52 protein-coding genes, 1 other RNA gene and 3 pseudogenes (1 of these 56 running past the window's edge) are annotated in these 56,659 nt (G+C 66.2%); 25 read left to right on the forward strand and 31 right to left on the reverse strand.

Annotation, left to right across the window (positions count from 1 at the left end; genetic code table 11):
* A protein-coding gene (locus tag AU072_RS25990) for an amidohydrolase (RefSeq protein ID WP_165595606.1) crosses the window boundary here: on the forward strand, positions 1-1,461 show its 3' portion. It extends 345 nt beyond the left edge of the window; the window shows 1,461 of its 1,806 coding nt (coding positions 346-1,806); its start codon lies beyond the left edge, outside the window; its stop codon occupies positions 1,459-1,461.
* 17 nt (positions 1,462-1,478) lie between these two features.
* On the opposite strand, the gene AU072_RS25995 is transcribed toward AU072_RS25990, so the two are convergent.
* Positions 1,479-1,961 carry an RDD family protein gene (locus AU072_RS25995; RefSeq protein WP_064416412.1) on the reverse strand — a complete coding sequence of 161 codons (483 nt, stop codon included), beginning with the start codon at positions 1,959-1,961 and terminating at the stop codon, positions 1,479-1,481.
* Between the two features lie 154 nt (positions 1,962-2,115).
* Between AU072_RS25995 and glnA (AU072_RS26000) the strand changes: the two genes are divergently transcribed.
* The 3 genes from glnA (AU072_RS26000) to AU072_RS26010 all read left to right on the forward strand — a co-directional run bounded on the left by glnA (AU072_RS26000) (position 2,116) and on the right by AU072_RS26010 (position 5,191).
* Positions 2,116-3,552: a type I glutamate--ammonia ligase gene (gene glnA / locus AU072_RS26000; protein ID WP_064416413.1), complete on the forward strand. Its 1,437-nt coding sequence runs from the start codon at positions 2,116-2,118 to the stop codon at positions 3,550-3,552.
* Between the two features lie 75 nt (positions 3,553-3,627).
* Positions 3,628-4,167 (forward strand): DoxX family protein, encoded by a 540-nt coding sequence (locus tag AU072_RS26005; protein WP_064416414.1) that lies wholly within the window; start codon positions 3,628-3,630, stop codon positions 4,165-4,167.
* Between the two features lie 58 nt (positions 4,168-4,225).
* Positions 4,226-5,191, forward strand: a complete 966-nt coding sequence (locus AU072_RS26010; protein ID WP_064416492.1) for an asparaginase — start codon at positions 4,226-4,228, stop codon at positions 5,189-5,191.
* Here AU072_RS26010 and AU072_RS26015 read toward each other — a convergent pair.
* The 7 genes from AU072_RS26015 to AU072_RS26045 all read right to left on the reverse strand — a co-directional run bounded on the left by AU072_RS26015 (position 5,188) and on the right by AU072_RS26045 (position 14,362).
* Complete coding sequence (locus AU072_RS26015; RefSeq protein WP_064416415.1) at positions 5,188-6,048, reverse strand: TIGR03619 family F420-dependent LLM class oxidoreductase; 861 nt, start codon at positions 6,046-6,048, stop codon at positions 5,188-5,190. The genes AU072_RS26010 and AU072_RS26015 overlap by 4 nt on opposite strands.
* Positions 6,045-6,680 (reverse strand): PaaI family thioesterase, encoded by a 636-nt coding sequence (locus AU072_RS26020; protein WP_064416416.1) that lies wholly within the window; start codon positions 6,678-6,680, stop codon positions 6,045-6,047. The genes AU072_RS26015 and AU072_RS26020 overlap by 4 nt, the downstream gene beginning before the upstream one ends.
* A gap of 16 nt (positions 6,681-6,696) precedes the next feature.
* A complete protein-coding gene (locus AU072_RS26025; RefSeq protein ID WP_064416417.1) occupies positions 6,697-9,663 on the reverse strand; it encodes a bifunctional [glutamine synthetase] adenylyltransferase/[glutamine synthetase]-adenylyl-L-tyrosine phosphorylase in 2,967 nt (988 codons plus the stop codon).
* A 26-nt stretch (positions 9,664-9,689) separates the two neighbouring features.
* Entirely contained in the window at positions 9,690-11,030 is a 1,341-nt protein-coding gene (gene glnA, locus AU072_RS26030; RefSeq protein WP_064347333.1) for a type I glutamate--ammonia ligase, read from the reverse strand.
* A 63-nt stretch (positions 11,031-11,093) separates the two neighbouring features.
* Positions 11,094-12,290 carry a hypothetical protein gene (locus AU072_RS26035; protein WP_064416418.1) on the reverse strand — a complete coding sequence of 399 codons (1,197 nt, stop codon included), beginning with the start codon at positions 12,288-12,290 and terminating at the stop codon, positions 11,094-11,096.
* Positions 12,291-12,302: 12 nt separating this feature from the next.
* A complete protein-coding gene (locus AU072_RS26040; RefSeq protein ID WP_082680658.1) occupies positions 12,303-13,442 on the reverse strand; it encodes a sulfotransferase family protein in 1,140 nt (379 codons plus the stop codon).
* 5 nt (positions 13,443-13,447) lie between these two features.
* Positions 13,448-14,362 carry an NAD-dependent epimerase/dehydratase family protein gene (locus AU072_RS26045; protein ID WP_064416420.1) on the reverse strand — a complete coding sequence of 305 codons (915 nt, stop codon included), beginning with the start codon at positions 14,360-14,362 and terminating at the stop codon, positions 13,448-13,450.
* Between the two features lie 26 nt (positions 14,363-14,388).
* Between AU072_RS26045 and AU072_RS26050 the strand changes: the two genes are divergently transcribed.
* The 5 genes and pseudogenes from AU072_RS26050 to AU072_RS28105 form a co-directional block, all read left to right on the forward strand.
* Positions 14,389-14,985: a VOC family protein gene (locus AU072_RS26050; protein WP_235629790.1), complete on the forward strand. Its 597-nt coding sequence runs from the start codon at positions 14,389-14,391 to the stop codon at positions 14,983-14,985.
* Between the two features lie 38 nt (positions 14,986-15,023).
* Complete coding sequence (locus tag AU072_RS26055) at positions 15,024-15,956, forward strand: acyl-CoA thioesterase (protein ID WP_064416422.1); 933 nt, start codon at positions 15,024-15,026, stop codon at positions 15,954-15,956.
* The gene (locus AU072_RS26060) at positions 15,957-16,559 is read left to right on the forward strand and encodes a TetR/AcrR family transcriptional regulator (protein ID WP_064416423.1); all 603 of its coding nucleotides are present in this window, start codon (positions 15,957-15,959) and stop codon (positions 16,557-16,559) included. It abuts the gene before it with no gap.
* A 90-nt stretch (positions 16,560-16,649) separates the two neighbouring features.
* The gene (locus AU072_RS26065) at positions 16,650-17,438 is read left to right on the forward strand and encodes a hypothetical protein (RefSeq protein ID WP_174523689.1); all 789 of its coding nucleotides are present in this window, start codon (positions 16,650-16,652) and stop codon (positions 17,436-17,438) included.
* Between the two features lie 30 nt (positions 17,439-17,468).
* Positions 17,469-17,591, forward strand: a pseudogene (locus AU072_RS28105) (TetR/AcrR family transcriptional regulator); the annotation flags it as partial.
* 178 nt (positions 17,592-17,769) lie between these two features.
* Here the strand turns inward: AU072_RS28105 and AU072_RS26075 are convergent.
* From AU072_RS26075 to AU072_RS26085, 3 genes are all read right to left on the reverse strand, one after another.
* Positions 17,770-18,381, reverse strand: a complete 612-nt coding sequence (locus tag AU072_RS26075) for a GNAT family N-acetyltransferase (protein ID WP_064416425.1) — start codon at positions 18,379-18,381, stop codon at positions 17,770-17,772.
* Between the two features lie 120 nt (positions 18,382-18,501).
* On the reverse strand, positions 18,502-20,019 hold the full coding sequence (locus tag AU072_RS26080) for an alpha/beta hydrolase (protein ID WP_064416426.1): 1,518 nt from the start codon (positions 20,017-20,019) through the stop codon (positions 18,502-18,504).
* A gap of 45 nt (positions 20,020-20,064) precedes the next feature.
* Positions 20,065-21,456 carry a WS/DGAT/MGAT family O-acyltransferase gene (locus AU072_RS26085; RefSeq protein ID WP_064416427.1) on the reverse strand — a complete coding sequence of 464 codons (1,392 nt, stop codon included), beginning with the start codon at positions 21,454-21,456 and terminating at the stop codon, positions 20,065-20,067.
* Between the two features lie 160 nt (positions 21,457-21,616).
* On the opposite strand from AU072_RS26085, the gene panB reads away from it, so the two are divergent.
* Complete coding sequence (gene panB, locus AU072_RS26090) at positions 21,617-22,453, forward strand: 3-methyl-2-oxobutanoate hydroxymethyltransferase (protein ID WP_064416428.1); 837 nt, start codon at positions 21,617-21,619, stop codon at positions 22,451-22,453.
* On the opposite strand, the gene AU072_RS26095 is transcribed toward panB, so the two are convergent.
* Positions 22,450-23,229, reverse strand: coding sequence for an enoyl-CoA hydratase/isomerase family protein (locus AU072_RS26095; RefSeq protein ID WP_064416429.1), 780 nt, complete (start codon positions 23,227-23,229; stop codon positions 22,450-22,452). The genes panB and AU072_RS26095 overlap by 4 nt on opposite strands.
* Positions 23,230-23,304: 75 nt before the next feature.
* On the opposite strand from AU072_RS26095, the gene AU072_RS26100 reads away from it, so the two are divergent.
* On the forward strand, positions 23,305-24,786 hold the full coding sequence (locus tag AU072_RS26100) for a CYTH and CHAD domain-containing protein (RefSeq protein ID WP_064416430.1): 1,482 nt from the start codon (positions 23,305-23,307) through the stop codon (positions 24,784-24,786).
* 13 nt (positions 24,787-24,799) lie between these two features.
* Here AU072_RS26100 and rnpB read toward each other — a convergent pair.
* Positions 24,800-25,219: RNase P RNA component class A (rnpB, locus tag AU072_RS26355), an RNA gene on the reverse strand.
* 59 nt (positions 25,220-25,278) lie between these two features.
* Here rnpB and AU072_RS26105 point away from each other — a divergent pair.
* From AU072_RS26105 to AU072_RS26115, 3 genes are read left to right on the forward strand one after another with little or no spacing between them, the layout of a single operon-like run.
* Positions 25,279-25,716, forward strand: a complete 438-nt coding sequence (locus tag AU072_RS26105; protein ID WP_064416431.1) for a helix-turn-helix domain-containing protein — start codon at positions 25,279-25,281, stop codon at positions 25,714-25,716.
* 27 nt (positions 25,717-25,743) lie between these two features.
* The gene (locus AU072_RS26110; RefSeq protein ID WP_064416432.1) at positions 25,744-26,181 is read left to right on the forward strand and encodes a VOC family protein; all 438 of its coding nucleotides are present in this window, start codon (positions 25,744-25,746) and stop codon (positions 26,179-26,181) included.
* Between the two features lie 5 nt (positions 26,182-26,186).
* Positions 26,187-26,675 (forward strand): methyltransferase family protein, encoded by a 489-nt coding sequence (locus AU072_RS26115; RefSeq protein WP_064416433.1) that lies wholly within the window; start codon positions 26,187-26,189, stop codon positions 26,673-26,675.
* Between the two features lie 430 nt (positions 26,676-27,105).
* Here AU072_RS26115 and AU072_RS26125 read toward each other — a convergent pair whose 3' ends face one another.
* Complete coding sequence (locus tag AU072_RS26125) at positions 27,106-27,795, reverse strand: envelope biogenesis lipoprotein LpqN (protein WP_064416435.1); 690 nt, start codon at positions 27,793-27,795, stop codon at positions 27,106-27,108.
* A gap of 128 nt (positions 27,796-27,923) precedes the next feature.
* Entirely contained in the window at positions 27,924-29,411 is a 1,488-nt protein-coding gene (locus AU072_RS26130) for an HNH endonuclease signature motif containing protein (protein WP_064416436.1), read from the reverse strand.
* A 125-nt stretch (positions 29,412-29,536) separates the two neighbouring features.
* Here AU072_RS26130 and AU072_RS26135 point away from each other — a divergent pair, with 125 nt between their 5' ends.
* Positions 29,537-30,253, forward strand: coding sequence for a 2OG-Fe(II) oxygenase (locus AU072_RS26135; RefSeq protein ID WP_064416437.1), 717 nt, complete (start codon positions 29,537-29,539; stop codon positions 30,251-30,253).
* A gap of 3 nt (positions 30,254-30,256) precedes the next feature.
* Here AU072_RS26135 and AU072_RS26140 read toward each other — a convergent pair whose 3' ends face one another.
* Positions 30,257-30,883 carry a class I SAM-dependent methyltransferase gene (locus AU072_RS26140; protein WP_064416438.1) on the reverse strand — a complete coding sequence of 209 codons (627 nt, stop codon included), beginning with the start codon at positions 30,881-30,883 and terminating at the stop codon, positions 30,257-30,259.
* The gene (locus AU072_RS26145) at positions 30,870-31,826 is read right to left on the reverse strand and encodes an NAD(P)/FAD-dependent oxidoreductase (RefSeq protein WP_064416439.1); all 957 of its coding nucleotides are present in this window, start codon (positions 31,824-31,826) and stop codon (positions 30,870-30,872) included. Before AU072_RS26145 ends, AU072_RS26140 begins: the two co-directional genes overlap by 14 nt.
* Positions 31,827-31,872: 46 nt before the next feature.
* Between AU072_RS26145 and AU072_RS26150 the strand changes: the two genes are divergently transcribed.
* Positions 31,873-32,442, forward strand: a complete 570-nt coding sequence (locus tag AU072_RS26150) for a type II toxin-antitoxin system RelB family anti-toxin (protein ID WP_064416440.1) — start codon at positions 31,873-31,875, stop codon at positions 32,440-32,442.
* Here the strand turns inward: AU072_RS26150 and AU072_RS26155 are convergent.
* Genes AU072_RS26155 through cobC form a run of 4 tightly spaced genes read right to left on the reverse strand, consistent with a single transcriptional unit; the run spans position 32,439 to position 36,401 of the window.
* Positions 32,439-33,527 carry a bifunctional RNase H/acid phosphatase gene (locus tag AU072_RS26155; protein WP_064416441.1) on the reverse strand — a complete coding sequence of 363 codons (1,089 nt, stop codon included), beginning with the start codon at positions 33,525-33,527 and terminating at the stop codon, positions 32,439-32,441. The two genes, AU072_RS26150 and AU072_RS26155, sit on opposite strands and share 4 nt — an antisense overlap.
* Positions 33,524-34,261: a zinc ribbon domain-containing protein gene (locus AU072_RS26160; protein WP_064416442.1), complete on the reverse strand. Its 738-nt coding sequence runs from the start codon at positions 34,259-34,261 to the stop codon at positions 33,524-33,526. The genes AU072_RS26155 and AU072_RS26160 overlap by 4 nt, the downstream gene beginning before the upstream one ends.
* Positions 34,262-34,263: 2 nt before the next feature.
* Positions 34,264-35,382 carry a Nif3-like dinuclear metal center hexameric protein gene (locus AU072_RS26165; RefSeq protein ID WP_064416443.1) on the reverse strand — a complete coding sequence of 373 codons (1,119 nt, stop codon included), beginning with the start codon at positions 35,380-35,382 and terminating at the stop codon, positions 34,264-34,266.
* The gene (gene cobC, locus AU072_RS26170) at positions 35,379-36,401 is read right to left on the reverse strand and encodes an Rv2231c family histidinol phosphate aminotransferase CobC (protein ID WP_064416444.1); all 1,023 of its coding nucleotides are present in this window, start codon (positions 36,399-36,401) and stop codon (positions 35,379-35,381) included. The genes AU072_RS26165 and cobC overlap by 4 nt, the downstream gene beginning before the upstream one ends.
* Positions 36,402-36,465: 64 nt before the next feature.
* On the opposite strand from cobC, the gene AU072_RS26175 reads away from it, so the two are divergent.
* The 3 genes from AU072_RS26175 to AU072_RS26185 are packed head-to-tail and all read left to right on the forward strand — an operon-like array spanning position 36,466 to position 38,451.
* The gene (locus tag AU072_RS26175; protein WP_064416493.1) at positions 36,466-37,137 is read left to right on the forward strand and encodes an HAD-IA family hydrolase; all 672 of its coding nucleotides are present in this window, start codon (positions 36,466-36,468) and stop codon (positions 37,135-37,137) included.
* Entirely contained in the window at positions 37,130-37,624 is a 495-nt protein-coding gene (locus AU072_RS26180; RefSeq protein ID WP_064416445.1) for a low molecular weight protein-tyrosine-phosphatase, read from the forward strand. Before AU072_RS26175 ends, AU072_RS26180 begins: the two co-directional genes overlap by 8 nt.
* The gene (locus tag AU072_RS26185) at positions 37,624-38,451 is read left to right on the forward strand and encodes an SURF1 family cytochrome oxidase biogenesis protein (protein ID WP_064416446.1); all 828 of its coding nucleotides are present in this window, start codon (positions 37,624-37,626) and stop codon (positions 38,449-38,451) included. Before AU072_RS26180 ends, AU072_RS26185 begins: the two co-directional genes overlap by 1 nt.
* On the opposite strand, the gene AU072_RS26190 is transcribed toward AU072_RS26185, so the two are convergent.
* A complete protein-coding gene (locus AU072_RS26190; RefSeq protein ID WP_064416447.1) occupies positions 38,405-39,379 on the reverse strand; it encodes a cobalamin biosynthesis protein in 975 nt (324 codons plus the stop codon). The genes AU072_RS26185 and AU072_RS26190 overlap by 47 nt on opposite strands.
* 36 nt (positions 39,380-39,415) lie before the next feature.
* Here AU072_RS26190 and AU072_RS26195 point away from each other — a divergent pair, with 36 nt between their 5' ends.
* Entirely contained in the window at positions 39,416-40,243 is an 828-nt protein-coding gene (locus tag AU072_RS26195) for an oxygenase MpaB family protein (RefSeq protein WP_064416448.1), read from the forward strand.
* A 100-nt stretch (positions 40,244-40,343) separates the two neighbouring features.
* Here AU072_RS26195 and AU072_RS26200 read toward each other — a convergent pair whose 3' ends face one another.
* Entirely contained in the window at positions 40,344-41,384 is a 1,041-nt protein-coding gene (locus AU072_RS26200; RefSeq protein WP_064416449.1) for a hypothetical protein, read from the reverse strand.
* A gap of 96 nt (positions 41,385-41,480) precedes the next feature.
* On the reverse strand, positions 41,481-43,001 hold the full coding sequence (gene putP / locus AU072_RS26205; protein WP_064416494.1) for a sodium/proline symporter PutP: 1,521 nt from the start codon (positions 42,999-43,001) through the stop codon (positions 41,481-41,483).
* An 895-nt stretch (positions 43,002-43,896) separates the two neighbouring features.
* Between putP and AU072_RS26210 the strand changes: the two are divergent.
* From AU072_RS26210 to AU072_RS26220, 3 genes and pseudogenes are all read left to right on the forward strand, one after another.
* A pseudogene (locus AU072_RS26210) lies at positions 43,897-45,010 on the forward strand (tyrosine-type recombinase/integrase).
* Positions 45,007-45,357: a helix-turn-helix domain-containing protein gene (locus AU072_RS26215; protein WP_064416450.1), complete on the forward strand. Its 351-nt coding sequence runs from the start codon at positions 45,007-45,009 to the stop codon at positions 45,355-45,357. The pseudogene AU072_RS26210 and the gene AU072_RS26215 overlap by 4 nt, the downstream one beginning before the upstream one ends.
* 73 nt (positions 45,358-45,430) lie before the next feature.
* Positions 45,431-46,838: pseudogene (locus AU072_RS26220) on the forward strand (recombinase XerD).
* A 156-nt stretch (positions 46,839-46,994) separates the two neighbouring features.
* On the opposite strand, the gene AU072_RS26225 reads toward AU072_RS26220, so the two are convergent.
* The 3 genes from AU072_RS26225 to AU072_RS26235 all read right to left on the reverse strand — a co-directional run bounded on the left by AU072_RS26225 (position 46,995) and on the right by AU072_RS26235 (position 50,849).
* On the reverse strand, positions 46,995-48,023 hold the full coding sequence (locus AU072_RS26225) for a hypothetical protein (RefSeq protein ID WP_133147315.1): 1,029 nt from the start codon (positions 48,021-48,023) through the stop codon (positions 46,995-46,997).
* A gap of 85 nt (positions 48,024-48,108) precedes the next feature.
* On the reverse strand, positions 48,109-49,128 hold the full coding sequence (locus AU072_RS26230) for a restriction endonuclease (RefSeq protein WP_082680657.1): 1,020 nt from the start codon (positions 49,126-49,128) through the stop codon (positions 48,109-48,111).
* A gap of 227 nt (positions 49,129-49,355) precedes the next feature.
* Positions 49,356-50,849 carry a HEPN domain-containing protein gene (locus AU072_RS26235; protein WP_133147316.1) on the reverse strand — a complete coding sequence of 498 codons (1,494 nt, stop codon included), beginning with the start codon at positions 50,847-50,849 and terminating at the stop codon, positions 49,356-49,358.
* 173 nt (positions 50,850-51,022) lie between these two features.
* Between AU072_RS26235 and AU072_RS26240 the strand changes: the two genes are divergently transcribed.
* The gene (locus tag AU072_RS26240; RefSeq protein WP_064416455.1) at positions 51,023-51,982 is read left to right on the forward strand and encodes a hypothetical protein; all 960 of its coding nucleotides are present in this window, start codon (positions 51,023-51,025) and stop codon (positions 51,980-51,982) included.
* 410 nt (positions 51,983-52,392) lie between these two features.
* On the opposite strand, the gene AU072_RS28975 is transcribed toward AU072_RS26240, so the two are convergent.
* Together AU072_RS28975 and AU072_RS26250 are read right to left on the reverse strand one after the other, a co-directional pair.
* The gene (locus AU072_RS28975; RefSeq protein WP_082680656.1) at positions 52,393-52,959 is read right to left on the reverse strand and encodes an RES family NAD+ phosphorylase; all 567 of its coding nucleotides are present in this window, start codon (positions 52,957-52,959) and stop codon (positions 52,393-52,395) included.
* Positions 52,956-53,312 carry an MbcA/ParS/Xre antitoxin family protein gene (locus AU072_RS26250; protein WP_064416457.1) on the reverse strand — a complete coding sequence of 119 codons (357 nt, stop codon included), beginning with the start codon at positions 53,310-53,312 and terminating at the stop codon, positions 52,956-52,958. The genes AU072_RS28975 and AU072_RS26250 overlap by 4 nt, the downstream gene beginning before the upstream one ends.
* Positions 53,313-53,413: 101 nt before the next feature.
* Between AU072_RS26250 and AU072_RS26255 the strand changes: the two genes are divergently transcribed.
* Complete coding sequence (locus tag AU072_RS26255; RefSeq protein ID WP_064416458.1) at positions 53,414-54,658, forward strand: hypothetical protein; 1,245 nt, start codon at positions 53,414-53,416, stop codon at positions 54,656-54,658.
* Positions 54,659-55,087: 429 nt separating this feature from the next.
* On the opposite strand, the gene AU072_RS26260 is transcribed toward AU072_RS26255, so the two are convergent.
* On the reverse strand, positions 55,088-55,594 hold the full coding sequence (locus AU072_RS26260; RefSeq protein ID WP_120271693.1) for a hemophore-related protein: 507 nt from the start codon (positions 55,592-55,594) through the stop codon (positions 55,088-55,090).
* Entirely contained in the window at positions 55,591-55,830 is a 240-nt protein-coding gene (locus AU072_RS28210; RefSeq protein ID WP_133147317.1) for a hypothetical protein, read from the reverse strand. The genes AU072_RS26260 and AU072_RS28210 overlap by 4 nt, the downstream gene beginning before the upstream one ends.
* Positions 55,831-56,659: the final 829 nt, after the last annotated feature.

Raw genomic sequence — 56,659 nt, forward strand, 5'->3', positions numbered from 1 at the left:
TTCGTCGAGGGCCACACCCATCCGTTCCTCGGCGCCTTCCTCACCTCCGGTGTCGACCTGCAGCTGCCGACGGGCGCGGACGCGCTGGCCGCGATCGAGCGGTACGCGAAGCAGAACCCGACCGGGCCGGTGCGCGGATTCGGTTGGCGCGTCGACATGTTCGGCCCCGACGGACCCGATCGCGCCGACCTCGACCGCGTCCTGCCCGACCGGCCGGGCTTCTTCTTCGCCATCGACGGGCACAGCCTGTGGGCCAACAGCAAGGCGCTCGAGATCGCCGGCGTCAACCGCGACACCCCTGATCCGATTCCGGGTTTCAGCTATTACGCGCGGGACGGCAACGGCGATCCGACCGGATATGTGCTCGAGGTCAACGCCGTGCTGGGTCTCGTCGACGCGATCGAGCCGATCTCACCGCAGACGATGGGGCGGCTGCTCGAGGCGTGGCTGCCGAAGGCCTCCGCGGCCGGCATCACGTCGGTGTTCGACGCCGGCGTGCCACCCATCGGCTCGGATCAGGGAGCGCTGATCGGCCTGTACACCGACGTCGAGAACCGCGGGCAGCTGCCGTTCCGCGTCGTCGCCTCCTACAGCGTGCGATCGGCGCCGGTGGACGACGTCGTGCAGGAGCTGACCCACATCAGGGACCGGTTCTCCACCGAGCTGGTCCGGGCCGACGTCGTCAAGATCGTCGGCGACGGAACCCAGGGCGGATACACCGCCTGGCTCATCGAGCCCTACGCCGACAAACCCGACTCCACCGGCGGCTCGCCGTTCACCGAACAACAGTGGCACCAGCTCATCGGTCAGGTCGACGCCGCGGGTTTCGACGTGCACGTGCACGCCTGCGGCGAGCGCACCGCCCGCGTCGCCCTCGACGCGATCGAGCGGGCCTCGGCCACCAATCCCCCGCGCGACCGCAGGCACGCCATCGCGCACCTGGTCTACGTCGAGGACCCCGACAGTCGGCGCTTCGGCGAACTCGGCGTCGTCGCCCAGTTCTCGGCCAACTGGATGTCCGCCGATCCGGACACGCTGCAGAACATGGCCGCCCGCTACGGTCCGCCACGCCGGGATCTGATGTACCGCCCCCGCGATGTGTTGAAGTCGGGCGGACGAATCTCGCTGGGCACCGATTGGCCGGCCGCGGGCTACTTCTCCACCCACAAGCCGCTCGAAGCGATCCAGATCGGTGTCACCCGTCAGCTGATCGGCCGGCCGCAGGCGCCGGTGCTGGCGCCCGCCGACCAGCGGCTGACCGTCGCGGAGGCGGTGCGCGCCAACACGCTCGGCGCGGCCTATCAGATCCGGATGGACGACAAGGTGGGGTCGCTCGAGGTCGGCAAGCTCGCGGACATGATCGTCGTGGATGAGAACATCTTCGCGATCGACCCGCACGACATCGCCCGGGCGAACGTCACGATGACGATGATGAACGGCCAGATCCGCCACGAGGCGTGACGTTTCGCCGCCGCCGCTCAGCGCCGGACGACCGCCGTGTTGGTGAAGCGGTCCTGATAGCCGCGGAAGTCCCTGTCGGTGAACAGCGCGGGTATGACGAAGAACACCAGCAGACCACGCACCGCGGCCCGGCCGATGCCGACGTGCTGGCGGTGGTCGATCGAGGCGACCCGCAGCCCCAGCGCCCACTGCCCGGGTGTGAAGCCGTACAACCGCACCGAGACGATGCCCAGGACGAGCCAGACGACGGCGATGGACGTCGAACCCAGCGGCGAGTAGAGGAAAGCGTCCTTGCTGATGAATCCGAGGTTGACCGCGAGCCCCACCAGCCCGTATGCGATGAACCAGTCGAGCATCAGCGCGGCGATCCGCCTGCCGAACCGGGCGATGGACCCCGGACCGGTCTCCGGTAGTCCGAGGCGCTTGCCGGGATAGTCGTTGGGTCCCGCGTCGCTGGTCGGATCCGGTCCCGACAGCCAGGACCCGAGTGTGCGGGCCATACACTGAAGGATATGGGACTGAAAAAAGTCCATCGGCCGCCGGCGACTGACCCAGATGTGATTGCGTAACTTCAGCGCAACATTCGGTTGACGACCGTGCAACATCGTGTCCTTAGCGTCAACCCGCGAGTTACTGGATAAAGGAGAAAACTCAGTGGCAGAAAAGACGGCCGACGACATTCTCAAGCTGATCAAGGATGAGGATGTCGAATACGTCGACATCCGGTTCTGTGATCTGCCCGGCGTCGTCCAGCACTTCTCGATCCCGGCTTCGGCCTTCACCCAAGATGTCTTCGAGGACGGTCTGGCCTTCGACGGCTCGTCGGTTCGCGGATTCCAGTCGATCCACGAATCCGACATGATGCTGCTGCCGGACCCCGAGACCGCACGTATCGACCCGTTCCGTGCCGCGAAGACGCTGAACATGAACTTCTTCGTGCATGATCCCTTCACCCGCGAGGCTTACTCGCGCGACCCGCGCAACGTCGCCCGCAAGGCGGAGAACTACCTGGCCAGCACCGGCATCGCCGATACGGCGTACTTCGGCGCCGAGGCCGAGTTCTACATCTTCGACTCGGTGACGTTCGACTCCAGGATCAACGGCACCTTCTACGAGGTGGATTCCGAGGCCGGATGGTGGAACACCGGCGAACCGGTCGAGGCCGACGGCAGCGCGAACCGCGGTTACAAGGTGCGCCCGAAGGGCGGCTACTTCCCGGTCGCGCCGTACGACCACTACGTCGACCTGCGCGACCAGATGGCGACCAACCTGCAGAACGCGGGCTTCGTGCTCGAGCGCGGCCACCACGAGGTCGGCACCGCGGGCCAGGCCGAGATCAACTACAAGTTCAACACGATGCTGCATGCGGCCGACGATGTGCTGCTGTTCAAGTACATCATCAAGAACACCGCATGGCAGGCCGGCAAGACGGTCACCTTCATGCCCAAGCCGCTGTTCGGTGACAACGGCTCGGGCATGCACGCACACCAGTCGCTGTGGAAGGACGGCCAACCGCTGTTCCACGACGAGTCCGGCTACGCGGGCCTGTCGGACCTCGCGCGCCACTACATCGGCGGCATCCTGCACCACGCGCCGTCGCTGCTGGCGTTCACCAACCCGACGGTGAACTCCTACAAGCGCCTGGTGCCCGGCTACGAGGCGCCGATCAACCTGGTGTACAGCCAGCGGAACCGCTCGGCGTGTGTGCGCATCCCGATCACGGGCAACAACCCCAAGGCCAAGCGCCTCGAGTTCCGCTGCCCCGACAGCTCGGGTAACCCGTATCTGGCGTTCGCGGCGATGCTGATGGCAGGCATCGACGGCATCAAGAAGAAGATCGAACCGCTGACCCCGGTGGACAAGGACCTCTACGAACTGCCGCCCGAGGAGGCCGCCAACATTCCGCAGGCGCCCACCTCGCTGTCGGCGGTCATCGACAAGCTCGAAGAGGACCACGACTACCTCACCGAGGGTGGCGTGTTCACCGAGGACCTGATCGAGACCTGGATCTCCTACAAGCGCGAGAACGAGATCCTGCCGGTCCAGATCCGGCCGCACCCCTACGAGGTTGCGCTGTACTTCGACGTGTAAACACCAGTCGACACTTCGGGCCGGGCGGGTCAAACCGCCCGGCCCGAAGTGCGTCTGCGCGTAGGGTAAACGCGCATGACGACCACCTTCGATGCCCGTCTTGCCAGTTACTCCTCCCCCGTTCTGAGCATCTTCCGGATCATCTTCGGTCTGCTGTTCACACTGCACGGCTCGATGAAGCTCTTTGGCTGGCCCCTGGGTGCGGCCGTACCGGTCGGAACCTGGCCGGCCTGGTGGGCCGGTCTCATCGAATTCGTCGCAGGCATCCTGATCACCGTGGGCCTGTTCACGCGGATCGCCGCGTTCATCGCGGCCGGCCATATGGCGGTCGCGTACTTCTGGATGCACTGGCCGCCGCTGGAGGGCCCGGCCGCCAGCTTCTGGCCGTTCGATGCGCAGATGGGCGGCAACGGCGGCGAGGCGGCGATCATGTACTGCTTCGCGTTCCTGCTGCTGGCGACGACGGGTCCGGGCGCCTGGTCGGCCGACGCCCGGCGCCGCACCCGAGTCGGTGCCGCGGCGCCCGGACGTGTGGTCAGCGGCACGGCCGCACCGGCGGCCACCACCGCTGCGCCGGTTCGGCGGCGCGGCCTGCTGAGCCGCTTCCGGCGGTGACGCGCGGATGCGCAGAGGACTTCTGGCGGCCGCGGTAGCGGTCGCGACGGTGACGAGCATGCTCGGCCCGGCGGCTTCGCCGGCCGGTGCCCAGAACGCCCGCCTGGTCGTGATCACCACCGGCGGCACGATCGCGACGAGCACCGACCCCAGCGGAGTGCGGCGGCCCACCGTCGGGGGCGACGAACTCGCCGCCGGACTGGACGTCGAAATCGTCGACCTGATGCAGAAGGACAGCTCGCAGCTGACCCCCGCGGACTGGGACGCGATCGGCGCGGCCGCCAAGAACGCGGTGGAGGGCGGCGCCGACGGGGTGGTGATCACGCACGGCACCGACACCATGGAGGACACCGCGATGTGGCTGGACGTCACCTACCGCGGTGCCCCGCCGATCGTGCTGACCGGTGCGCAGCGGTCCTCCGACGCCCCCGACGCCGACGGGCCCAAGAACCTGCGGGACGCACTGACCGTCGCGGCCAGCCCGGCCGCCCGCGAGCAGGGTGTGTTGATCGTGTTCGACGGCACCGTGTTTCAGGCACTGGGCACCCGGAAGATGGACACCGCGGCCCTGTCGGCGTTCGCGGGCGTACCCATCGGAACGGTCGGCGACAACACGTTCAACCTGTCCCAGCCGGCGCGGCGCCCGTTCATCGCCGAGGTATCGGCCGCCGCCGCCCCGCGGGTCGACATCGTGGCCGCCTACCCCGGGGACGGACCCGGACCGATCGATGCCGCCGTCGCATCGGGCGCCCGCGGAATCGTGGTCGAGGCGCTGGGTTCCGGCAACGCCGGCGAGGGCGTGGTGGACGCGGTCCGTCGGCATGCGCCGGCCGGCGTCGCGTTCGCGATCTCGACCCGCGTCCCGACCGGCCCCGTCAAAGCGGAGTACGGCCCCGGCGACGACATGGTCAAGGCGGGGGCGGTGATGGTGCCGACCCTTCGGCCCAGCCAGGCCCGGGTGCTGGTGATGGCGGCTCTCGCGGCGGGCCAACCGGTGGGCGACGTGATCGCGCGCTGGGGTTAAGCGTCGAGCCGAAGGTCCTTGCGGAACCGCTTCATCCCGTCGATCTTCTCGGCCAACGAGGCGTGCGGGCCCGCGTAGAACATCCACGGCATGGTGATGATGCCGGTGATGCCGCCGGCTTGCGCTCGGTCGAAGTGATCGGGGGTGAACGCGTCGGTCAGCGGTGTCAGCACCTCGAAACCGTCCATGGTCAAACCCTTTTCGGCGCGCAGCTCGCGCAGTTTGGCCACGCGTTCGAGGGCCCGATCGGTGGTGATCAGGTCGCCGATCCAGCCGTCGTGGCGCGCCGCGCGGCGCAGCGCGATATCCGAGAGCCCGCCGACGTACACCGGGATCGGCGGCGGCGTCGGCTCCATCTCCAGCTTCGGCGTCTGGTAGAACTCGCCGTCGAACTCCGTCCAGCCCGGCTTCCAGAGCTCCTTCATCAACTCGAGCATCTCGTCGGTGCGCTTTCCGCGCCGCGCGAACTGCTGACCCATCAACGTGAACTCTTCCTCGCACCAGCCGACACCGATGCCGAGTTCGAGTCGGCCGCCGGCCAGGACGGCCGCGGTGCCGATCGCCTTCGCCGCCGAGTAGGGGTCGCGCATCGCGGGCAGATACACGGTAGTGACGAACCGCGATCGTGAGGTCACGAGGGCCAGCCCGCCGATCAGCACCCAGGGATCGGGCCAGTCGGTGAACGCCTCCCAGCGCCTGCTGCCGTCTTTGGTGTAGGGGTACGGCGTCTCCAACGTCTCGAGGTTGACCACGTGGTCCGGGATCCCGAGCCCCTCGTATCCGAGATCGTCTGCCGCCTTGGCGATCTCGACGACTTCCGTCGTGTCGAGGAACGCCAGGCTGACATAGAACCTCATCCGGCATCCCTCGCCCACGCCGGCTGGATGAACACGCCCTCGGCCTCCACCGTGGGCCCCTGCGCGTCGAGCAGATATCCGCGGGCGAATGTCTTGACCCCCTCGGACCGCTCCACGAACGCCTCCGCCCGCAGCGGCCCCAGCGGTGTGCCGCGCAGATAGCGCAGCGAGATGGTGCCGGTGAACTTCGGTTGGGTCAGGCCGTCGCTGGCGGCCTCGCCCAGCAGATGGTCGAGTACCAACGCGCAGATACCCCCGTGCACCCATCCGGGCGGGCCTTCGTAGGCGCCGCTCAGCGTGAACTCACTCCAGCAGCGGCCGTCGTCCTCGTGATGGATGACCATCGGGGGTGCGATCGCATTACGCAGTCCCACAGCGGGATTCGCCCACGCCAGCGGACGGCCCGTGACCTCGTGCCGCAGGGTCGACGACACCGGGCGCTGCGTGCTCTCGAGAATCTGCGTGACGGCCTCGATCTTTGCCTGCGCGTCGGCCACCGCGGTCTCGTCGATCTCGGTGTGCAGGCTCGCGTAGATCAGCCGGCGCACCGCCTCGGTCAGCGGGCCGTACAGCGCGCGCTGGCGCTCGTACTCCTCGTCGGTGATCACGTCGAACCCGAAATCCATGCTCATCGGCTGTGCCTATCCTCTATGTCTCGCCACCGAAGACCTTGCGCACAACGGCTTTTGCCCGCCGTGTCACCCGCAGGTAGTTGTCAAGGAACTCGCCGCCGTCGTCGGTGTCCCAGCCGGCGGCCACCGCGACGGCGTTGAGTTGGCGTCCGGGGCCGGGCAGTTGGTCGGTCGGCTTACCTCGTACCAGCACCAGCGCGTTCCGTGCTCCCGTCGCGGTCAGCCAGGCCTGACGCAGCAGTTCGACGTCGCCCTCGGCGATCAGTTCGGCGGCGCCGATCGCGTTCAGCGACTGCAGCGTCGACGTGTTGTGCAGTGCGGGCACCTTGTGCGCGAAGCGCAGCTGCAGCAACTGCACCGTCCACTCGATGTCGGCGAGGCCTCCGCGCCCCAGTTTGGTGTGTGTGTTCGGGTCGGCCCCCCGCGGCAGCCGTTCGGCGTCCACCCGCGCCTTGATCCGCCGGATCTCCTGCACCGCTTCTGCCGACACCCCGCCGGGTGGGTAGCGGATCTTGTCGATCATGAGCAGGAACCGCTTCCCCAAGTCCAGATCGCCCGCTACGCGGTGGGCCCGCAGCAACGCCTGCACTTCCCATGTCTGCGCGTACCGCTCGTAGTACGCCTGATACGAGGACAGGGTGCGCACCAGCGGCCCGTTGCGCCCCTCCGGCCGCAGATTGGCGTCGACCTCCAGCGGCGGATCCGAACTCGGTGTTCCGAGCAGGGACCTCACCTGCTCGGCGATGGTCACCGCCCATTTCACCGCGGCCGATTCCTCAACGCCCGCTTCGGGTTCGCACACGAACAGCACGTCGGCGTCCGAACCGTAGCCCAGTTCGCCGCCGCCGAGGCGGCCCATGCCGATCACCGCGATCCGCGCCAGCGGCCCCCGGTCGGGCGTGTGCGCGCGGATGACCGCTTCCAGCGCGGCCTGCAGCACGGCCACCCACACCGACGTCAGTGCGCGACACACCTCGGTGACTTCGAGCATGCCCAGCAGATCGGCCGAGGCGATACGGGCCAGCTCGCGTCTGCGCAACGTGCGCGCCGCCGCGATCGCGCGTTGGGGGTCGGAATACCTTGCGGCCGAGGCGACCAGCGCCCGCGCGACCGCCTCGGGTTCGGCGTCGAGCAGTTTGGGTCCGTTGGGGCCGTCGGCGTAGGCCTGGATGACCTCAGGTGCCCGCATGAGCAATTCCGGGATGTAGGCCGAGGTGCCGAGCACCTGCATGAGGCGCTTGGCGACGGCTCCCTCGTCGCGCAGCGTCGCCAGAAACCACCGCTGTTCGGACAGCGCATCGCTGATGCGGCGGTATGACAGCAGCCCCGCATCGGGATCGGGGGTGTCCGACAGCCAGTTGAGCAGGGTCGGCAACAAGACCTGCTGCACGCGGCCGCGGCGGGCGCTGCTCCCCGTGAGGGCGGCCAGGTGTGTCAATGCGCTCTGTGGGCCTTCGTACCCCAGCGCGGCCAGCTGCCGTTCGGCGGCGGCCTGGGTCATACCGTCCGAAATGCTCAGTGCCGGTTGCCCGACGGACTCCAGCAACGGTTGGTAGAACAGCTTCTCGTGCAGCCGCGACACCCGCAGGCTCTGGCGTTTGAGCTCTTCGCGCAACACGCCGAGCGCGTCGCGGGTGCCGTCGGGCCGCACGTGCGCGGCCCTGGCCAGCCAGCGCAGCGACTCGTCGTCGTCTTCGTCGGGCAGCAGGTGGGTGCGCACCATCCGCTGCAACTGCAGGCGGTGCTCGAGCAGGCGCAGGAATTCGTAGGACGCGGTCAGGTTCGCGGCGTCGTCGCGCCCGACGTAGCCGCGCTCGCCGAGTGCGGCCAGCGCGGACACCGTCGAGGCGACGTGCAGCCGCTCGTCGTTGCGCCCGTGCACCAATTGCAGCAGCTGCACGGCGAATTCGACGTCACGCAGCCCGCCGGTCCCCAGCTTGATCTCGCGGGACCGTTGGCCGGCGGGCACCAGTTCCTCGACCCGCCTTCTCATCGCCTGCACCTCGGAGACGAAGTCCTCGCGCTCGCAGGCCGTCCACACCATCGGCATCAGGGCGTCGACGTAGGCCTGACCGAGTTCGGGGTCGCCCGCGGCCGGGCGCGCCTTCAGCAAGGCCTGGAACTCCCACGTCTTGGCCCACCGCTGGTAGTAGGCGACATGGGAGTCCAGCGTGCGCACCAGCTGGCCGTGTTTACCTTCGGGCCGCAGTGCGGCGTCGACTTCGAAGAAGGCATCGGCCGCGAACCGCATCAGCTCGCCGGCGACCCGGGTTGCCAACGCGTCGGCGGGCTCGGCGACGAAGATGACGTCGACGTCGCTGACGTAGTTCAGTTCGCGCGCACCGCATTTGCCCATCGCGATGATCGCGATCCGCGGCGGCGATTCACCCCCGGCCGTCTTGAGCGCGAGATGCAGCGCGGCGCCCAGCGCCGCGTCGGCGAGGTCCGACAGGTGCTCGCCGATCGTCGGGAAGGGCAGGACCGGTTCGTTCTCCACCGTCGGCGCCAGGTCCAAACTGGCCAGCACCAGCAGCCGGTCTCGGTAGAGCTTGCGCAGCGGTTGCAGCGCGCTCGACGTGTCGGGCGCTTCGTCGGCCAGCGCGACGAACATCTCGCGCAGCGCGTCGCGGGTCGGCAGGGCGACGTCACCGGCGAGCAGCCGCCAGTTCTCCGGATTGGCGACGAGGTGGTCACCGAGGGCCAGCGAGGAACCCAGCAGGCTGAACAGCCGACCCCGAAGGCTCTTGTCGGTGAGCAGGGCGCGGTTGAGTTCGTCCCAGCCGTCACCCAGCGCCTCGGCCAGCCGGACCATCGTGCGCAGCGCGGTGTCGGCGTCGGGGGCACGCGACAGCGACCAGAGGAGCTCGACGTGCGCATCGGTGGTCCAGCCCAACAGATCCAGATCCGCGGGCGCGGTGGGTTCGACGAGACCCAGCCGGCCTACGCTCGGCAGCTTCGGACGCTGCGTCGCTGGTTTGGCCACGCCTAAAAGGTATCTCGCCTAGTCACCTAGAGAGACAGGTAGGCCTTCAGCTCGAACGGTGTGACGTGGCTGCGGTAGTTCTCCCACTCCGCGCGCTTGTTACGCAGGAAGTAGTCGAAGACGTGCTCGCCCAACGCCTCGGCGACCAGTTCGGAAGTCTCCATCTGCTCGAGCGCTGCACCGAGGCTGCCCGGCAGCTCCTTGTAGCCCATCGCGATGCGCTCCTCGGAGGTCAGCGTCCAGACGTTGTCCTCGGCCTCCGGCGCCAGCACGTAATTCTTCTCGATGCCGCGCAACCCGGCTGCCAGCAGCACCGCAAAAGTCAGGTAGGGGTTGCACGCCGAATCCGGGCTGCGCACCTCCACGCGGCGCGACGACGCCTTGCGCGGCGTGTACATCGGCACCCGCACCAGCGCCGAGCGGTTGGCCGCGCCCCACGACGCCGCCGTGGGCGCCTCGCCGCCGTGGACGAGGCGCTTGTAGGAGTTCACCCACTGGTTGGTGACGGCGCTGATCTCCTTGGCGTGCTCGAGGATCCCGGCGATGAACGACTTCGCGACGTCGGACAGCTGCAGCGGGTCGTCGGGGCTGTGGAAGGCGTTGGTGTCGCCCTCGAACAGGCTCATGTGCGTGTGCATGGCCGACCCGGGATGCTCGGCGAACGGCTTGGGCATGAACGACGCCCGCACCCCGTCCCCGAGCGCGACCTCCTTGACGACGTAGCGGAACGTCATCACGTTGTCGGCCATCGACAACGCGTCGGCGTAGCGCAGGTCGATCTCCTGCTGGCCGGGCGCGCCCTCGTGGTGGCTGAACTCCACCGAGATCCCCATCTGCTCGAGCGCGTCGATGGCGTGCCTGCGGAAGTTGGGTGCCGAATCGTGGACGGCCTGGTCGAAGTAGCCGCCGTTGTCGGCGGGCACCGGCGGGGTTCCGTCGTCCTCGCCGGGCTTGAGCAGGAAGAACTCGATCTCGGGATGCACGTAGCAGGAAAAGCCGAGGTCACTGGCCTTGGCCAGCTGCCTGCGCAGCACGTGGCGCGAGTCCGCCCACGACGGGGAGCCGTCCGGCATGGTGATGTCGCAGAACATCCGCGCCGAATGATGTCGGCCGGAGTCGTCGGCCCACGGCAGCACCTGGAAGGTGGACGGGTCGGGGCGGGCGACCATGTCGGCTTCCGAGACCCGGGCGAAGCCCTCGATCGCCGAGCCGTCGAACCCGATCCCCTCTTCGAAGGCACCCTCGAGTTCGGCCGGGGCGATCGCGACCGACTTGAGGTATCCGAGCACGTCGGTGAACCACAGCCGGACGAAGCGGATGTCGCGTTCCTCCAGCGTGCGCAGCACGAATTCCTTCTGCCGATCCATGACCGCAGCGTAGGCACCGGCTGTTAAATCGGTGTTACACGGCGGCTGCGTTCGTTGGGCTGATCACCAGATGCGGCGCATCTGCGCACCCGTTCGACGGTGCCGCAGCTGGGCTCGCCGCTGGTCTTGGGTGAGCACCTCGGTGCCCGCCGGGAGGTGCTCGAGCACGTCGGCGACCGGCACCTTCGTGACCTTGATCTCGGGGAACTCCTCGGCTTTGTAGAACCGCGCCTGCAGAATGCCCCACGGCCAGTCGGCCTTGTCGAGCCAGTTGTGCACGCCCGGGTCGAGCTTGGACACCACGCCGCGGAACCAGCCGTCGGGGTCGATGCGCGCCTGAACGTCGTTGAGACTGGATTGCCGGTTCACCCAGTCCACCGTCGAGAACCGGTCGTCGGCCACCAGGATCTGCCAGTAGTAGCAGTGCGCCGGCACGGGGAACTCGACGACCAACGCCTCGTCGTCGGCGATTTGATGGATACCGTCGTAGTAGGCCTGCTTGGTGGCCAGGCCACCGCCTTGCTGAATCCACTGCGACCGCAGGAGCACGTTGAAGCCGTGGTGCTCCCGGTAGTACCGGACCAGCTCCATGTCGAAGTCGATCATTCCCTTGATCCAGTCGCCCAGCTCCGAGAACCGCCGCGCGATCTCGGCCGGCGACATGTCCGCGCCGCCGTCGTCGAGGCGGTTGATGGCGACCTGGGCGTCGATCTCGGTGTTCCAGTCGCACGCGCATTTGCGCATCAGCAGCTTGCCCACCTCCGGGTTGAGCGGCCACCAGTCGTCGTCGTAGGAGTCGGGGCGTTCGGCGGACATGATCACGCGGAAGGAACCGTCGTCGGCGATCGTCAGGTCGTCCAGGTCGTGGGTGACGGCCTGGAACTTCATCTGCCGCTCGACGCCCTTGAGGCTCTTCATCATTCCGGGTGCCTGCTGGGTGATCTCGACGAACCGCACCGTGCCACGTCGACCGGTCAACTCGTAGACGCCGGACCCGTCGACCTCGGCGGTCAGGTAGACGTAGTCCGGGTTCGGCCCGCCCTGGTTGCAGGCGTAGTTCCACAGCGGCATGAACACCGGGCGCTTCGAATCGGTGTAGACGTGGCACAGGTAGCCGCACGCCAGGATCGACAGCGCGAGTTTGTTCATGTCCTGGATCTCGGCTTCGGAGGCGCCGTCGGGTCGCCACGTCGCCAGCAGGTGGTCAGCCACTCCTTTGAGCGCCTCCATCTGGGTGTCCCAGCTCGGCAGGGTGGTCATAGGTGAGCCTCCTCAGGCCTCCACGGCCACGTCGAAGTGCCGGATGTAGAAGTCGTAGTCGGATCGGATCTGGTCGACCGAGAGGCCGAATTGTTCCGCGGTGTATCGGTGTGTTCCCTTGGCGCCGACGGCGTTGGTGTCCTGCCAGTCGAAAATCGTCTCGGCGACAGCGGGTTTAAGCTCCAGGCCCAGCCAGGCGTAGACGCGGCGGACCGTGCCCCTCGGATCGGCGACCAGCTCGCGGTGATGGACGTCGAGAAAACGGTCCTCGCCGATGCGTGCGCGTTCGGCGATCGCGTTCTCCATGCCCTCTCGCAGGTGATCGCTCACTTCGCGGCCGAGGGCGCACAGATCCCGGTCGCCCGCCGCGGGCGGGAAGATCGTCGACACCAGGCTGGTGTAGGACGGGACGACCTTGGCGGGATCGCGGTGTGTCATCACGAACCGCATGTCCGGGTAGGCCTTGGCGAGCGCCTCCAGGTGGAACTTGTGGTGGGGCGCCTTGAACAACCACAGCTCCGGTGGGCACGTCGACCCGAGCAGCTTGACGACCCTGCGGTGGTAGGCGTAGGTCTCGGTCAGATCGGCACGCCGCCACCACGATCGGTAGCCCGCCACGGGCAGGGTCATCTGCTGGCCGTGGAACGCCATTCCGAGGATTTCGGTGTCCTCCATGGTGGCGTCGACTTCGAAGATGTGCATGACGGCCTGCGCGGCAGGACGCTCCTCGTGCATCCGCAGAAATGCCTGCCTGCGCGGGTCGTCGGCCTCGCCGCCGGCGACCGGCGGCGGCACGGGCTGATATTGCTCCCAGCCCCGCAGACACCGGAACTGCGGATCGAGCGAGAGCATGTCGGCCAGCGCGGTGGTTCCGGTGCGTGGCAGCCCGTTGATGTCGACGGGCCCGGAGATGACGACGTCCTCGACCTCGGGGTGCGCCCGGTAGTAGGTCTCGACCTCGAGGCGATTGACCAGCCTGCGCCGCAGATCGCCGATGACCGCGGCGTCTGTGCCCGGGTCCAGGTCGCCGTCGCGTTCCAGGCTGTCGAGCAGGACGGCCAGTCCTTCGCGGAAGTCTCCGGGCCCGAAGTCGGAGTACCCGCATTCGGCGACCGCTTCGTCGAGCAACTGTTGCGGATCGGGATAGCGCATGCGCGTCAGGCCTCGACGCGGTCGGGATAGTGGTGAGCGGCCATGGCCCGGAAGCCCTCCCGCCAGTCCACCGTGCAGGGCCCGGTGATCGACGTTCGCTTGGTGTGGTCGCCGACCGAACCGACCGAGGCACCGGGGACGGGCTGCACGTCCACCTGTGGCGACACGCCGATAAGTTCACCGAAATACGCGCACCACTGCTGGACGCTCACCGGGGTGTCGCCTGCGAAGTTGACGATGGTGGCGGGAACGCTCGCCGCGTCCAGCAGCGCCGGAATCTGGGCGTTGATGTCGTCGTAGTGGATCGGGCTGTACGGCAACGGGTCCCAGCGGGCCACGACGGGTCGCCCCTCCGCGATGGCTTGCAGGTGCCACAGCGGCAGACCGCCCCGCTCGCCGTATGCGCTGCCCATCCGGGCGATGACCGTGGGTATGCCGAATTCGCGCGCACAGTATCTGGCGACGGCCTCCTCGGCGATCTTGACGATCGAATACGGTTGCGGGCTGGGCAATCCGGCATCGCCGATCGGATCGTCCTCCCGGAATGCGTGCCACGGGTCGGGGTGCGGTTTGTAGACGGTGACCGTCGACATCACCAGCGCGGCCTTGACATCGCGGCAGTGGGACAGCAGCAGCCCTGTTCCCTCGGCGTTGACGCGCAGTCCCTGCTCGTAGTCTTCGCCGAAATCGGCGGCGATGTGCAAGAGGTACGTGAAATTCGTTGGCAGATCGACGAAGTCGCCGACGCCGAGATCGATGCTTCGGGTGGTCAGGCCCAGGGCCTCGACCTCCTCGCGCGCGGCGGTGTCGGAGAACCTGGCGATACCCCACACTTCGTTGTCTTTGGCGAGCGACTTCGCGACGCCGTAGGCGATGCGGCCGGCCGGCCCGGTGATGAGAACCCGTTCCCCGCTCAGCATTGCGCGGCCATGCCATGATCGTGCGCATGGATCTGTTCGAACAGCCATGGCCCGAGGGGGATTTTCGGTTCTTTCAACTCGGGCACGTCGTCGACGACGTTCTCGAGGCCGCCGCCGGTTGGGCGCGTGTGTTCGGAGTGGGACCGTTTCATGTGCTGCCCATCGCCGATCAAGTGGCCGACTACGGCGGTGAGATCCGCACGGTCCGCATCCAGGTCGCGGTGGCCCAGGCGGGCCCGGTCCAAATCGAGTTGATCCAGCAGCACTGCCAGACGCCGAGCATCTACTCCGACTGGAGCCGCAACGGGACCAGCTCGTTTCACCAAATCGCGACAGTGACAAAGGATTACGATGCCAAAGCGGCCCACTTTGCGGCGCTGGGGTACCCGGTTGCGGCCCAGAGCACGGGCGGGGGTTTCCGCGTCGCCTACATCGACACCGTGGCCGATTTCGGGTTCTACACCGAGATCGTCGAGGCCCCGCCCGCCTTTCTCGACCAGGTGCGCCGCATCTCCGAAACCTGCTCGGCATGGGACGGCAGCGATCCGGTCCGCATCATGACCCGCGACGGCTACCGGCTGCCGGGAGATTCCAGAGGCCACACCCGGACTCTAAAGTCTTAGAGACAACGGTGGCAAGGATCTGGCAGGATCCACCCGTGATGTCCGCCGATGAGATCGACCCGCTGACCGACCTGTCCGGCCCGCTGCGCGGAACGGTGCTGGAGAAGGCGGTGCTCGAATCCCTCGACACGCTCGAACGAGCACTGGACTTGACACCGTTGGGCGACAATCGGTTTCAGGCAACCAACGAACGGGATCGCTTCGGCCGGATCTTCGGCGGCCAGCTGCTCGCACAGGCGCTCTACGCCGCGTCGCGCACCGTCGACGAGCACGCGCCGCATTCCCTGCACGCCTACTTCGTCCAGACCGGCGCCTCGGACACACCCGTCGACATCGCCGTCGAGGCCGTGCGCGACGGACGATCGATGGCGACCCGCCGGGTCACCGTCGCGCAGGGCGAGCGCACCCTGCTCACCGCCCTTGCGTCGTTTCACACCAATCCCGCCGAACCCGAACTCGAGCGCCGAGCGCCCCATGCCCCGGCACCCGAGGAGATGCCGCTGCTGCAGCACTGGGTGCACCAGGTCCCCGCGCAGCTGAGACAGAACGCGCAGAACTGGATCGACGTCCCGCCGGCAGTGGAGATGCGCATCGCGGAGCCGACGAATTTCCTGGGTGGCAGGCAGACGCCCGAGCCGCGGTCACATTGGATGCGATTGCCCCGCCCCGTCGGTGACGAACCCGCGCTGCACACCGCGATGCTGGCGTACGCGAGCGACTACCTGCTGTTGGACATGGCGTTGCGCAATCACCCGCATCGCGCCGACTACGCATCGATCGCGGCGGTCAGCCTCGATCACGCGCTGTGGTTGCACCGGCCCGTCCGCTTCGACGAGTGGCATCTGTACACCCAGGACACGGTGGCCGTCACCGGACACCGCGCGCTGATCCGCGGAACCATCCGTGACGCGGCGGGCCGCACCGTGGCCAGCACATCCCAGGAAGTGCTGATCCGTCCGATCGCGAAGTAGATGGGCGAGCGCCGAACCCCGGACGGCCGGCAACGGCGTCGCGAACTCTGCGACGCCGCGATCGGGCTGCTCGCCGAGCACGGCGCCAAGGGGCTGAGCCATCCGCGGGTCGACCGTGCCGCGGGTGTGCCGGAGGGGAGCACCTCGTACTACTTCCGGACGCGCACGGCGCTGATCCGCGCCGTCGCCGAGCGGGTCGCCGAGCTGGACCTGGCGGATCTGCGCTCGGTCACCGAAGCCGACGCCGGCACCTCCCGGCAGGCCGCGGTCACGAGATTGGCCGCCGTCGTGATGAAATCGCTGACCGGCGACGGCCTCACCCGCACCCGCGCGCGAATCGAACTACTCCTACAGGCCAGTCGCGATCCCGCGATTTCGGCTGTGTTCCATGCGAATTCGCAGACCTACCTCACATTGCACCGCGAGCTGGCCGAACGCTCGCGGCCCGCTGACGCCGACCCGTCCACAGTGGCCGACCGGGCCCTGCTCACCGTGATGTTCATCAGCGGACTCATGCTCAGTGTCGCGGCCGGCCGTCAGCCGGTGACCGATCGGAAGCGCCTGGAGCTTCTGCTCGTCCAGATCGCCACCAGCGGATCCTGATGACACATCGAGGTTTCGTCGACGCACCGCGCGGGTAGCCGATCGTTCTGTCGGGGGGTCGCGCCGCAGAAATCGATGCGAGGAGCGACCATGAACCTCAAGAAAAGAGCATTTTCCCTGGGCCTGGCCGGGGCCTTGGGTGGCTTCACGGCACTCGGCTTGGGAGCGGGCGTCGTGCACGCAGACCCGAAGTTCCCGTCCCCGCCGATACCCCCCATTCCGGCGCCGCCACCGATTCCCAAGGTCGAGGTGCCGCGGGTCGAGGTACCCCGTCCCCCGAAGGTCGACGTGGAGGTGCCACGAGTCGACGTGGACGTTCCACGAGTCGAGGCGCCGCGCATCCCGGACGTCGACGTGAACGTGCCACCGATCGACGTGCCGCCCCTGCCGCGGGCAGACCTGCCGCCGGTCGCGGCGCCCGCGGTCGACGTCGATTTGCCGGACCTGGAGCCGAACCTGCCCAACATCGACGCCTACTTCGGGTTGCCCGGCGCTCGGATACCGCCCGGGCAGTTGAAGAACGCGGCCACCATCAACGGAGTGCCGAACCCGTTCTTCAACATCCCGCCCGGACAGCTCAAGAAGATGCGGACCGTCCAGGGTTATGAGAACCCGTTCTTCGACGAGGCACCGGGCCACTGGGAGATCCCGCAGTGGGCTGTGCCCGACGTCTGGCCGGGCGTGCCGGGGGTCGGCGACTACTTCGGACTGCCGGGCGAACAGATCGGCCCTGTCCAGCTGAGGGCGGAGGCCACCATCAACGGGGTTCGCAATCCCTTCTACGGCATCCCGTCGGATGAGCTGCGGAAACTGCCCACGGTGCAGGGTTTCGAGAACCCGTTCTTCGACGGGACTCCGGGTCACTGGGAGATTCCGTAAGGCCACCCGCGGGTCGACCGTGCGGCGGGTGTGCCGGAGGGGAGCACCTCGTACTACTTCCGGACACGCACCGCGCTGATCCGCGCCGTCGCCGAGCGGGTCGCCGAGCTGGACCTGGCGGAACTGCGCTCCGTCACCGCGGCCGACGTCGGCACCTCGGTCATGAAATTGGCCGCCGACGTGATGAAGTCGCTGACCGCGCTGCTGACCGTGAACTCATCAGCGGGCTGATGCTCAGTGCGGCCGCGGGCGCGCAGCCGGTCATCGAGCGAGATCGCCTGGAATCACTGCTTGCCCAGCTCGCCGCCAGCACGTCCGCGAGCGTGCGGACCTAACCCGCCGGTCGTCTCCACATCGCGTAGAGGGTCGGACTGTCAGCCACCGTCAGCTCCGTCACCGTTTGGAAACCGTGGCGCTCGTACAGACGTTTGTTGGCTGGGCACGACGCCTCCAAATAAGCCGGCACGCCGTGGCGATCCGCATCTGCGAGAACCGCCTGTAGAAGCGCGCTGCCGATTCCGCGGCCCCGTAGCGAGGGGCGTACGCGCATGAATGCCAGATACCAGTGGGCGTCCGACGGATGGTGCTCATCGAGCATGGCGGCCAGTTCGGCCTGTCGCCGGCACGAGGCTTCGTCCCCCGCGGTTTCCACAAGCTCGCGGCCGAAGGCTTCGGCCCTGTCGTCATCGACCAGTTGCCGCTTCGGCGGTAACCAGAGCGCCGCTCCGCTACCTCTGCCGGCCGCATACACCCCGTCATGCGACCAATGCGCATCGACGAGCAGCGAGTAGAACGACTCCGCGCTGCGTCGTCGTTGCTGGTCATCGGGAACGATCCACCGGTAGATCGGATCTTCGACGAACGCTGCGACCAGGGTGGCGACCACGTCGGTTCGTTCGTCCTCGGTCGCCTGGTGGGCGCCTTCGGCATCAACGGTCGCCATCTGACACCTCCCGCGCAGGGCGCCGCCACCGGTCGCCGCCACAAACTACAGAGTCACACGGCTCGTGCGCCGGCGCGGCTAAAACAACAGGAGACCGCCGCACGACCGGTCCAACCCTGATCAGTCCGAGGAGCAGGTGGTGTCGGCCGGCGGCAGTGCCAGGTCGACGAGGTAGTTGGCCGCGATGTCGTCGACGCACTTGTTGCCCTGGAACACCACGGTGTGCTGGGTGCCCTGGAACGTCACGAGCGTCCCACCGAGCTGCTTGGCCAACTCCACACCCGCCTGGTACGGCGTGGCGGGATCGTTGGTCGTCGACACCACCAGCGTCGGGGGCAACCCCTCCACCTCGAGTTCGTGCGGTTCGCTCGTCGGCGGGACCGGCCAGAACGCGCACGTGCCCAAAGGAGCGTGCCCGGTGAACTCGCCGTAGCTCATGAACGGCGCCGCCTCGCGCACCCGCCGGTCCTCCTCGACGACCTTCGCGCGATCGGTCACCGCGGGCTTGTCCACGCAGTTGACCGCCACGCGCACGTCGGTCGAGTTGTTGTAGTGGCCCTGCGCGTCGCGGCCCATGTACAGATCGGCCAGCGCGAGCATGGTGTCGCCGGTTCCGCGCTCCATCTCGCTGAGCGCCTGCGTCAGGTGCCGCCACAGGTCGGGCGAGTACAACGGCAGGATGGTGCCCACGATCGCGTCGGAGTAGCTCAGCCCGCGCGGGTCGCGCGTCCGCAGCGGCTTCTGCACCAGCGGGTCGACCAGGCTGTGGTAGACGTCGTTGGCCTTCGCCGGGTCGGTGCCCAGCGGGCAGGCCGGGTTCTCCGCACAGTCGGCGGCGTAGTCGTTGAACGCGGTCTGGAAGGCCGCGGCCTGCCGGACGTTGGCCTCGGTGGGATCGGCGTTGGGATCGACCGCCCCGTCGAGGACCATCGCGCGCACCTTGTCCGGATAGTTTTCGGCGTATGTGGCGCCGATCCGGGTGCCGTAGGAGTAGCCGAGGTAGGTCAGTTTCTCGTCACCGAGGGCCTCGCGCATCGCCTCGAGATCCTTGGCCACGTTGACGGTCCCGACGTTGGCGAGGAACTCCTTGCCCATCTTGTCCTCGCAGCGTGCGACGAACTCCTTGGTCTCCTTCTCGATCTCGGCGACGCCCTCCGGCGAGTAGTCGACCTGGGGCTCGGCGCGCAGCCGGTCGTTGTCGGCGTCGGAGTTGCACCACAGCGCCGGCGTGGAGTTCGCGACGCCGCGTGGATCGAAGCCGACGAGGTCGAACCGCTCCCGCACCGACTCGGGCAGCGAGCCGACGAGGCTCGCTGCGGCCTCCACACCGGATTCCCCCGGGCCCCCGGGGTTGATGATCAGCGAGCCGATCTTGTCGCCGGTGGCCTTGAACCGGATCATCGCGAGACGGGCGACGTCACCGTCGGGCTGGTCGTAGTCGACCGGGACCGACAGCATGCCGCATTCGGCGTCGGCGGGAATCCGCGACTCGTCGGACTGGTCCGACTGGCATTTGACCCATTCGATCGGGGTGCCAGGCGGCGGCACCGCGACGACGGCGCGGCCGTCCACCAATTGGCTGCATCCGGTGGCCGCGAGCAGCACAGTGGTGGCGATGACCCCGATCTTGGCGTTCATGGCTCAACATGCTGCCATGGACCCTCATCGCCGCTGGCTAGGGCGCTATCGCGTGGCGGCCAACAACTCGTCGAGCGCCGCGGCGAAGTCGTCGGCCATGTCCCACAGGTCGGGCAGCAGTTCCGGACAGGACACGATGCCGACGTTCAGCGACCCGGTCAGCGACATGACGGTGATGTTGAGACCCGACCCGTGAAAGATCGGACCGAGCGGGTACATCGCCTTGGCCTCGCAGCCCAGGTAGTACAGCGGGACCTGCGGCCCGGGGACGTTGGAGATGACGAGGTTGTGCACCGGGCGCGCGCCACTCAGCCGACTCGACGCGTAGACGCGCATCGCGACACCGAACACCGCCGGGGCGGCGAACTGCGTCCAGTCCTGCAGCAGGGTCGCGCCGATCGCCGAACTATGTTGTTTGGCAACCGAATTCGCCTCAGCGATGGATTTCAACCGGGCCGCCGGATCCTCGATGTGGGTCTCCAGTCGCGAGAACATCCCCGACACCTGGTTGCGGCCGGGTCGATCGGACCTGTCGTGCACCGAGACCGGCACCATCGCGACCAGGGAGTTCTCCGGCAGCTGGCCGCGGTCGGCGAGGTACTTGCGCAGCACGCCGGAGACCAGCGCCATCACCACATCGTTCACCTTGACCCCGAAGTGGTTCTTGACGTTCTTGATGTCCTCGAGATCCAGTTGCGTGAACGCGACGTTGCGGTGCCCGGTGACGTTCATGTTGAACACCGTCCTGGGGGCGGCGAACGGCGGCGCCATCGAGTTGCCCGAGCGGGCGCGGCGGACCGTGTCGACCACCGACGAGACCGTCATGGGCAGCGTGCTCGCCAGCTTCAACGGCCGGGTGGCGAACTTGACCGCACCGGAAACCGCGATCTCCAGGGAGCTTGCGTCGCCGGGACCGTCGACGGGATCCGGAGGTAGCGCGTCGGGTTCGGTGCTGCACAACTGCGACATCAGGCTCGCACCGGTCACACCGTCGACGCCCGCGTGGTGCACCTTCGTCATCACCACGAGACGCCCGCCGTCCTGCGGATCGGTTCCATCGATGTTCTCGATGACCCACTTCTCCCAGAGCGGACGGCTGCGGTCCAGCGGCAATGACGCGATATGGCCGCAGATCTCGGCGAGCTCGCGGGGGCCGCCGGGCGCGGGCAGGCCGATGCGATGAAGGTGGCGGTCGACGTCGAAGTCCTTGTCCTCCACCCACACCGGATGGTCGAGGTTGAACCGGCTGTCGGCCAGCTTCTCGCGGAACTCCGGCATCGCCTTGATGCGCTGGTTCAACTCGTCCCGGAACCGGTCGAACGTGTAGCCGCCCGGCATCGTCGAGGTATCCAATTCGAGGATCGAACAGACATGCAGCGGCTGCTGCGCGGTCTCGAGGTACAAGAAGCTGGCGTCGAGCCCGCTGAGCCGTTGCATGCCGGAATGCTATGCCCGGCGAGGGCGCGTGTGAGCAAATCCACTTAACAGGCCTTTTAACATCTCGCGCACAGAATGGCAGACTGGGGGGCGTCAGCGAACCCGGGGACCGATGTCGGCCTCGAGGATTCGACCCGACCCACCCAATTGGGGGACAACGATGTCTGAGCAGACCGTCTACGGGACTGCCTCGCCCGCTCCGCGGACCAAAACACGCACCCTGCATCTGCAGAAGTGGAAAGCCGAAGGCCACAAGTGGGCGATGCTCACCGCCTACGACTACAGCACCGCCCGAGTGTTCGACGAGGCAGGAATCCCGGTGCTGTTGGTCGGCGATTCAGCCGCCAACGTCGTCTATGGCTACGACACCACCGTGCCCGTGACAATCGATGAGCTGATTCCCCTGGTACGTGGCGTCGTCCGCGGTGCGCCGCACGCGCTGGTCGTGGCCGACCTACCGTTCGGCAGCTACGAGGAAGGCCCTCGCCAAGCTTTGTCGACGGCGACCCGGTTCCTGAAGGAGACCGGTGCGCATGCGGTCAAGCTCGAGGGCGGCGAGCGCGTGGTCGAGCAGATCGCGGCGCTGAGCGCGGCCGGGATGCCGGTCATGGCGCACATCGGCTTCACCCCGCAGAGCGTCAACGGGCTGGGCGGCTTCCGGGTCCAGGGCCGCGGCGACGCCGCCGAGCAGACCATCCACGACGCGATCGCCGTGCAGGAAGCCGGCGCGTTCTCGGTCGTCATGGAGATGGTGCCCGCCGAACTGGCCACCCAGATCACCGGCAAGCTGACCATCCCCACCATCGGCATCGGCGCGGGCGCGAACTGCGACGCACAGGTGCTGGTGTGGCAGGACATGGCGGGCATGACCAACGGCAAGACCGCCAAGTTCGTCAAGCGCTTCGGCGACGTCGGCGCCGAATTGCGCCGCGCCGCAGAGCAGTACGCCGATGAGGTGGCCAGCGGGGTGTTCCCCGCCGACGAACACTCCTTCTAGGCGAACTCGGGCTTGCGCTTGGCCAGGAAGGCGTCGACGCCTTCTCGGCCGTCGCTGGAGACCGCGCGTGCGGCGATCAGCCGTCCCTCGAGTTCCATCTGCTCTTCGAGCCCGTTGCCGAACGTCCCCAACAGCAATTGCTTGACCCCACCGTTGGAACCGGCCGAGGTGGCCGCCATCTGATCCGCCAGCTTCGAGGCCCGGTCGGCCAGTTCGGCGTCCGGGACCACCTCGGTCACCAGCCCCCACTGCGAGGCCTCCTGCGCCGTCAGGCTCCGGTTGGTGAGCATGAGTTCCTTGGTCTTGGTGATCCCGACCAGCCGCGGAAGGTAATAGGAGGCGCTCCCGTCGGGGCTCAGCCCGACGCGGGTGTAGGCCATCGTGAACGATGCCGACTCAGCGGCCAGCACCAGATCGCCGGTGACCGCGAGTGAGAACCCGGCGCCGGCCGCGGTGCCGTTCACCGCGGTGATCACCACCGCGTTCATCCGGGCGAACGTCGAAATCGCGCGGTGCAGATCGTCGGCGACGCCCTTGAGGTGCGCGCCGCGGTCGGGCGCCGACGCGAAGTCCTTCAAATCACCACCGGCGCAGAAGAACCGGCCGGACCCGGTGAGCACCACGACCTTGGTCGCATCGGTGTCGCACCGCTTGGCCGCGGCGGCCAGCTCACGAGTCATAGTGCCGTTCATGCCGTTTGCGGCATCCGGCCGATTCAGCGTGATGCGGGCGATGGCGCCGCTCTGCTCGAAGGTCAGCGTTTCGTATTCGGTCACAGGGCGACACTATCTTCTCTGTGCTCGGGATCCGTTCCCCCGTGTTCACGTACGTGTGGCAATCTGTCTCGCACCATGGGTAAATCCAGCGACAAGGCGACGCGGCACCTCGAGGTCGAGCGCAAGTTCGACGTCCTCGAGTCGACCGTGTCGCCGTCCTTCGAAGGGCTGTCGGCGGTTGCCAGGGTTGAAGGATCGCCGGCTCACCACCTCGAAGCCGTCTACTTCGACACCCCCGATCACGACCTCGCGACGCGACGCATCACGCTGCGCAGGCGCACCGGTGGGCCCGACGAAGGATGGCATCTCAAACTTCCCGCCGGCCCCGACGCCCGCACCGAGGTCAGGGAGCCCCTCGGGGATGCGAACGAGGTGCCCGAGGCGCTGCGCGACATCGTGCTGGCCATCGTGCGCGACCACCCGCTGCGCCCGGTCGCGCGCATCTCGACCCGACGCACGGTCAACATGCTCTACGGTCCCGACGGGACGCCGATCGCGGAGTTTTGCGACGACCAGGTGACCGCGTCGGCCGAGCCCGGCGGCCCGGAGCAGGCGTGGCGCGAATGGGAACTGGAACTGACCGACGGCGCCGACCGGCAACTGCTCGACCGACTGTCGAACCGGCTGATCGACGCCGGTGCCCAAGCCGCGGCCAGCGGTTCGAAATTGGCGCGCGTGCTGGCGGAATCCTCAGCACCGGAGGACGCTGTGCGACCGACCGACGCCGTGCACCGAGCGGTGGCCGAACAGGTCGAGCAGCTGATCGAGTGGGACCGGGCGGTGCGCGCCGACGTGCCGGACTCGGTGCACCAGATGCGGGTCACGACACGCAAGATCCGCAGCCTGCTGCAAACCTCCCGGGATGCTTTCGGCATCTCCGACGACGCCTGGATTCTCGACGAGCTCAAGCAGCTGGCCGGGATCCTGGGAGTGGCGCGCGACGCCGAAGTGCTGGCCGAACGCTACGAGAAGGCCCTCGATGAGCTGCCGGCGGAGTTGGTCCGCGGGCCGGTGCGCGAGCGGCTGGTCGCCGGGGCCAAGCGCCGCTACACGGCCGGGCTGCGCCGGTCGCTGATCGCGATGCGTTCGCAGCGTTACTTCCGGCTGCTCGACGCGCTCGAGGGGCTGGTGGCCGCGGAGCCGGTGCTATCGCAGGACGAGGACGAGCGCACTCAGGCGACGATCGACGCGGCCTACAAGCGTGTGCGCAAAGCGGCGAAGGCCGCGGCGGCCACCGGAGCCGACGAGGACAAAGACGAGGCGTTGCACCGAATCCGCAAGGGCGCCAAACGTCTTCGCTACACCGCCGCCGCGACCGGCGAGTCCAAGGTCTCGGATCGGGCCAAGAGCATTCAATCGCTGCTCGGTGACCATCAGGACAGCGTCGTGAGCCGGGCTCACCTCCGCCAGCAGGCCGATGCCGCGCACGGCGCAGGCGAGGACACGTTCACCTATGGTCTGCTGTTCCGGATGGAGGAGGAACTCGCGCACCGGTCGCGGGACCAGTTGGACGGCGCGCTCAAGAAACTCGCCAAGGCGGTGCGAAAGGCGCGGTGACCCGGCCAGGGGGCGGATGAGTTGGCCTGTAAGCCGGATTCTGTCCCGCACCACCGCGGCTGACCGCGGCGGCGAGGTGGCGACCATCCATCTGGACACACCGTCGCCGGGTGCCTCGAGCGGCCTACCCGCAGGCTCGGGCGAGCAACCCTCGGACGCCTGCGCGGCCGCAACCAGGTTGCGGCCTTCTTGGCCTTGCTTCGGGTGGGGTTTGCCTAGCCACTCCGGTCACCCGGAATGCTGGTGCGCTCTTACCGCACCGTTTCACCCTTACCTCCCCCGAGTCCGAAGACCCGGTGGTGGCGGTCTGTTTTCTGTGGCACTTTCCCGCGAGTCGCCTCGGATTGCCGTTAGCAATCACCCTGCTCTGTGAAGTCCGGACTTTCCTCGAAACCCAGGTGAACCTGGATCCCGCGGCCGCCCAGCCAACTCATCCGCGGGTTCAACGTACTGTGTGCCGCCGCTGTTCCGCGAGTTCGACATACTTGGCGCATGGCGCAGGTGCCCCCGGCGCGCTATCTGCTGCGCGCCAAGGATCTGGTCGACGCCCGGTACGCGGAGGCGATCACCGTCGACGACCTCGCCGCGGCCGCCGGGCTGTCGCGCGCGCACTTCAGCAGGATGTTCACCCGCACCTTCGGCGAGACACCGCGGGCGTACCTGCAGACCCGTCGCCTCGAACGCGCGGCCGCGCTGCTGCGCTACACCGACCGCTCGGTCGCCGACATCTGCGTCATGGTGGGGCTACAGAGCGTGGGGTCGTTCACCACCAGCTTCGCCCGCGTGTACGGGCTGCCCCCGGCCGCGTACCGCGCGAGCCTGCCACCCGCGGCCATCCATGCCCGGATTCCGAGCTGCATCCTCAAACGCGACACCCGGCCGCCCGCCGACAGTCGGGTCCGCAAGACAGCACACGGGGAGAAGACGTAGAAAGCCGCCCGGCCGTAGCGTCGAGCCATGATCAAAATCGCAAGCGCCCACCTGTGGGTGCACGACCAAGAAGCTGCACTGAGGTTCTGGACCGACAAGGTCGGTATGGAAGTGCGGCAGGATGTTTCGCTGCCCGATGTCGACGGCATCTTTCGGTGGCTGACCGTCGGCCCGCCGGGTCAGGACGACGTGTCGATCGTGCTGATGGCCGTGCCCGGTGAACCGGTCATGGACCCGCCGACCCGTGAGCAGGTGCTGGACCTGACCGCCAAGGGATTCGCGGGCACGGTGTTTCTCACCACCGAGAACTGCCATACCTCCTATGAGGAAATGCGTTCGCGCGGAGTGGAGTTCACCGAGGAACCGCACGAGATGCCCTACGGCATCGACTGCGGGTTCCGGGATCCGTCGGGCAACAGCGTGCGCCTGACCCAACTCGCGGACATCTCGGCCATCACCGGATAGCGCACGTGCGGATCACCACCGCCGCGCTCGCCTCGGCCGCTTTCTTCGTAGTCGCCCCCGGTACGTTCGTCGGTCTCGGCCCGTGGTTGGTGACGCGCTGGGACCTGTCGGATGCGCCCGCGTGGCGTGTGGTGGTGGGCGGGATCCTGGTCGTCCTCGGCCTGATCCCGCCCGTCCACGCCTTCGTCGAATTCGTCAGGGCCGGTGGCACACCCATGCCCGTCGCGCCGACCGAGCGTCTGGTCGTGACCGGGTTCAACCGGTTCGTCCGCAACCCGATGTACGCGGGCCTGTTGATCGCGATCCTCGGCCAAGCGGTGCTTTTCGGCAGCCTGTGGCTCGTGCTGTACGCCACGATCGGCTGGGTGGTCACCGCGTCGTTCGTGCGGTGGTACGAGGAGCCGACGTTGGCGCGGACCTACGGGGCACAGTACGAGGCGTATCGCGCGAACGTTCGCGCGTGGATTCCTCGCCTGAGTCCGTGGACGGGCTGACCGTGGACGGTTGCGGCAGGTGTCAGCGGTTGCGGCAGGTGTCAGCGGTTGGGCCAGGCGTCAGCGGTTGGGCCAGGTCGTGCGCGGTGCCGGTCCCCCCGGCGGCGCGGGTTTGATGTTCGCGCCCGGGACCTGTGAATTTTGCCAGGCCGCTATGCACAGTCCGATCCTGCCGGGTTTGCACCAGCCGCCCGTGCCCGAGACCCCCAGTGAGGTCTGGGACTGGTCCCAGCACACCCCGGTGCGCTGGTCCCACACCTCTCCGGCCGTGCATTGCGCGTTCGCCGGCGGCGCGGTCAACAGTGAGGTCGACAAAAGCACGGCGCTACACACCGAAGCCAGTAAGAGCACTGGAGCCGTGTTCCGGAACTTCATATCGATGCGTCTCCGTCGGTAAGCGGGTCCTTTGGGTATCGGATGGTGCGGGCGGTCATGACGGCGGGGTGATAGTCGTCTGCTCATCGATCACCTTGATGGCGTCGAGAACCGCGTTCTGTTCGGCCTCGAGACTGTCCGCGTTCAGTTGCAGGACGAACACACCGTCCGTCGCCGGCACGACGACCGTCCTCTGTGCGACGAATCGCTTCTGCCCGTCGTTCATGAACGTGCCTGCGTACGAAAGGGCATCGAAGCCACCGAATTTGCCCCTCGCCGGTTCTGCCAACGGCTTGAACTCGGCCATATCCTCCAACTGCTCCGGGGCGTATTCAAGGATCTTCGCCTGATCTACGTTGCCGGTCAGCTTCGAGGCGATCGCGTACATGTCCGGCGGGTCATTCGGATCCTTCGGGCTGTCGTAGACGATGGCGCCGTAGGCCCATTCCGGCGTCGCCTCACCCGCGTCGCTCCATCCGGGCGGGATCGGGAAGTTGAAGGTCGGGGTTCCGGGTTCGCCGGGTTTGATCGGTGTCTCCGCGATATCGCTCTCGGTGACGTACTCGTTGATCGTGTCGTCATCGTCGTCGGGCGGCGGGCTGGGTGCGGCCGTCGTGCCGGTCTCGCTAGTAGCCGGGGTCGTCGTCGTGGCCGCCGTGTCATCACTCGAACCACAGCCAACGAGCCCCAGGCTCAGAGCGATCGCCAACAGGCCCGCCGTCGTCGCTACAGGGAGGTTCTTCATCGACTCGCTGTCTCCTACGGTCCTTGGTCCAACCACAGAGGATTGATCTTGAAGGGCAGCTTAGAGACGTGGCTACCGGAAATTGGCAACTTCGTGAATTTCGCCGGGTCGAGCGCACGGCTCGCCGCTCAGAAGGGTGGCGGCTTGTCGTTCGCAGCGAGCCACGCTTGGCGTCGTTGCTCCTCTTCGGCGATCAACTCGCTCCGACGTCGCCGTTCGGTGTTGATGCGGTCACGGCGGTCCTGCTCGCGGGTTTGCCTGCGCCGCGGCATCATCGCCATGCGGTCGGGGTTCTCCGGCGGAGGCGTGCCGACCTCGAGCGCGCCGGTCGATTGTCCGAGCGTGGGAAACATGCTCGCGCCGTGGGGTTCCGACCGGTACACGTGTCCGGTCGGAGCGGTCAAAACGATTGTGCCGTCGGACAATTGCTCTTCTCGCCAGCCACCAGGGCCGGTATAGAACGTCTTGAGCAGATGATGAATGCGGCAGTAGTGCTTGGTGTTCGACGGATGCGTCGGGCCATAGGGCCACGGCACCGTATGGTCCACATCGCAGCCGGCCACCGGCTTGTCACAGCCAGGCCAGCGACACGTCAGGTCCCGCCACTGCAGGAACTCGGTCAACTTGGCGCTGGGTCGATACCCGGCGCTCGGTCGTGCGCTCGCGCTGGTGCGATCCCCCGCGCTGGGACGATCTCCGGTGTCTGCACCGGCATTGCCGGCCGGCACGCCCACCGGCTTGAGTTCGGCGTGACGCGCCAGGTCGCGCACCGACTCGGCGGGCAGCACCCCGAAACCGCGTAGATATCCCGGCTTGTCGCTGGTTCCATCGACGGTGGCTTGTTCGGCCAGAAGATGGATCACCGCTGCGGACGCCGCGGCACGCTCGGTGCGCGCGGGACAGTCGTCGGATCCACACCGGCACGCCAGCGTGGCCTCGAGCCGCGCCAGCGGACCGCAGGCGTCGGCGCGACGCTGGGCGACCGTCCGCGGATCGTTCTCGCACACGGTGGCCGCCAACGCATCCAACCGCGCAGTCAAGGCCGCACCGTCTTCGGCGCGCAGCCTGCCCGCGAGAAACGCCAATCCGGCACAGTCGGCGGGACTGACGTCGACGTAGCGATGCTTATCGGTTTCCGGCGGCACTCGGACCGCGGCCGGATCGAAGTCGGCGATGAACATATCGATGCGGTCACGCAGCTTGGGCTTCGACAGCTTCATCCACTTCTCGACCCGCCAGGCCAACGCCTCGTCCAGGCCCACCATGACGTCGTCGTCGACATTCTCGGTGCGCGCGACGATCGTTGAGACCATCCGGTAGTCGATCATTCCCCGACAGAACCGTCTGAGCACCTGTGGCAGCCGATCCCGCAGCGCGATCGCGACCTGGACCTGACCGACCGCGCGGGCATGGCTGATGTTCTGCACCGGCGCGATCTCGGCCGCCACCGCGGCGATCGCATCGGCGACGTAGAACCGCGACTCCACCATCTCCGGATTGCGCCGGGCGAACAGCTCGCCCACTAGTTGCAGCCGCCTACCCATGGCCGCGGACTCCTCGCGCGCCTCTTCACCCATGAAGGTGATCAGATCGGCATCCGAAGGTACTTCGAACATACTTTCGATATTACTCGCACCCCCGACATCTGAACGCCGAACAAGCGCTCTGTGGATGAATTCCAGCTTGGGGATGACCTCACAGAATGTCGCCCCGCGAGCGTCTACTGGGTATGCAACGCCACATGGCGCATACGCGATGGCACACTCGCGTCGACGCCGCCGACTGGGAGGCCGTCCAAGCCGAACTCGACGCGACCGGCGGCGCCCTGCTCCCCCGACTGCTCACTAAGCGTGAAGGCGCGACGCTCAAGCGGCTTTACACCGCCGACGAGTTGTTCCGATCCACGATCGACATGGCTCGCCACCGGTTCGGCGAAGGCGAGTACCGCTATCTCCGCCAGCCTTACCCCGAACCAGTCGAAGCGCTCAGGCAGGCGCTCTATCCGCGACTGCTGCCCATCGCGCGCGATTGGTGGAAAAAGTTGGGCCGTCCCACGCCGTGGCCGGACGACGTCGGCGACTGGCTCGAAATGTGCCACGCCGCAGGCCAGACGAAGTCGACCGCGCTCATGCTCAAATACGGTCCGGGCGATTGGAATGCACTGCACCGAGACCTATACGGCGACTTGGTGTTTCCGCTGCAGGTTGTGATCAATCTCAGCGAGCCGGGCGTCGACCACACTGGCGGCGAGTTCTTGCTGGTCGAACAACGCCCCCGCGCTCAGTCCCGCGGCACCTCCACACTGTTGCCGCACGGGCACGGCTATGTCTTCACCACCCGAGAGCGGCCCGTGCGATCGGCCCGCGGTTGGTCCGCCGCGCCGGTGCGCCACGGCGTGTCCGTGGTGCGCTCAGGTGAGCGCTACACGCTCGGGCTCATCTTCCACGACGCCGCGTAGCACCTACCGGCGGCGCAGCACGATCACGTTGTCGGACCACAGAGCAGGCTCGCCGTCCGGCGTGGTGACCTCACGCATCGGCGTACTGATCTGAGCCGGTTCCCATTCGGAGTCAGGCAGATTCAGCGCGGCGACGACCTCCTCGGGCGGTGTGAACGTGTGGTGGTGATCGTGGAGTTCGGATAGCCACGGCGGCGGTGTGCCGTGATCGACGATGAGCAGGAGCCCACCGGGCCGGACCGCCTGCGCGGCCGCCCTGAAGATGGCCGTTCGGTCAAGCGGGAACGTGGAGTGCAGGAACTGCGCGTTCACCAAATCGAATTCGCCCTCGGGGAAGCTGTGCGACAGGTCGTGCTGCTGAAAGTCGATCCGGTCCCCGACCCCGCGCGCGACGGCATCGGTCGCCGCACGACGCAGGGCGGTTTCGGCGATGTCGACGGCGACGACCCGCCATCCCTTCTCGGCGAGCCACATCGCGTCACCGCCCTCACCGCTACCCAGATCCAGCGCGATGCCGGGCTCCAGGTCCGACACCACCTCGACGAGACGGACGTTGGCCCGCCCGCTCCAGATGCGGTTGCGTTCGCTATAGCGCTCTTCCCAATGTTGTTTGGCGTCAGGCGTCGACATGTCGGCTCCCTTCCTGGACAACCGCTGGAAAATCCTCTTCGACCAGGCTCTGCACGACAGCGGCGGCCGCCGCCGAACCGGCCGCCACCGCGGCGGCCACCTGCGGCATCTGGGCGACCAGGTCGCCGGCGGCGAAAACCCCGCCCGCACTGGTGCGATAGAACCCGTCAACGTGAACCGGATTGTGCGCGACGGGCGTCGACTCGCCCGACGCGGCGCCGAGCTGTTCGGCCAGCGCCGAGCGTTGGTGAAGCGTCGTCGCGACCAGAATCCCCGTCCGGGGCAGCCGGCTGCCGTCGGCGAACACCACCGCATCCAAATTCCCATCGGCACCGGACAATTCGGCCACCGCCCGTTCGTCCACCGTCACACCCGCAGCCGCCAGCCGTTCGCGCTGTGCGCCGTCGAGATCGCCGGGACCATCGGTGAGCAGAATGACGTCGTCACTCCAGAGACGCAACAACAGCGTCGAGTGCACCGCGCGCTCACCACGCGCCAGCACGGCCAGCGGCTGATCGCGAACTTCCCAGCCGTGACAGAACGGGCAGTGGAAAGCGGACCGACCCCACAACTGCGCCAGCCCGGGAAGCGCCGGCGGCCGGTACTCCATACCGGTGGACAACACCACCCTCCTGGCCCGCTCGATCCCGCCGTCGTCCAACCGCAGGACGAACAGTTCGTCGGCGCGCTCTCCGCCGGTGACTTCCGCCGTCCGCACCTCGACCGAGGGATACGCCGACAACTCTTGGCGACCCAACGCATACAGTTCCGCCGGTGGCCGGCCGTCGTGACCCAGAAGCCCGCCTATCCCGTGCGCGGGAAGGTTGCTCTGGGCACCGCCGTCGATCAGCAGTGTGCGACGACGGGCCCGGCCCAGCACCAGCGCGGCACTCAACCCGGCGGCGCCGCCGCCGACGACGACGCAATCCCAAATTCTGTCCATGCGACCACCTTGCAGCCTTCGCGAGAAACTGCCAAGCTTTCTTGCCATGCAGGCAAAAGACGACGGTGTCGACGCGCGGGTGCGACGCAGACTGCGCGAACTGCGCACCCAGCACGGCCTGACGCTCGAGGAGGTGGCCCGACGGTCGAACATCGACGTTTCGACGCTGAGCCGACTGGAGTCCGGCAAGCGCCGCCTCGCCCTCGATCACCTACCGAGACTGGCCGCGGCGTTGTCGGTGAGCACCGACGAACTGCTGCGCGCACCGGAAGCCGAGGATCCGCGCGTGCGCAGCGGATCCCATACCGCACATGGCATCACCTACTGGCCGTTGACCCGCCAGGCCGCCGGCGGCCTGCACGCCTTCAAGATCCGGATCAGCGCCCGCCGGCGCAACCCGCCCGCCGAACTCCCGGTGCACGAAGGCCAGGACTGGATGTACGTGCTGTCCGGTCGGCTGCGGCTGATTCTGGGCGAACGCGACTTCACGGTGAAACCCGGTGAGGCCGTGGAGTTCTCGACCTGGACGCCGCACTGGTTCGGCGTCGTGGACGGTCCGGTCGAGGCGATCACCATCTTCGGACCGCACGGCGAGCGGCTGCACCTACACGACTAATCCAGGTAGGCCGTCTGATTGACCAAGCGCACCGACGCCGCACCGTCGGGATAGAACTCGGCAATCGACAGCGACGCGAGATCGAGGTGCAACCGGAACAGGATGTTCGGGCCACCGTCGAGCGCCATCCGCAGCAGTGTCTTGATCGGCGTCACGTGCGAGACCACCAGCACCGTCTCCCCCGCGTGCTCGGCGAGGATCCGTGCCCGTGCCCTGGCGACCCGCTGCGCGGCGGCATCGAAGCTCTCGCCGTCCGGTGGCGCCAGCGAGGTGTCGCGCAGCCAACGCCGGTGCAGGTCGGGGTCGCGTTCGGCCGCTTCGGCGAACGTCAGCCCCTCCCAGGCCCCGAAGTCGGTCTCGATGAGGTCGTCGTCGACGGCCACGTCCAGGCCGAGCACCTTGGCCGCAGCCGCCGCGGTGTCGTACGCGCGCTGCAGCGGTGACGTGACGACCGCCGCGACACCCCCGCGCTGTCCGAGATAGCGGGCGGCGGCTTCGGCCTGACGACGCCCGAGTTCGGTCAGCGCCGGGTTCCCCCGCCCGGAATATCGCCGGTCGACCGACAACTCGGTCTGACCGTGGCGCAGCAGCAGGAACCGCGTCGGCGCACCGCGCGCACCGCTCCACGCCGTGGGGTTGGAGGCCTGGTGTGGCTTGGGCTCCTCGACGTGCGAAGGCATTTCGGTCGCGGCGTCCATGGCTTCGTTGGCCAACCGGTCGGCATGGCTGTTCTCTGCACGCGGAATCCATGTGTAGGTGACCCGGTCGAATCGGGCGGCGAGCGCCGTGGCCTGCTGATGCAGGACTGCGATGTCCGGGTGCTTGACCTTCCACCGGCCCGACATCTGTTCCACCACAAGCTTGGAGTCCATCAGCACGTCGACCTCGGTGGCGCCCAGGCTCGCGGCCTCGCTCAGACCGGCGATCAGCCCGCGATACTCGGCGACATTGTTGGTGGCGTGGCCGATCGCCTCCTTTCTCTCGGCGAACACGGTGGCGTGGTCGGCCGACCAGACCACCGCCCCGTAACCCGCCGGTCCCGGGTTGCCGCGCGAGCCACCGTCCGCCTCGACGATGACCTTCACGCGCCGGAGTCCTTGACGCGCAACAGGATCGCGCCACATTCGGGGCAGCGAAGCACCTCGTCGTCGGCCGCCGCGGAGATGCGCGCAAGCTCGCCCTTGTCGATTTCGATGCGGCACGCCCCGCATCGACGGCCCTGCAGTTGCCCGGCCCCCGCGCCGCCGCGGGCGCGCTGCTGCTCGTAGAGCCTGACCAAGTCGGGGTCGAGTGTCGCGACGAGTTCGTCACGGCGCGACAGGCTCTGGTGACGCTGCTGATCCAGTTCGGTACGGACGTCGTCGCATGCGCTCTGCGCGGAACCCAGCTCGTTGTGCAGCTCGTCCATCTTCGCGAGCGCGGCGTGCTGATCGCGCTGCAGTTCCTCGCGTCGCTCCATCACCTCGAGTTGAGAGTCCTCCAGCGCGGCCTGCCTGCGCTCCAGGGTGTCGAGTTCGTGCTGCAACTCGGTGAGCTGTTTGGCGTCGACCGAGCCGCCCGAGAGCAGCTTGCGGTCACGGTCCTCGCGCTGGCGGACCGAATCGATCTCGGATTCGAACTTGGCGATCTGGGCGTCGAGGTCCTCGATGGCGATCTGCAAGGCCGCCAGCCGGTCGTTGGCGTCCCGATGCGCGGCCTGGATGTCCTCCAGCCGCTGCTGTTCGGCGAGGTTCTTCAACCGATGCTCCAGCCGAGCAAGGGAGGCATCGAGTTCGGCCAACTCGAATAGCGACTGTTGTTGAGCTACTTCAGCTTTCATGCTCATCTCTCGACATTCCATGGATCGGTGCGCACGCTTGACACCCGCACGGGTAGCGCTTCACCGAAGTGGGCGCTCAGCAGGTCTGCGGCTTGGCGGCACCACGGGTACTCACTGGCCCAGTGCGCGACGTCGACAAGCGCGACCTGCGAAGCGCGTCGGTGTTCGTCGGCGGGATGGTGCCGCAGGTCCGACGTGACGTACGCGTCGACGCCCGTGCGGGCGACCAGGCCGAGCAGCGAGTCACCCGCACCACCGCACACCGCGATCCGCGACACCTCCGCGTCCGGGTCACCGGATGCGCGCACCCCCCACGACGTGGCGGGCAGCGCTTCGCGCACGCGAGACACGAACGCCGACAGCGGTTCGGGACGATCCAGCACACCGATGCGTCCCAGCCCGACATCGCCCGGAATCGGCGCCAGCGTGAAGACGTCGAAGGCCGGTTCCTCGTAGGGATGCGCGCCCCGCATCGCGGCCAGCACGTGCCCGCGCAACCGGGCCGGCGCGATGACCTCCACCCGGTCCTCGGGGACGCGCTCGACGGATCCGACACTGCCGATCGCCGGGGACGCGCCGTCGTGCGGCAGGAACTGCCCGGTGCCCGTCGTGATCCAGCAGCAATGCGAATAGTCACCGATGCGCCCGGCGCCCGCGGCGAACATGGCTTCCCGCAGCGCCTCCGAATTCTCCGCGGGTACGAACACGACCCACTTGTCCAAATCCGACTCCGCGGTCGCCGGGGCCAGCACCTCCTCGACGGTCAGGCCGAGGGCTTCGGCCAGCGCGTCGGAGACGCCGGGCGAGGCCGAATCCGCGTTGGTGTGCGCGGTGAACAGCGCCCGGCCGCTGCGGATCAGCCGATGGATCAGGGCCCCCTTGGCGGTGCTGGCCGCCACGGTGTCCACCCCGCGCAGCAGCAGCGGATGGTGAGCCAGCAGCAGACCGCCGTCGGGCACCTCGGCGATGACCTCGGCGGTCGCATCGACGGCCACCGTGACCGTCTCGACGGTCTCTGAGGGGTCGCCGCAGACCAGGCCGACCGAATCCCAGTCCTGCGCCAGCTCCGGCGGGTATGCCGCTTCCAGCACGTCGATGATGTCGGCCAGCCGCGCGCTCACGGCAGCACCTCGGCCATCGCCTCGACCAGCACGGGCCACTCCGGACGTACCGCCGCGCGCAGGAACTGACCGTCGAGCCCGACGAACGTGTCGCAGCGACGCACGGCAATGCCTCTGCGGTCCAGGTGTTTTCGCATCAACTCGGCATCCGGGACACAGAACAGGACGAACGGGGCCGAACCGGTGACGACATGCAGGCCGATGCTAGTCAAGCCCCCCACCATCTCTGCGCGCACCTCTGCCAGCCGCCGGGCGGCACGGTCGGCCTCGGCGACCGCCCCCGGCGTGCTGCACGCTGCGATGGCTTCGAGTTGCAGCGTGCCCAGCGGCCAGTGGGCACGCCGTGCGGTCAACCGTGCCAGCACGTCGGGCGCACCGAGGGCGTAGCCGACGCGCAGCCCGGCCAGCGCCCACGTCTTGGTCAGGCTGCGCAGGACGACGACGCCGGGTAGGGCCTGGTCGGCCAGCGATCCGGGCTCGGCGGGAATCGCGTCGGCGAACGCCTCGTCCACCACCACGATGCGCCCGGGCCTGCGCAGGGCGAGCACCTGCTCGCGGGTGTGCAGCACGCCGGTCGGATTGGTCGGATTGCCGAGGACGACGAGGTCCGCGTCGCCGGGCACCGCGTCCGGGGTCAGTGTGTACGGCGCTTCCAGCACCACGTGCACGAAGGGCACGCCGGCCGCCGCCAGTGCCGCCTCCGGTTCGGTGAACGACGGCGCGATCAGCGCCGCGCGTCGCGGCTGCAGGTCGGCCAGTCGCGCGAAACCCTCGGCCGCCCCAGCGAGCAGTACGACCTCGTCGACGGCGCGGCCGTGCCTGGCGGCGACCGCGTCGAGCGCGCGCTGCGCGTCGGCCGCGCTCGGATACCGGGCGAGGTCGGACAACCGCGCCGCGAGCCGGTCGACCAGCCAGGACGGCGGCTCATCGGCGCGGACGTTGACGGCGAAGTCCAGCATCCCGGGGACCACGGCCTGATCGCCGTGGTAGCGCGCGGCTGCACGCGACGGACTCACCACATCACGACCCTAGTGCGCTGGCTGCGGAGGTTCTGCGATCGGGGAGAATGGGGCCGTGACCGACATGCTGGCCTCCACGACCACGGCGACCCGCCCCCAATTGGTGATCTTCGACCTCGACGGCACCCTGACCGACTCGGCGCAGGGCATCGTCTCGAGTTTCCGCCATGCCCTGGGGTCGGTCGGCGCCGCGGTGCCCGACGGAGACCTGGCCAGCATGATCATCGGCCCACCGATGCATCACACCTTGCAGGGCCTCGGCCTCGGCGACCGCACCGCCGACGCCATCGAGGCATACCGCGCGGACTACCGGACCCGAGGATGGGCGATGAACCGCGTCTTCGACGGCATTCCGGCGCTGCTCGCCGATCTGCGCGCGGCCGGAGTGCGCCTGGCGGTGGCCACCTCGAAGGCCGAGCCGACCGCGCAGCGGATCCTCGCCCACTTCGGACTGGCCGACTGCTTCGAGGTGATCGCGGGCGCCAGCGTCGACGGTTCGCGCGCACGCAAGGTCGACGTCGTCGCCCACGCGTTGGCCCAGCTGGACGACATCCCCGAACGCACGCTGATGGTCGGGGACCGGTCGCACGACGTCGAAGGCGCCGCCGCGCACGGTATCGAGACGGTGGTCGTCGGATGGGGCTACGGGAAGGCCGACTTCGACGGGCCCGGCGCCGTTGCCGCCGCCGCGCACGTGGCGTCGGTCGCAGACCTGCGTGAGGTGCTGGGTGTCTGAACCTCTGCACGTGACGTTCATCTGCTCGGGCAATATCTGCCGGTCACCCATGGCCGAGAAGATGTTCGCCCACCAGATCGCCGAGCGCGGGCTGAGCCACGCGGTGCGGGTCACCAGCGCCGGCACCGGCGGTTGGCACGCCGGCGAGCCGGCGGACCGCCGGGCCAGCCACGTGCTGCGCGAGCACGGATATCCGACCGCGCACCGTGCCGCCCAGGTCAACGAGGACCACATGTCCGCCGACCTCGTGATCGCGCTCGGCCGCAACCACGTTCGGATGCTCAAGGATGTGGGTGTGCCCGCCGAGCGGATCCGGATGCTGCGCTCGTTCGACCCGCGCTCGGGCGCCCACCCGCTGGACGTCGAGGACCCCTACTACGGCGACCACGCCGACTTCGAGGACGTGTACGCGGTCATCGAAGCGTCGCTGCCGGGCCTGCACCAGTGGGTCGACGAGCAGCTCGCCGGCCGGGGGATCGCCAGCTGATGCGCCGGTGGTCTTTCCTGCTGCGGCCGTCATGGCTGGCGCTGTTCGTCGTGGTGGCCGCTTTCGCGTATCTGTGTTTCACCGTGCTGGCGCCGTGGCAGTTGGGCAAGAACACCCAGACCTCGCGGGAGAACGCACAGATCGCGCACTCCCTGACCGCCGAGCCGGTCCCGGTGACCTCGCTTCTGCCGAACCAGGATTCGGCGGCGCCGGACGACCAGTGGCGCCGGGTCACCGCGACCGGACGCTATCTGCCGGAGGCTCAGGTGCTCGCGCGGCTGCGGATGGTCGAAGGCGAACCCGCCTTCCAGGTGCTGGTCCCGTTCGCCGTGGACGGTGGGCCGACCGTGCTGGTCGATCGCGGATACGTCCGGCCGGTACAGGCTTCCGGGGTGCCGGAGATCCCGCCGGTGCCCGACGGCACCGTGACGATCGCCGCGCGGTTGCGCGACTCCGAGGGGCTGGTGCGAGACAAGGAGCCGTTCCGGCAGGACGACATCCAGCACGTGTACTCGATCAACACCTCACAGATCTCGGCGATCACCGGCGTCCCGCTGGCCGGTTCCTATCTGCAACTGGAGGCCGATCAGCCCGGCGGGCTGGGCGCGATCCCGCTGCCGCATCTCGACGCCGGACCGTTCCTGTCCTATGGCATTCAGTGGATCGCGTTCGGCATCATCGCACCGATCGGGCTCGGCTACTTCATCTACGCCGAACTGCGCCAGCGCAGGCTGGAGAAGGCCGCGCGGGAGGCCGCTCAGACGCGCCCCGACGCTCCGCTCACGACGGAGGAGAAGCTCGCCGACCGCTACGGCCGACGGCGCTGAGCGCGACCGCCACCCCTGCGGCGGCCAGCTGAACCGCCCGCGACAACCGCACAGCCCTGCGCAGGTCGGCCACCTGTGGCGGCGGACCGTCGCCGAGCGTCGGCCGGATCTCCAGTTCGTGCGCGTATTGAGTGGGCCCGCCGAGCCGGACCCCGAGTGCGCCCGCGAAGGCGGCCTCCACCACACCCGCGTTCGGACTCGGATGGCGGCCCGCGTCGCGCCTCCACGCACGCAGCGCCGCGACGGGAGAGCCGCCCACCACGGGCGCGCACACGGCGACCAGCACCGCGGTCGCCCGGGCGGCGGAATGATTCAGCAGGTCGTCGAAACGCGCTGCCGCCCAACCGAACCTCCGGTATCGAGGTGACTTGTGGCCGATCATCGCGTCGAGGGTGTTCGCACCGCGATACACCAACACCGCGGGCACACCGCCGAGGGCGACCCACAGCAGCGGCGCCACGTGGGCATCGGAGGTGTTCTCCGCGACCGACTCCAGCGCCGCCCGCGCGAGGCCCGCCTCGTCGAGCACGGCGGGATCGCGGCCACACAGCGCGGGCAGCAGACGTCGCGCAGCGTCGCCGTCACCGTGGTCGAGATGGTGCGCCATCTGCGCTCCGGTGCGGGCCAGGGAGGTCCCGCCCAGCGCGACGAACACCGTGGCGGCCGTGGTGACCGTGGCCGCGGCAGCGCCCCGGCGCAGCGACGATCTGTCGGCCGCCATCCCGAGCAGTGCCAGCGCGCCGAGCAGGGTCGCCGTGTGCAGGACGCCCGCCGCTCGGGTGTCGGCGTAACTGCGCCCCTCCAAACCGGCTGCCACACTGCCGAAGAGCGCCACGGGATGTCCGCGCCGAGGGTCGGCGAACAACGAATCCGCGACACAACCGGCGGCGATCCCCACCACACGCGAGCGTGACGTCGGCGCAAACACTTCGCGAGCGTCTCACAAGGTGATCTACTCGGATGCATGAGGTTCGGGCCACCGCGTCGGCCGAGACGCGTCGTCGACTTGCTCAATCCGGCTGCGGTGCTGGCACCGGCGGCCAACGTGATCATGCAGCTGGCCTCCCCCGGCGTCGGCTATGGCGTGCTGGAGAGCCCGGTCGACAGCGGCAACGTCTACAAGCATCCGTTCAAACGGGCGCGCACCACCGGCACCTATCTCGCGGTGGCGACGATGGGCACCGAGGACGACCGCAGGTTGATCCGCGAGGAGGTCGACCGCGTGCACGCGCTGGTGCGGTCCACCCCGTCAAGCCCGGTGTCCTACAAGGCTTTCGACCCCCGGTTGCAACTGTGGGTGGCCGCCTGCCTGTACCGCTACTACATCGACCAGCACGAGTTCCTGTACGGACCGCTCGACGACGAAGCGGCCGATGCGATCTATCTCGACGCCCGAAAGCTCGGCACCACGCTGCAGGTGCGCGAGGACATGTGGCCGCCGGATCGCGCCGCCTTCGACGAATACTGGAAGCGCTCGCTGGACGAACTGCGCATCGACGAACCCGTGCGTGAACACCTGCACGGGGTGGCGGCGATGGCGTTCCTGCCGGCTCCGCTGCGGCTGCTCGCCGGCCGGTTCAACCTGTTCGCCACGACGGGGTTTTTGCCGCACGAGTTTCGTGAGCACATGCGGTTGCCGTGGTCGGCGCGCCAGCAACGCAGGTTCGAGGCGCTGCTGATCGCGCTTCGTGTCGCCGACCGTGTGATCCCCCGCGACGTCTGGATTTTCGGCTACCGGCTGTACCTGTGGGATATGCGGGCCCGGGCGCGGCGCGGCAGACGCGTTGTGTGAACCGACCAGAAAAGCAGGACGAAGAGTTCACCGAATTCCATTCCGGCCTCGACCATGTCGGCTGGCAATTGCGGTCAGGCCGGTACACCGTTGAAGTGCGTCAGCGCGCCTTTTCCTGCTCGAATCGTTGGCGTTGCCGAGCCCCGTATGCCGCCGCCTTCACGGCCTCGCCGTCCTCCATGCCCGATCCCAAGGCGCCACCGAGCGTGGCGATCGCCGCCACCAACCAGGTCACCACCAACACGGTTGAGAATCCGACGGAATGACCGATGTTTCGAGCGACCAACTCCGGCGGGAGCGTCCACCACGCCGTCACCAATATCAGGACATACAGCCCGATGTGGAAGATGGCGACGCCGATCGTCAGTGTGACGAGGGTCGTCGCGTTGTACAACACGGCTCGTTTGCGTTCACCGGCCGAATGCGGGCGTTCCCATAACTCGTGATCGAGGATGAGCCACGCAATCAAAGCGCCGCTCGCCAGCAAGGTCGCCGCGGTGAGCCGGCCGGGGCCCATGGTGTCCGACAACTGCCAGATCGTCGGGTAGGCAAGGCTTACGGCGCCGGCGGCGAACGCCGCCATCATCACCTTGGACAGACCAGAGACCAACCGCCACGGGCGGTTGGCGTAGACCATGCCCATCAGGAGCCGCAGACGTGACAGTGCTGGCGGCGCGACGTAACGGACCACACCATCGACCTGGGTCCGCTTCAGCCGCTTCACCGAAGGCGTCTTCTCATCCGATCGCCCCGCGATCTCGGCCACGACGGCCTGCGCCACTTTCTTGATCCGGCGATCGATTGACAAGCCACCCACCGCCGGAATCGAAATCACTCCCAGCCGGTCAGGCAGGCTGATCTCGGCCATCACCGGCGTCGTCCCCTGGCGTCGGGGAAGATCGGTCAGGTAGATGATGATGTCCTCCGGCTTGTGACCGGGTTCAATGGTGCGGATCACCTCGGAGACTTCGGCATACTCGTCGACCGGATACGCGTGATATCGCACCGACACATCACGCGGGCCGTCTTCTGCAGACTCGACGGCCAGCGCATCGCGCAAAGAGTCCGACAGACGTTCGGCGATTGCCGCGGGAGCGCCGGGATCTGCGATCAGCAAGATTGACGACGGGTTCTCCGGCATTGCAAGCGCGTACCCGTGCTTCGACGAACCAAACGCCTGGGAGGGCGCGGCACGATCGCACTTCCATCCATCCTTCAACGACAACCGATTCAGACGTCAGGCCGACGCCGCGGTTTCGTGCGCCTTCACCGCCATCTCGGAGAATTCGGACTGGATGTCGTCGTCTTCGCGGGCGGTCAAAAGCGATACGGCGACGGCGACGACGAGGCATGCGATGAAGCCGGGGACGATCTCGTACATCGCGCTCGACAGCGCCTCGGTCTGACCCCAGATGCCGACCACCACGGCGCCGGCGATCATGCCGGCGATCGCGCCGGCCGACGTGAGCCTGCGCCAGAACAGCGACAGGATGATCAGCGGTCCGAATGCGGCACCGAAGCCGGCCCACGCGAAGCCGACGAGATCGAGGATCGTGTCATCGGGGTTGAGCGCCAACACAATCGCCACCACCGCGACCGTCAGCACCCCGAGCCGGCCGAAGGTGACCAGCCTCTTCTGGCTGGCCTCCTTGCCGAATGCCCGGTAGATGTCTTCGACCAGTGCCGACGAGCACACGATGAGCTGAGAGGAGATCGTCGACATGATGGCCGCCAGCACCGCGGCGAGCACCACACCGGCGATAAACGGGTGGAACATCACCTGCGCGAGGCGCAAGAACACGGTCTCGGGATTGTCCAGCGTCACGCCCTCGCGGAAGAAGTACGCCAGGCCCGCGAAGCCGGTGGTGATCGCGCCCGCCGAGGTGAGGACCATCCAGCTGATGCCGATGCGACGTCCGGCCTTGGCGTCGGCCGAGGAGCGCATCGCCATGAAGCGGACGATGATGTGCGGCTGCCCGAAGTAGCCGAGACCCCAGGCGGCTGCCGACACGATGGCGAGGAAACTCCCGCCGAAGAACAGTGACGTGCGGTGCATTTCGTCACCGGGGTTGGCGGCGTTGTGGGCGGCGTCGGCGGCCCGAACCAGATCCACCACCTCGCCGGGTCCGCCGGTGGCGATGATCGCGGCCACGGGGACCGCGACGAGCGCCGCCAACATCAGCAGCCCCTGCGCGACATCGGTGAGCGAAGCGCCCAGGAAGCCGCCGAACAGCGTGTAGCACAGGGTGACTCCGGCGACCAGCAGCATGCCCGTCAGATACGACGAGCCGAACGACGACTCGAAGAACACGCCGCCGGCGACCATGCCGGACGACACGTAGAACGTGAAGAAGACCAGGATGATCGTGCCTGCCGAGATCCGCAGGACATGCGACTTGTCGCGCAGCCGGTTCTCGAAGAAGCTCGGCACGGTGATCGAGTTGTTGGCGATCTCGGTGTAGGCCCGCAGTCGCGGTGCGACGAACTTCCAATTGAGCCAGGCGCCGATCACCAGCCCGATCACGATCCACGACTCGACCAGGCCGGACGCATAGATCGCGCCGGGCACGCCCAGCAGCAGCCATCCGGACATGTCGGATGCGCCCGCGGACAGCGCGGCGACGGTCGGGGTGAGCCTGCGCCCGCCCAGCATGTAGTCGTCGAGGTCGCTGGTTCGGCGAAAAGCGTAGAAACCGATCGCGAGCATCACGGCGAAGTACAGGCCGATCGCCACCATCTGAAACGCGGTGTCAGATATGGGTCTCTCGTTCCGTCGAAGAAACCTGCTGGTTCTCCGATGGTATTTGAAACCTGGTGGGCGCGGACGGTATCGAACCGCCGACCGCTGGTGTGTAAATGCGTTTGGACAGCGTTTGCACTGTCTCAATGTGTCCGCTCCGCCCAGATAAGTCCAGCTCAGCGTGTCGCAGCTGTTTCGGCGCGTCTGCCGTGTCTCAACGGTGTCTGCGCCTCATGGCACACTTTCGGCACAGCGGGGGTTTCGGTCTGAGGTGCTTGGCAGATGCGTCCGCCAACAGCGACTCACTCGTGAAACTGCGCCAGGAACGCTTCGCGCCGCAACGGTTCCTTTCTCCGGCTGACCCACGCTCAGGGCGCTCCGCAGTTGGACGATAGTTACGATTCGCGTGTGATGTTGAGCGGTTGGCAGGACCACCGGGTCGAGGGGCCGTCCGGCAGTGTAGGTTCTCGTCCCGCAACAATACACGGGCCAACCTGCGCGCTTCCTAAGCTTTAACCGAGCAATTCCGTTATCGCATGGGATGGCTGGTCTAAGTGAGGCAATGTACCGAACTTTGCGTCTCCCTGCAGTGGGCTTGTGCGCCGACAAGTCGTTCGCCGTAACGTTTCATGGATAGTTTCTATTATCTACGGAGAATGCCGCCGTTTTCATCCAATGAATCAGTTGGTCGCCGCAACCCGTTCGGTGTGACTGTCGCCTGCGTGCACCGAATGCAGCTGTTGGCGAACGATATTCGGATTGACGGCCTGGTGTGAGAGCGGGTGGGTCGTAGGATCTGGTTCGCGGGTGAAATTTTCACGCTTACGGGCGAGGCTCCTGCCTCCATCGATGTGGCGTTGATGCATCGTATGATTCAATGTATCATCAGATGAGACAGCTGGGGAGGGTGCTAGTGCCGGTCGATAGAAGCGGTCGCGTGTACGTCGTCGGGTCGGCCCCGCTGCTGCATCCCGATGCGCAGACCGTCGAGGAGATGCTCGAGGGGTGGCGTAACCAGCAACTGTGCCGCAACCTCGACCACGAGACTATCGCCGGCCGAATCCGGATCGTGCGGAGGTTCGCCGAGGTGACCAACGAGTTCCCGTGGACCTGGACACCGGCAATGGCTGAGGAGTTCTTCAGTGATCTGCGCGCGATCCACCGACGCAAGCAATCCACCATCCGCGGCTACCAGAACGCCCTGAAGTTGTTCTGCTCCTATGTTAGCCATCCCGATTACGGCTGGGACCGAGTGTGCGAGCAGCGCTTCGGATCACATCCCGGCGCAGGTGTTCTTCGAGTGGAACACCGCTGCGCACGTGCAGGACAACGAGCAGTCCCCCGAGAAACGCGCCTTCACCAAGGCGGAGTTGCAGGACTTCTTCGACCACGCTGACGACCAGGTTGCGCTGATCGGTGCGTCGCGGCGCAAGGGATGGCTGCCGGCATACCGGGACGCGGTTATGTTCAAGATCGCATATTCGTATGGCCTCCGGTGCAACGAGGTACGGCACCTGCAGACCGTCGACTTCTCCCGCAATCCGCATGCGCCTGAGTTCGGCCGCTACGGCGTCGTTCAGATCCGCTACGGCAAGGCCAAGAAGGGGTCCCCACCCAAACGTCGCAGCGTGCTGACCGTATTCGATTGGACGCCTGAAGTGATCGGCGACTGGCTCGCCCACGGCCAGCCCTACCTCGACGACGGAATCGACCTGTTCCCCAGCGAGAAGGGCGCGCTGGTTGCCGAACGCACCCTCCTGCGTCGATTCCGCCGCTACTGCGACGACGACCACCTGCAGCTGCCTGGCGGACTGGATCTGCACTCCTTGAGGCGCTCCTATGCCACCCACCTCATAGAAGATGGCTGGGATGCGAAATTCGTCCAAGACCAGCTAGGGCACGAACACGCCAGCACCACCTCGCTCTATACCTGTGTGTCTAGCGACTTTCGCACCCGCACCTTGCGTCGGGCACTGGATGCCACCATCAACGAGGCGTTGTCCTTCGACGGCGAGGAGACCTCATGAAACGCCAAGTCGATTACACCTGGCGGGTGGCCGAGCTGATGGCCGCGGCCGGAATGCACAACAGCACCGACCTCATCCCCCGCCTCGCCGAGCGCGGTATCCAGCTGTCGCGCCCGCAGGTATACCGCGTGGTTCATCAACGCCCCGAACGGGTTTCACTCCAGATGATGGCTGCCCTCTGCGATATCTTCGGCTGCGGAGTCGAGGACCTCATCACCGTCACCGCAACCGACGTCCGACGCAAGAAAGTCTCATCGACCGCGGCGACGTCGTCTGCGCCCAACGTCGTCGAGATCAACAAATCTGTGCGGCCGCGACGCGCCCGTGTGCTCCGCGATGACGATTAACTCCAACCAGCCATCCCGAACACGCGGGCGACCCCGTGCCCAAGGAACACGGCGCTGCACCCGATGCGGCCGGATGTCCACCCAAAACCGGACCCCGTCCTGGCCGGACGAGCAGCTCTGCAATAGCTGCTTCTACACCGCGATGCGCACCAAAGGCATCTGCCCGATCTGCGGACACGACAGCGTACTGCCCGGGCGCGCCAACCGCACCGATCCTCAGCCGGTCTGCCTGGCCTGCGCACGCATCCCCAACAATTACCGATGCGCAAACCTGTGACGTCGAAGGTCAGATCTACCGGCGCGGACGATGCGCCCGTTGCGCGCTTCGCGACGACTTGACTGCCCTGATGGTCGTCGGCGCCGCCGACCCGGTGACCATGGGCACCATCGTGGACATTCTCTGTGGGGTTGACCGTCCCGAGAGCATCCTCTCTTGGCAACGCTCCCCCATCGTTCGGGCCCTGATGACCGGCCTGGCCGGAGGGGACATCCCACTCAGCCACGACGGCCTCGACGCCGCAGGCCAAAGCAGACAGGTCTCACATCTGCGCAGCCTTCTCGAGCACAACGGTCTGCTTCCGCAACGGGATGAACGCCTCGCGCGTTTCCAGTGCTGGCTGGACTCCAAACTCAACGCGATCTGTCAGCCGGCCGTTCGAGCCCCCGTCGAACAATTCGCCACCTGGCATCATCTGCATCGTCTACGCCGAAACTCAAAGCCTGGACAAGGCTCCCATGGCCCAACACATTCGGCCAAACAAGAGATCAACGAGACAATCAAATTCCTTACCTGGCTGCATGAAACCCATCACCGCACCGCAGCCGCCTGCCAACAGCAAGATATCGACGAGTGGCTAGCCACCGGACCGACAACCCGCACCAAGATCCGCACGTTCGTCGTGTGGGCCACCAAAAGCAAAATCAACACCGCGCTGCACCTCGCCGCCCCACAGGCCCGGAGCAGCCGCGTGCTAACCCAAGACCAGCGACTGGCATGGGTCAAAAAGCTGCTGACCGGTGACGTGGAATCACTGCCCTACCGTGTCACCGGCACACTGCTGCTGCTCTACGCCCAACCCCTGATGAAAATCGTCGCCCTGACCACAGCGGCGATCGTTGTCGATCCCCGCGAGACGCGCATATCGCTTGGGGCGGAACCTGTCCCGGTACCTGAACCCTTCGCCAACATGCTCAAAGAGCACCTGCAAGACCGTCCCAACCTTCGAACCGCCGGCGGCATGATCACCAACCCATGGCTATTCCCCGGCCACCGTGCCGGCAAGCACCTCGATCCGCACACCATGATGATGGCCCTGCGCACCCTGGGTATCGACCTGCTCGGAGCGCGCAACTCCGCCCTGCAGAACCTCGTCGCCGAGATAACCCCTCCCGTCGTAGCAAATCTATTGGGCTACAGCCACAACTGCACCCACCGACATGCCCAACTGGCGGCCCAACCATGGGCACGCTACGTCACCTAGCGGTCACGACCGTATCGTGACTACACCGACCAATCGGCCGAGTCGGATACGGTGGTTACCCACAAAGTCACTGTGCCACACCAATTATCACCTGCACCAAGAGTTAACCGATCTCGGTGATCGCGTGTTTTGAGTTAACTCGGCGGCCGCGTGCTTTCAACTTCGTTCGCTCGGAAAATCGTGGTCGTCGATGTAGAACGCCTCGCCGCCTGGAGTGACTACATGGCGAAAGCCGATCTGGTGCAGCGACTGCGGTACCCAATGGTGCGCGACACGCGCCGCGGCCTGACGGAGCTTCGCTTCGGGAGCGCCGAGGTCCTCAATCGGAACCTCATCGAGGATCTGAATCAGCCCTTCCCACGTCGACCCGACGTAGCGCTTCCACAGATTGAGATTCTGGATCTCAGCGCCTACGAGGATCTGATTGCCGCGAAACTGCGCAGCCCAGTAGGCCATCCAGGTCCAGTATGCGGCGCACGCGTTGTAGACGTCCTCCATCAACGTGGCGACAGCTGCCGGGTCCGGCCGCGCTTGGTATCGCGCGTCGGCGGCAGCGAGTTCGGAACCGAGATGACCGAGCACATCCAGGACGTCGTTTACCGATGGCGGCTGCCTCGAGTCGTGCTGCGCGGCGTTCCACTCCGCTCGGTACTCGTCGAGAATCTTGGCCGCGACAGCGTAATCCCAGCGGGGGTAGTCGCCGGCATGCTCGCCGACCTCAAATTGGTCGTAGCCCGAATTGCGCTGGTGCATAGTGGCGTGCTGTGCCTCATGAATGATCGTTTTCCTCATCTGAGCGAGCCCGTGGCGGCTCAGTTGAGGCTGGCCCGCTGCTGTGAAACGCCCCTGGCCGTATGCGTCGACCTCCGTGAGGAAGCCGCTCTCAATAATCACCTCAACACGGCCGTCGGCACGCCGCATCGTCCGGGCCGCGACGGTACCCGTGCCCCTATCGCTGTGGTAGGCGACTCCCGGCTGCCTGCGTTGGACGGCCGAGGCCAAGCTGACTGCCACGACGAGTGACACTTCGTCGGGGCGGTCCACCAACTTGCCTAGCGTGTCGGCGAGTTCCTCGAACCCTCGCTGCATCGCTTCCGTCGAGGGGTCTCGTCGCAACCCTTCCGCAAAGTCAGAGCGAAACTCGTCGTCGTAGACAATGCGGCAACTTGGCGCACTAGAGCTCACCGAGGAAATTCTGCCAATCGCCACCGACAACCGCGGGATCGGCGCGGTTGCCGCATAGACGCTGCCGGGCTGAGCGGCCCTCAACCTACCCGCCTCGGTTGGCCGACTCGGGCGTATCAGTCGCGGGATCAGCGGTTTCGGCCGGGATCTGGATTCCAAGTGTGTCGAGGGTGCCGTCGAGGCGGCCGATTACATCAAATTCGCCCTGGGGAGTTTCTGCATAGACCAACTGCACCGTGTTGCCCTCACCGAAGGGCGCTGTGCCCGTGGAGAAATATGTTCCGTCGTACTCACCGTGGGCTAGAGGCACATCTGCCACGGTCCATTTGGCCTCGAAAGTGACGATGACATTGGCGATCTCGAACAGTTCTTCCTGGCCCGACACGTGCGAGATCCCTTTGACATACACCTTCTGGCCGTTGGATCTCGGCTCCGGCCCATCGGCTGTTGCGACGTACTTCACTTTGCCTTCGCCGTACAGCTCCTCCCCTTTGCGTGCCACCTCCTCCCACCGGTCGTGAGCCCACGTGTGCTGTCGCGTGACATGGTTTACGAGGTCTTCGAACATCGAAGCTTCTGAACCGTCGGCGTACAAAACCGGAACGTTTCCGGGCAGCTCTTGCTGCTGGGTTACACCGTCGCGAGTGATGACGACGATTGCCTTCTGCACGAGGGTGACCCAATGCCAATATTGGGCGCTATCAGCACTGTTGACGACCTTTCCGACGAACTCGGGCGTGACTTCACCGGTCGTGATTGTCTTGATTCCATAGCGAGCAGCTTTCGCCAGCGCCGTCTTCGTAAATCCGCTCGACGACACGAGAATTTTCACGTTCGCGCCTAAATCATCGAACTTCGTACGAGCTTGCTCTACCCACTGGACGTCCTGTGGGCGCTTCCAGTCGCGGCATTCAATGAAAACTGCGCTCTGATGGCCAGCGACCTTCCCGAAGGCCACGACGTCGACCTCGCGACATTCTTGCGAGGCAATCTCCATCACTTCGACTGATTCGTGCACGGTCGCGCCGTCACTCCTCAGCATGGTCAGCATCGCCACTAGACGCTGAAACTCGTTAGATCGTTTCGGCATGTTGACATCTCCCATAGAGCAAACGTTGACCCCAGGGTACGGCGAAGGTCCGACATCGCCGTGGACACGCTGGACGCTCAAAAGGGGCTTTGCGAAATCGTCCCTCAGGCCCTTCACCCCCCAGGGCTACTAATCTTCGGCGCCCCCGGGGGGACCCAAGAACACGGCGAAATCGAATATGGCAGGTTATCGGAAAACTCTATATTCCGTTGCTGTACAACGGTATTCGCTGCTATTGGCGTTTAAACTGGATCCGCGAAAACTCTTGGCCACACTCGGCGCCAGTTCCGCCAGTCGCGCTCGTATCGTTCATTCGCCTGGGTCGACTCTGAAACTTGCTCAGCGGGGGCGCCCGCTTCCAGCAACAAGTAAACGGTCAGGACCCAGCGCAGCGACCTCGATATGGCGTGCATCTTCGTGAGGTCGATTCCGCTACCTGGTGGGGGTAATCCATGGGCGAGCGCGTTTCGCTGGTCGGTCACCGCCCGTTTCCACCGATTCACCCGGCCCACACAGCCGGGAAGCACCGCAGCGACGCGGGTGGCTAGTGCCTCGATCCGCATCGGGAACGAAGGCTCGAAGAGGTACTGGCTCAGTGCCTGTTTGAGTGCTTGTCGGACCTCGTCCGGCATCGTGGCCCCCGCCAGCCCTAATAGCCCGTCTTCGACAGCCTCAGCGGTCCATCGCCGCTCATCTGGATTCAATCGACGGTGCAAGGTCTCCGCTGCTGTGCACAAGTAGAGTGCCTCCGCCTCCACAGTGGCGAACTCACCGGAGTACGCGGCGGCCAAGATCTGCGGCACCGGAGAGGTCCGCTTCGCCAAATCAAGCCACCGGCCGACGAAGTCGGCGCCGCCAGCCCTGGCCAGGGTAGTCAGAACATCCCCAGCTGTGTCGCGGGGTGCATCCACATCGACAATGTGCCCGTAAACATCTGCCGAATCTCCAGCCGGCGTCGAAACACTCAACCGACGCACCCGGCAGTCGGCGCCATGCAGGATCGTCAGCAAACTCGTGATCGGAATCGAGACGTCGGACACCACCACCGGAAGTGGCACACCCCCCTCGAAGGACATCATCAATCGTGTGTCTGTAGTGACACTGATGTCCGGGCCTCCGAACGCCGGCAATGTCGCCCGAGGGTCGAACCGCACCTCCCCGGGTATCGGTGTCGACGTCGCTCCGGCTGCGGCATCTGGCGGGTCATACACAAACGACATAGGCACTTTGCCCCACTCCGCCATCTCCACACGGACGCTTGGCATGTCTGCGAACGAGTGCAGCCCGGTCACATCCAGTTCCACCTTGTTGAACCCGGTGTCGTCACTCGAGAGGAGCGCGCCGACAAGGCACCAGTCCGCCGCCAGCACCTCGCGGCTGCGCTGCTCCTCTTGCTGGGGTGAAGGAAACCCCAGCAGCTGCCGACTTACGCTGCGAACTCCCCACAACGACACTTCCCCCGGTTGGCGGGCGATAGCTCCCAGAACAACGGCACCGTCGGTGATGCGCTCCTCGGGCGGCCCACCGGCCCACGAACCTGGCCCGCGCCGGGTCCAGGACACAACTGGATTGAATCCAGGACTCACTTCGAGTTCGACCGCATTGTCCCGGAAGCGCAACACACCGGTGCGCTGCGGCACATCGACTTGCTCGGTTGTGCCGTCGGCGGGAGGACGCGACACCACCTGGAACTGTCCGATGGTTTCGGCAACCTGATCCGGAAAACGATCGGCCATCACCCGAATCTAGGCCAGGCTGTCCGCAGAATATGGAGACACGATGCGGCAGCTGGCACGGAGTGCGGCTCAGCCTGGTACGGCTACGTCCGACAGGATGCGCTGCCGCGTCAGGAGAACCTGACACGTGGAGCGTCGTTGACATCGGCGGATGCAGCGTGCAAGGACGAGATATGACGTTTGTGATCGCAAAAGTGATAGATCCCGATGCCGGGAAAGTGACATTGTTCTCCGACACCAAGATTACTGACCAGAACGACGACACCTCCAACCGGCAGACGTTGGGCAATCCTGGCCAGAAGGTCGTGATCGTCGACGACGACGTCGTCGTCGGCTTCGCCGGGGACACTCCCGCATCCGCAGTCAACCGGGTAGCCGAACTGCGTGGTCGATCTATTGATGGAATCGAGGATGCGTTACGTTCACTTTCAGCCGAAATGCATGAAACAGCAGGAGCTTCGAAGAGCTTCCTGGTAGTCGCGCGTAAACCCACACCTCGAATCACCGTGATTTCCCATGGGGAACAAGAAGATCGAACCGCAATCCAGACCGGATGGATTGGAGACCGCCAAGCATTCAGCGCGTTCAGCGAAGTCTTCCAAGATCCTTCGGCGCCGGCCGATCTGGAATTAGAAAATCGATTCTTTACCGCCATGACCAGCCTGATCGCTTGGGAAGACGTCGAGACCGTCGGGGGATATCTAGTTCGCGTCAGCGGAAGGAACGGTAAACCCTTTCGCTTCATGCCCGATACAGCCGTCATGATGCCAGACGACATCCACGCCACCATCGTTCAGAAACAGGGAGGGCAGACCACCCTAACGGCCTCCTTGGCCGAAGGAGCCGATCCCACTCGCCATGTCCGGTTGCCCATTCCGGGAACTGGGTCGACCTATAGCGCACTGGCGCATTACATCCCCGAGGCGAATACTGCATGGCTCCACACCCACGAAAGTCCAGGGGACCCGGCTAAGGCACTAACGGTGCACTCCCTGTCGGAGCTGATCGAGATCGCGGAGTCCACATACGGTCAGCACCTCGATCCCACCGTGGCTCAACGGGTGCTGCAGGGCAACCACCCCACGCCAAGCATGTTGTACATGCGGCCGTATCCCGGCAACGAGGCCAAGTGATCCGGAGCATTGCCTCGCGCCGCTCAGCCAGACCGCGGATGTCTGGCAAGTCCGTGTTCCCGCTCTTTGAGCTGATTGGCCATCGCGCAAGAGCAACCCTTTCCGCATCTCAGCAAACGATCTCGCCACGCCGCGGTGACTTGTTTCCTTGAGACGATTTCGACCAACTGGCGCGACACTCCTCTGTCGCCCAAAACTGATCTGGGTGCCTACAGTACGGCAATACGGCCGGATCGAATACGGCGAGTTACGGTTATTGTCGCAATCGTTATCACGCTGTGCTGCAACATAATTGACAACCACTCGCCCCATGCGCAATGTAATTCTTGTGCCGCAACGGCCTTCGGTTTAGGCCTCCTGCCCCACCGCCGGCTACCAGTTGTTAGTAGCCGCCTTTCAGCTCATGAGGGTTAGTCGCTCACAATAGTTAGACGCGCTGATTGTGAGCCTGGGCGCGGCGGGAGTGTAGCCCATTGCTGCTCATCGACAACTGTCGGGAGTTCGGCAATGCGCACCCGCTGACGGAACACAGCGAGTGTTTCGCCCAGCCCAGTTGCCGCAGGGACAATTATCCCGTGGTACTCAAGCTGGTGAGCGGTCGCCGCGACACGTTGGCACGCCGCATAATTGCCCACATCCGAAGCGATGTCGGCGTCGGCCAACCCCACTTCCGATCGCGCATCCGCCGAGCGTAGATCCAGGACGTTCTCAACATCGACTCGGACGCGGTACAAGACGCGCGGCTTCACCAAACGCGCCGGCACTCCGGCGTCGTCCACAAGATGGCGGTACGCCTCTTCAATGCAACTGTCGAGGGGTCTGCCCAGATATACGACTGGAAACAACTCTCCCCACCGACCGCCATATCCGCCTGCGAACGCATCGCGATTACACGCCGCGTGGCGAAGAAACACACCAGCGACATCGGCACCACCGACTCCGGCAACTCGCTCCGCTAGAGTTCTGGCTCGGCTCATCGCTTGGGACCACCAGCCAGCCGGTCGACGGCGTCAAGTACTTCAGTGAACCGTCCCTCCCTCAAGAGCTCCAATGGTGATCGACCCCTGAGGCTCCGTTGCCGTGAGTGCAACCAGATCTCGATTCCTTCGTCTTCGTAGACATCGGCCAGACCCTCTATGACGTACTTGAGTTCAAGTAGACGCTCCCGTGAATCGCCCTCCGGTTTGCTCTTGCCGGCCGCCCAGTTCTGGACGGCCCTCTCGCTGACACCGGTGACCCCTCCGATCTCACTCACTGTCAGTCCGCGACGCGCGTCAGCCACGACCCTGGTGTAAACGAGGGACTGCGCCTTGCCCGCGGCCATGTTCATGCTTCTCCTCAAGGTTCGTGATAAGATTCGTTCTGTACTTCGTACTATACTTCGCAATAAGATTTGGATCAATAGGAAATCCCCTGGATAGGAGGGGTCTCGTGAACCTCTTCGTGCGTGCTGGTCGGTCCGACAACCTCGTTGTCGACGAGCTTCTGGCGCCGGCGACCGCAGGCGTGCCGTTCGGTGGGCGCGCAGTGCCGATGCGGGGTCTTGTCGTTGACGCTCCGACGGCTGACGCCCAGCCGGCCTTGCGTCAGGCCGCCGAGGGGGCCGGTCTACCGCTGATTGTCGACCCGCTAACGCACCTGTTCCAGGATGAGCAGGTCGCCGATAAGGGCTGGGCTACGCTCGATTTCGCCGACTCTCACGCGTTTTCGGCTGAGTACTTCTTGGACGAGTCAGCACTTGCGACGCTTGTGCAGAAATCGATCGCGTTTCAACTCAACCGTGGCGCAACGATCTTGGTGCCCCCGTATTTTTACGCGAAGTCTCCAGACGATCCCTGGTTTCGGGTTCAGCTGGTGGCCAACAGGACATCCGCGGAATACCTGAAAAGTGAAGGAATCAACCTGCCAGTAGCACCAATTTTTGTCGGAAGCTTGAAAAGCTTTGGCGCTCGGAAGTATTGGGATACGGGCGTCGACGAGTTTCTCCGCAGCCTGGCCAGCCTCAACGTCCGATACATGCCCGTGGCCTTATCGTCTAGCCGTGCCAAAAATGGCGATACCGAGGACCGGATCGGCTCATACTTGGCCACCGTCAGGCATCTAAGCGCGGCGGCGCCGGTAATCGCCTGGCGTCAGGGCCAATACGGTCTCGCTGCAGTTGCTGCCGGGGCAGTTGGCTATCAGACCGGGCCGGGAGTCGACGAGCGCTGTGACTTCGCGCAGCTTTCCCGTACTCGGAGGCCTAAGCCGCCGCCACCGCCTGACAAGAAGAAAGAACTCAAGATGCCCCGGCACATCTATTTGAGCCGGTTCGGGCGCAGTGTATCCGGCCGGGTGGCAGAAGTGCTGATCAATAATGGCCACCTGCGAGGGAGCCTTACCTGCACAGACCCTGCGTGTTGCCCTAACGGAGCCTCCAGCATGACTGCGGACTGGCGCCAGCACGCCGTGCGATCGCGCGCTCGTGAACTCGATGAGCTCAACAAAATGCCCGATGCAGCCTGGCGGCTCAACCACGTCGCCCGGCTCGCTGAGCGGGCAGCAGATGTCGCTCGCTCAGCGAACGAAGTCCTCGCCAAGACAGAAATCAAGGATCGACTTCCCGAGTCAAGTTTTCGGGCAGTAGCCACCGTTGCTGATGCCATTCGAGTTCAAAGCGACCGTCGCGCCGGCTAAACAGAAGGCAGGCTCGATCTGGAGCGTAGCGCCGTAGATCAATTCGGCCGCCAAGTTCTCGTTCGTCTGCCACGCAGTTCGGGTTTCGTAGCGTGGAGTGCATCTCAAGGATAGGTTCCGCGCAGACGGCCCGGCTGGCATACACGCTGTATCAAATTGGAGGAATACGGCGGTATCGAATATGGCGGGTTACCAGTAGCTGAGACCCCTCCGCACAGAGCAAGTTCATAAGCGAAATTGGTCATGTCGGTGGGCGGCCAAGCTCCGGCGAGATCGGTCTGCCCTCACAGAGACCGCGCACCGCTTGAGCTGGCGCCTACCGATGACACCTACCTCTTGAAGTCTGCCCTGTCGAGCAGCAAGAGAACGTACTTCGCGTCACAACCTTCCTCTGGCTGTTTTGATGATCAGGCGACCATCGCGCACGACTTATTGTCCAGTCCCCATCCCGCCTGGCATCGTTCCCCCAGTCCCCATACCGCCGGGCATCATTCCCCCCGTCCCCATGTCACCGGGCATCATTCCCCCAGTCCCCATGTCGCCGGGCATCATGCCTTGATGCATGGGCAGGCCGCACCTCGCGTTCAGATCGCTGACCGGTTGGTGGATGTTATGGAACGTGGCCGCGACGTCTGGGTGGGTGTCCGTGAAGGCCTTGATCACGGCCTGACGCTCCTGGGGCGTTGCCTTGCCTCGAGCATCGATGAACAGCTGCTGGACGTCCGGACGGGAATCTAGATAGCCGGCCATCTGGTTCATAGCGGCGGCGTGTGCCCGCATCACCGCTGCCGGAGAACACGGATCCGGCGGCGGTGGCTGCGCACCCGCAGCACCGGCTGCCGCCAATGCCAACATTCCCGCCGCCACGCCGCCAAGGGCTGCGCCAACCACACCCCGTGGAACGCGGCCGCAAAGGTTGCGCCTGCTCACTGTCATAATGCCTCCTTTTGAGTTGCCTGTGATTCCAGGCCATTCTTACTCCAAACACTGCACTTGAATTCCGCGTTGATCCAGAACTGGCGAGTCGACACCCTTGCAGTGCCGGTTCCGGAGTAGACGCTTCCTCCGCCGAAGCGGGGACTAAACCAGCCGGGCCGCTCGCCGGCCAGGTGCCCGTCCAGCAAATAAGCATGATGCTGCGGCGCGTGAATCGCCGACTGCGGCAGCGTCACGATGGCCGAAGCGCACTTGAGGACAAGGAATCCCTCCCCTTCTTGCGTCGGCGCCGATGGTCCACGCTGTCTTGCATGGACGTCCTCATCGACAAATGGTGATGCCGTTTTATACTCTATCGGGGATCTACGCAGTAGGTCCATACTTCTTTAAACGCCGGGTAGAGAGAATCCGTCTAACGGTGAGCCAGCAGAACCGCTTTTAAAGCGACCAGGTTCCCCGACGGGGCGAGATGTCAAGGGCGCAATCGAGAAGACCGACCGAAGAACGCAGCGTCGACGCGGATAGGCGGCAAGATTACGGTTCACATCGCGGCGGCTGCCTGGCTCCAGGGCGCTCTGCGGCGCCCTCTTCCTGCGGAGCCCAGGGCCCCATGGCCGACCACGCGATGCGCATGCGGTTCAGCCACGTTGTCCGCCGACATAACGCGGCCACGCTCGGCTCAACTTCGATTCCTCAGTCGACGAGCAAGCTGTAGCCGTAGGGCGCCGACGGTGACGATGGTGATGAGACTGTCCATCTCCGGCTGCAGTGAGCCAGCCAACCGGTGCGCTGGACCGGCCATCCGGTGTAGAACATCACAGCTCACGACATCGCTGACAGATCGCGCTACGGTCATCATGGGCCCCGGTCGTTCGGGCGACCAGTCAGGCCGACCAACCGCACAGACGGTTCATGCACCGGATCGGGCTTCCCGGTCACGGTCTCACCGGTCCGACCGGAGCCTCCAGTACCGGCGACCAAAGACACGCCTTTGTTGGCTGGGACGAAGCCCCCGTTATTACTAACGCATGCAGTACTGAGGTGAAGAGTCTTAAGGGGCGAACG

This window comes from Mycolicibacterium novocastrense (assembly GCF_001499835.1).
GTDB classification, from domain to species: domain Bacteria; phylum Actinomycetota; class Actinomycetes; order Mycobacteriales; family Mycobacteriaceae; genus Mycobacterium; species Mycobacterium novocastrense.

Excerpts from the sequence above, each read along its gene's own strand:
- AU072_RS26230 (WP_082680657.1), bottom strand. The coding sequence starts at position 49,128 with ATGGGAGATGTCAACATGCCGAAACGATCTAACGAGTTTCAGCGTCTA.
- panB (WP_064416428.1), top strand. The coding sequence starts at position 21,617 with ATGTCTGAGCAGACCGTCTACGGGACTGCCTCGCCCGCTCCGCGGACC.
- AU072_RS26185 (WP_064416446.1), top strand. The coding sequence starts at position 37,624 with ATGCGCCGGTGGTCTTTCCTGCTGCGGCCGTCATGGCTGGCGCTGTTC.
- AU072_RS26100 (WP_064416430.1), top strand. The coding sequence starts at position 23,305 with ATGGGTAAATCCAGCGACAAGGCGACGCGGCACCTCGAGGTCGAGCGC.
- AU072_RS26035 (WP_064416418.1), bottom strand. The coding sequence starts at position 12,290 with ATGACCACCCTGCCGAGCTGGGACACCCAGATGGAGGCGCTCAAAGGA.
- AU072_RS26200 (WP_064416449.1), bottom strand. The coding sequence starts at position 41,384 with ATGCCGGAGAACCCGTCGTCAATCTTGCTGATCGCAGATCCCGGCGCT.
- AU072_RS26175 (WP_064416493.1), top strand. The coding sequence starts at position 36,466 with ATGCTGGCCTCCACGACCACGGCGACCCGCCCCCAATTGGTGATCTTC.
- AU072_RS28975 (WP_082680656.1), bottom strand. The coding sequence starts at position 52,959 with ATGAGCCGAGCCAGAACTCTAGCGGAGCGAGTTGCCGGAGTCGGTGGT.
- AU072_RS26010 (WP_064416492.1), top strand. The coding sequence starts at position 4,226 with ATGCTCGGCCCGGCGGCTTCGCCGGCCGGTGCCCAGAACGCCCGCCTG.
- AU072_RS26235 (WP_133147316.1), bottom strand. The coding sequence starts at position 50,849 with ATGGCCGATCGTTTTCCGGATCAGGTTGCCGAAACCATCGGACAGTTC.
- AU072_RS26015 (WP_064416415.1), bottom strand. The coding sequence starts at position 6,048 with ATGAGGTTCTATGTCAGCCTGGCGTTCCTCGACACGACGGAAGTCGTC.
- glnA (WP_064347333.1), bottom strand. The coding sequence starts at position 11,030 with ATGGATCGGCAGAAGGAATTCGTGCTGCGCACGCTGGAGGAACGCGAC.
- AU072_RS26260 (WP_120271693.1), bottom strand. The coding sequence starts at position 55,594 with ATGACAGTGAGCAGGCGCAACCTTTGCGGCCGCGTTCCACGGGGTGTG.
- AU072_RS26240 (WP_064416455.1), top strand. The coding sequence starts at position 51,023 with ATGACGTTTGTGATCGCAAAAGTGATAGATCCCGATGCCGGGAAAGTG.
- AU072_RS26065 (WP_174523689.1), top strand. The coding sequence starts at position 16,650 with ATGAACCTCAAGAAAAGAGCATTTTCCCTGGGCCTGGCCGGGGCCTTG.
- AU072_RS26160 (WP_064416442.1), bottom strand. The coding sequence starts at position 34,261 with ATGAAAGCTGAAGTAGCTCAACAACAGTCGCTATTCGAGTTGGCCGAA.
- AU072_RS26135 (WP_064416437.1), top strand. The coding sequence starts at position 29,537 with ATGGCGCATACGCGATGGCACACTCGCGTCGACGCCGCCGACTGGGAG.
- AU072_RS26140 (WP_064416438.1), bottom strand. The coding sequence starts at position 30,883 with ATGTCGACGCCTGACGCCAAACAACATTGGGAAGAGCGCTATAGCGAA.
- AU072_RS26020 (WP_064416416.1), bottom strand. The coding sequence starts at position 6,680 with ATGAGCATGGATTTCGGGTTCGACGTGATCACCGACGAGGAGTACGAG.
- AU072_RS26040 (WP_082680658.1), bottom strand. The coding sequence starts at position 13,442 with ATGCGCTATCCCGATCCGCAACAGTTGCTCGACGAAGCGGTCGCCGAA.
- AU072_RS26080 (WP_064416426.1), bottom strand. The coding sequence starts at position 20,019 with ATGAACGCCAAGATCGGGGTCATCGCCACCACTGTGCTGCTCGCGGCC.
- AU072_RS26195 (WP_064416448.1), top strand. The coding sequence starts at position 39,416 with ATGAGGTTCGGGCCACCGCGTCGGCCGAGACGCGTCGTCGACTTGCTC.
- AU072_RS26250 (WP_064416457.1), bottom strand. The coding sequence starts at position 53,312 with ATGAACATGGCCGCGGGCAAGGCGCAGTCCCTCGTTTACACCAGGGTC.
- AU072_RS26005 (WP_064416414.1), top strand. The coding sequence starts at position 3,628 with ATGACGACCACCTTCGATGCCCGTCTTGCCAGTTACTCCTCCCCCGTT.
- AU072_RS26050 (WP_235629790.1), top strand. The coding sequence starts at position 14,389 with ATGGATCTGTTCGAACAGCCATGGCCCGAGGGGGATTTTCGGTTCTTT.
- AU072_RS26060 (WP_064416423.1), top strand. The coding sequence starts at position 15,957 with ATGGGCGAGCGCCGAACCCCGGACGGCCGGCAACGGCGTCGCGAACTC.
- AU072_RS26145 (WP_064416439.1), bottom strand. The coding sequence starts at position 31,826 with ATGGACAGAATTTGGGATTGCGTCGTCGTCGGCGGCGGCGCCGCCGGG.
- AU072_RS26110 (WP_064416432.1), top strand. The coding sequence starts at position 25,744 with ATGATCAAAATCGCAAGCGCCCACCTGTGGGTGCACGACCAAGAAGCT.
- AU072_RS26085 (WP_064416427.1), bottom strand. The coding sequence starts at position 21,456 with ATGCAACGGCTCAGCGGGCTCGACGCCAGCTTCTTGTACCTCGAGACC.
- AU072_RS25995 (WP_064416412.1), bottom strand. The coding sequence starts at position 1,961 with ATGGCCCGCACACTCGGGTCCTGGCTGTCGGGACCGGATCCGACCAGC.
- AU072_RS26075 (WP_064416425.1), bottom strand. The coding sequence starts at position 18,381 with ATGGCGACCGTTGATGCCGAAGGCGCCCACCAGGCGACCGAGGACGAA.
- AU072_RS26150 (WP_064416440.1), top strand. The coding sequence starts at position 31,873 with ATGCAGGCAAAAGACGACGGTGTCGACGCGCGGGTGCGACGCAGACTG.
- AU072_RS26055 (WP_064416422.1), top strand. The coding sequence starts at position 15,024 with ATGTCCGCCGATGAGATCGACCCGCTGACCGACCTGTCCGGCCCGCTG.
- AU072_RS26215 (WP_064416450.1), top strand. The coding sequence starts at position 45,007 with ATGAAACGCCAAGTCGATTACACCTGGCGGGTGGCCGAGCTGATGGCC.
- AU072_RS26130 (WP_064416436.1), bottom strand. The coding sequence starts at position 29,411 with ATGTTCGAAGTACCTTCGGATGCCGATCTGATCACCTTCATGGGTGAA.
- AU072_RS26045 (WP_064416420.1), bottom strand. The coding sequence starts at position 14,362 with ATGCTGAGCGGGGAACGGGTTCTCATCACCGGGCCGGCCGGCCGCATC.
- AU072_RS26105 (WP_064416431.1), top strand. The coding sequence starts at position 25,279 with ATGGCGCAGGTGCCCCCGGCGCGCTATCTGCTGCGCGCCAAGGATCTG.
- AU072_RS26125 (WP_064416435.1), bottom strand. The coding sequence starts at position 27,795 with ATGAAGAACCTCCCTGTAGCGACGACGGCGGGCCTGTTGGCGATCGCT.